Below are 57,671 nucleotides of genomic sequence, written 5' to 3' on the forward strand. Positions count from 1 at the left end.
GCAGCTTAGGGACTATTTTACTGGCCGGTAAATGCCCATATTCGGCTGAATTAACCGTATTAATAATGCGCTGCCGCTCTAACTCTGTGAGACGGTTTGGCGGCTGTTTTTTCGTACTCGTCCGTTTGTCAGTCATATCGTCTGCTTCAATCCATCGCTGAACGGTTCTTAGTGTCAGTCCAAGTAACTCACATGCCTTTTCTTTCCTTGCCCCTGAAGCCTGTGCGTTTGTGATAAGCGTTATTAATTCATGTCGCTCAGTCGCTGTTGTTAATCGTCCTCGTTGAAACCCCAAAGTGCATCCGCTTTTTTTTTGAGCACAAGCAGAGCGGCAGTTTCAGCTAAGGCCTTATCTTTGCGATTCAGTTCTTTTTGCAGTTGCTTTATTTCTTGCTTAAGCTGTTTACTGTCTGACTTTACTGTTTTATTTGAAGGTGGTGTTACTAAGTCTTTCTTCCATTGCTGAATATGATGCGGATAAAGCCCTATATTACGGCAGTATTCATTTATGGCGGCTTCATCTAAACTTCCACACTCAATGACCGCGTTGAGCCTTTCTTCTAAACTCCAGTCTTGTGGTCGTTTTTCTGCTGTCATTTGGCTACCCGTCTGGTGTATTTCAAGTTGATGCTTTTTTGCCAGTGCTATCCAACGTTGTAACGTTGAATAACCGACACCTAAATCATCTGCAATATCTTCTAAGCGAACATCATCACATTGAGATAATGCTTTTTCAACAGCTTGAACTTTAAATTCTTGTGTAAATTGACGTCTCATTTTATTTGCCTCTGCTAAATGTTAGAGGCGACAACTATCCTGACACAGGGGGTCAGGGAAGGTGATGAAGTTATTGTTACTCGCCTCGACCGTTTGGGACGGTCGTTAAAATCTATTCTTGAGGCAATTGAAAGCATCCATAAGAAAGGTGCTTGTTTGAATATTATCGACGGCTCTCTCAATACCAAAAATGATAATCCGTTTGCCACTGCCATGATCAACCTATGTGGAGTATTTGTGACTGTGCATAATGATTGAGATTGATCTCATTTTAGACTGAAAGGTTTTAAAGGGATGCCGCCAATCTCTCTTTTTATGAAAGTATGATTTTTTAATCATAATATCTGAGACTCAATCAGTTATATTACGATAATTTGATGCTATTTGCTAACGGCAGCTCCTCCGACATTGCGGACATTAGCATCAATGAATACCTTATGACTTCACTTAGCCAAAAGCGGAAGTTAGCTTTTGAGTTATTAACGAAAATTCAGAGTGTAAAGCAGACGTTGAAGAGTCAATAATAAACTTCAATTTAAACACTCTAGTGCATTAACGGCTGCAACTAATTTTGTCGTTCTAGAATTGGCGGAATTTTGCTGTTCCATATGAGAAGTAAACACACCAGTCACCATTCAATAGTTTGGCAAAACCTTGTGTGACTCATACTTGTGATACCGCTGACATGAATTTGTCAGCATTTCTTCCGTTTTTATCTGTCCACATTTAGGACATGCAATAGTCGATTAATGTTCTATATTCTGCCCGTATGCCTCTAACAGAGTTAACTATCTAGTGACTTAATGATCCCGCATGCTTCAATAGTATTGTTCGAACCACAAGCACTAGCCATCTGTTGTAATTCAGCTTTAAGCGCCCTTAATTCTTTCATGCGTTTATTCACTAGTGCAAGTTGCTGATCAATTAATGCATTAACGCTAGAGCAGCTTTCTTCTGGCTTATTTTTTAATTCGATAAGACGTTTAATATCATTGAGTGATATATCTAGGCTGCGACAATGTTTTACGAACTCCAATTGTTTAAGTGCTTTACTATCATACAGCCTGAAATTACCTTCTGAACGGTTTGGATTTAACAGTAATCCTTCTCTTTCATAATATCTAATTGTTTGTATAGAACAGCCCGATTTTTTAGACAATTCGCCTATTTTCATCAATTTCCCCCAGACATTTGATTCTATAGTTACTATAGAGTCTGTAGTATAAGTATGCAACGAAAAGGATATATAAAAAATGACCGAGAAATATTTAAACAATACGAATATCGTTAATTTTGAACACAAAGATATCCAATCCCTGATCGATCAGCGAGGATGGCAAAGCTTAGACGATTTCAACAAAATTGGAGCAGCATACCAATTTGTGAAAGATGAAATAATGTTTGGCTATAACAAGAGTGATGATATAGCAGCAAGCGATGTACTAGCAGATGGTTATGGGCAATGTAATACTAAGGGTAATCTGTTAATGGCGCTATTGCGTGGACTAGGTATCCAGTGTCGTTTCCATGGTTTTACCATTGATCAGCAATTACAAAAAGGGGCTATACCTAGCTATGTATTTTGGTTAGCACCTAAATACATCATTCATAGTTGGGTAGAAGTTTATTTCGATGGACGCTGGATAAACTTAGAGGGCTTTATATTGGATGAGCAATACTTAAGCTCACTACAGCAGAAATTTAGCCAAGCAAAAGATGACTTTTGTGTCTATGGTGTTGCAACAAAGTGTTTCTCTTCACCAAACACAAATTGGTGCGGCCAAGATACCTATATTCAAAAAGAAGGTATTCATGACGACTTTGGGCTTTATGATTCCCCTGATGAGTTTTATCTTGAAAAGGGTACTAATTTGTCGGGAGTAAAACGTTGGATGTATCAAGGTGTGATTCGCCATTTGATTAATATGAATGTATCAAAAATTAGAAATACAAAAGCACTGGAGGTACAAAATGCACAACCATAGTCACAGTCATCAGCATTCTAAAGATGATCGTATTGGTTGGGCATTTTTTCTGAATGTGACATTTACTATTATCGAATTTATAGGTGGTTGGCTCACTAACAGTACGGCGATAATGGCAGATGCAGTTCATGATTTGGGTGATAGCCTGTCTATAGGGTTTGCTTGGTTATTGAGTCGTTTTTCAAATAAAGAAGCATCAGATAGGTTTAGTTATGGTTATCGTAGACTTACTCTCTTTGGCGCATTGATAAACAGTATTGTTTTAATCATTGGCTCAATTTGGATTTTATTTGAAGCAATTCCAAGGCTGTCCAATCCTGAAATGCCTGTAGTCGAGGGGATGTTAGGGCTAGCGATACTCGGCGTTGCCGTTAACGGATATGCTGTATTAAAATTAAAAGCGGGTGAAACATTAAATGAGAAAGTGCTGACATGGCACCTTCTTGAAGATGTACTTGGATGGGTTGCCGTTCTTATAGTCTCTATCGTACTGTTGTTCGCTGAACTGCCGATATTAGATCCCCTTTTATCAATAGGGTTCACGCTGTTCATCTTGTTTAATGTTTTCAAAAACCTGAAATCAACACTCGTTTTATTTCTTCAAGCTGCACCCGATAAAGAGACTCAAAAGCGTATTAAACTATCACTAATGGAATTTCCTGAAGTTAATGGTATCCACCACATGCACTTTTGGTCACTAGATGGTGAAAGTCACGTTTTAACAGCGCACCTTGAGCTGAGTGACAACTTTGACGTTAAAGAATTAATTAGGCTTAAACAAGAAGTTGCAGCTAAATTATCTTCCTATCATTTATCGCATACAACGATAGAGTTTGAGTTTTTAAATGAAAATTGTCGGGATGAAGCGCAGTAAGCTTTATCAATAAAATGTTGGGCATACAATATAAAAAGCAGCTTAATTAGGCATAACCTATTAATTAAGCTGCTTTTTGGGCTTTAAATTTCGTCAGATTACTGTTTGTTACTCTCAGAGCCATGCGCCCATTGATATAAAACAGGTAATACAAACAAAGTTAAAATGGTAGAAGATACAATACCGCCGATAACGACTGTTGCTAGTGGTCGTTGTACTTCTGCACCAATTCCAGTGTTTAGCGCCATTGGAATAAAACCTAAACTAGCAACCAGTGCCGTCATTAAAATAGGTCTTAAACGAATGATGGCACCTTCAATGATCGCTACGTAAAGGTCGCCTTTTTCATGCCAAAGATCTCGAATAAAAGCCAACATAACCAAGCCATTTAATACGGCGACACCTGACAATGCTATGAAGCCGACACCTGCCGAAATTGATAAGGGCATGTCTCTTAAATAAAGTGAAAATACGCCCCCAGTTAATGCTAAAGGCACGCCACTGAAAATGATTAATGCATCTTTTAATGAACCAAATGCGATAACCAAAATACCTAAGATTACAACTAATGTGATCGGTACAACTAAGCTTAATCTTTTACTCGCTGACTCTAGTTGTTCAAACGTTCCACCATAATCAAGCCAGTATCCTGCTGGGATTTCTCCTTCCTGATTAATTTTAGCTTTCACTTCTTTTACAAAGCCGCCTAAATCTCTGCCACGAACATTGACGGTAACCACAACTCTTCTTTTTCCGTTCTCACGGCTAATTTGAGCAGGTAAAGACTCTGATTTAAGCTCTGCAACTTCTTCAAGTGGCACATAGTTACCACCCTCAAGTGGAAGCGGCAGGTGCTTCAAGCCATTGATATCTGTTCTTGTTTGCTCTGGTAGGCGAACAACTAACTCAAATCGTCTGTCACCTTCATAAATGATCCCCGCAGATTCTCCACCAATTGCAGTAGCAACCCAGTCTTGCAGTTCTGAAACGCTCAAACCGTATCGACCAAGCGCTTCTCGTTTAGGAATTACTGATAAAGATGGAACACCTGTGACCTGTTCCATTCGGGCATCAGCAGCACCGTCCACGGTTTTCACAATATTTAGAATATCTTTTGCGGTAAGTAATAATCGATCTAAGTCATCGCCAAATACTTTGATGCCCACATCAGCTCTAACGCCAGAAATCAATTCATTGAAACGCATTTGAATAGGCTGAGTGAATTCATAGTTGTTGCCCGGAATGTTTTTCAGTACTTCTTCCATTTCTTCAACTAATTCACTCTTTGGCTTTGAAGGTTCGGCCCATTCTTTACGTGGTTTTAAAATAACAAAGATATCAGCAATACTCGGTGGCATTGGATCAGTTGCTACTTCTGGTGTGCCGATGCGCGAGAATACTTTATCAACTTCAGGAAACGCTTTAATACGTTGCTCAAGTACTTCTTGCATTTCTACTGATTGCTCTAGGCCGGTAGAAGGTATTCTTAGCGCTTGGACTGTTATATCCCCTTCATTTAGCTGTGGAACAAATTCACTACCCAGCGTTGTTGCTAACCAAAGGCTATACCCCATTAAGAGCGTCGAAAATGAAACGATAACCCAACGAAATTTCAACGCCATTTTTAGCAATGGTTCATAAATAGACTTGGTTGAACGAATAACAACACTTTCTTTTTCGCTGATTTTACCTTTCATAAAAACAGCTACAGCAGCAGGAACCAGTGTAACTGAAAGGATCATTGCGGAAATTAACGCCATAACGACAGTTGCCGCCATAGGGTGGAACATTTTCCCTTCAACGCCAGTTAGCGTGAAAATGGGGATGTAAACAACAGTGATAATTGCCACACCAAACAAGCTTGGACGTATCACTTCTGAAGTGGCTTCAAAAACGGTATTTAGGCGTTCTCTTAAGTCTTGCCTATGACCGTTGTGTTGGGCCTGTGCTAACCTACGGACAGAGTTTTCAACGATGATGACAGCCCCGTCCACTATCAAGCCAAAGTCCAATGCGCCGAGACTCATTAAATTGGCAGATACTCCTGCTTGCACCATACCTGTGATTGTCATTAACATGGAAATAGGGATAACAGCAGCGGTAATGAGAGCTGCACGTAAATTTCCAAGTAGAATAAATAACACAACAATAACTAAAAGCGCACCTTCAACGAGGTTTTTGGTAACGGTTGCAATCGCTTTATCTACTAACGTTGTTCTGTCGTAAACAGGCTCTGCGGTAATGCCCTTTGGCAGAGATTTTTGTATTTCGCTGAGCTTATGTTCCACTTCTAAAGCAACGGTGCGAGAATTCTCACCAATCAGCATCATGGTTGTACCAAGCACTGTCTCAATGCCATTACGAGTAGCAGCCCCTGTTCTAAGTTCTTTGCCTATAGCAACATTGGCAACATCACTTATTTTTACAGGAATACCATCGTTCTTTTTGATGATGACATTGAGGATCTCATCTATTGTCGCTAGTTGCCCAATGGAGCGTACTAAAACTTGCTGTCCGTTTTGCTCGATATAACCCGCGCCACGGTTATCATTATTTTTACGTAATGCATCAGATATTTCTTCAAAGCTCACACGATAAAAAAGTAATTTTTCAGGTTTCGGTGTTATGTGATATTGCTTGTTGTAGCCGCCGATACTGTTGACCTCAATGACGCCTTTAACTTGAGCCAATTGCGGTTTAATGATCCAGTCTTGTATTTCTCTTAAGGCAATAGCGGTATAAGGCTCTCCATTAGGCATTTTAGCATCAGGAGAAGCTTGTACGGTATACATAAATATTTCGCCAAGCCCTGTCGAAATAGGACCCATTTCTGGCTCTAAGCCAGAGGGAATAACGCCTTTTATCGCAGCTAATCTTGCATTGATTAAGTTGCGAGCAAAATAAATATCGGTTCCCTCTTCAAAGATAACGGTTACTTGAGATAATCCATATCTTGACAGGGAGCGGGTGTGAGACAGCTTTGGCAATCCGGCTAAGGCTGTTTCTACAGGAAAGGTCACCCTTTGTTCCGCTTCCAAAGGTGAATAACCGGGGGCAGAAGTGTTTATTTGTACCTGCACGTTTGTTATATCTGGAACAGCATCAATGGGAAGTTTTTGATAACTCCACATACCAACGCCGATGATTACCATCAGCAAGCTTAATACTAAGTAGCGCCTATTTATTGCAAGACGCAAAATTGATTCAATCATATTGCGTCTCCTAATCGTCGTCTTCTACTTCAGATTTCAATATATCTGCTTTTATCAGATAACTGTTTTTGTTTACATATTCAGTGTCTTTACTGAGGCCACCAATAACCTCGATATAGTTCTTATCTGAACGTCCTAATACAAGCGGTGCAAATTCGTACTCTTCATCTTCTTTAACAAATACACCTAATTGTCCCCCCAGTTCTTGGATAGCAACTTTCTCAACGGCTAAATCCACCTTGAATTGATTTATTTTGACGTTGCCTTTTAATAATTGACCTGACGTTAGCTTTAACTCAGTGTTGTTTAAACGTACACGTGCTAAAACATAAGACTGATCTTTAGCTGGAATTATATTGGTGATGGTTGAGTTGAATGCCTGTTCACCATGCTCAATATCAACAGGTTGACCGACTTTAATTTGATTATATTGGCTGGTAAACACCTTAAATTCAGCCCACAAGGTGTCAAAATTGACGATTTCAAACAAGCTAGTGTTTTGCGTGATACCGCCAATATTTCCATTTCGCTGTAAAACAGTCCCAGAAACAGGCGATGTTATTTTATAAGTATTTAAGCTCTCATTAGATTCAATAACGGCTAATAGATCGCCTTTTTTTACCGTATCACCAACAGTGGAGTTTATTGTCTTTATAACGCCGTTATATCTAGCGCCAACTTGAAATAATTGTTCAGCGCCTATCGTCGTAGAGCCGTATACAGGGATAGTTTGGTTCAACGTTTTTGAAGCTAAATAGGCTGTTTCAACACCAACCTTTTTTGCCATGTTATTGTCGATTTTGCTTATGCCTTCTTCGCCTTCATGTTCATCTTCACTAGCGAAAACACTTTGAATGGGTGACAAATACCCAATAAAAATCAATAGTGCGAGTAAATAGTTTTTCATTTTTAATTCCTAAACGATTCAGTTAATAACTGAATCAATAAATTGTTATTAAGCTTAAAGTGATGCTTTTTTTAGAGTGACAGCGCTTCGTTTGTTAGTTTTTCTATCTCTGCGCCATAAATTAGGGCAGCAGATGCCGCATCAATGAGGGTTCGCCGAGCATTTAACAGCTCTTGTCTAGCCGATACATAATCAAGATATCCATATCGACCTTTTTGATAGGCGTCTTGAGTATCTTCCAGTGCATCTTCAAGCATTGGGATAACCGACTGCTTTAATGAATTAGCTGTTAATATGGCTTGTTTTCTATTGGAGTATGCTCGTAGTAAGTGATTTCTAAACCTCAACTTAGTCGCCTCTTTCTCTATGGCAACTTGGTCACGCTCTGCTAGCGCACTAGCGATTGCACCAGAATTTCGCTTTTCAGCAAACAAAGGTAAGCTAAAGCCAGCGACCAGTGCCGTATCATTGGCTTCTTGAGAGCGCCTAACACCAACAGACCATTTGATATTGGCCGTTGACTCTGTTTTAGCTAACTGTATTTCAGCCTCTTTTAGTCGCTGTTCACTTGCATAGATTTGAATAGCAGGGTTCTTCTCTAACTTCGCAAAAAGGCTGTTAAAGTCACTATCATTGCCAAACTGAAAAAGATCCCCTTGTACTTCAGAGAAGGTTACAGAGTTTTCCCCCCAGTAGGCTGCTAATGAGAGCTTCAAATATTCCAAGCGCTTTTGTTCAGATTGAAGGGTGAGGTTAGCCTGAGCAATAACTGCTTTTGAGCGTTTCACTTCAGCCTCAGGAGTAGCACCTGCGCGGTTACGCTGAGATACAATCTCTAACGTTTCTTGTGCTAAGCTCAAAGCATTTTCTGCCAATATAACTCTTTGTTGGGCTGCAAGTACTTCCACGTACTTCTCAGTGACTTGAGCCATTAAATTAAGCGCAGAGACTTCTTTCTCAGCATTGAGTAGTGCTCTTGATTTTGAAACAAGTCCAATCCGCGCTGAGCGTTTATCTCCCATTTCGATAACCGAAGATAGAGCGACTGTTAATTCAGCACTGTCGAATGCATTAAATTCACCTGAGCCTGCAAAGTTCTCAGCTTCAACTTCTAGTTCATAAGCAGGATTTAAACTTGCTGTTTGTTCTTGTCCTGTTAATGCGGTTTGTTTGAAATCAAATATTTTGAGTTCAGGATTTTGTTTAAGCGTCCACTGAATTGCCTCTTGAAGATTTAACTGCTTTTCAAAGGCATAAACATTAAATGTAAAAAGTGACAACGCGAGAAACGCGATATATTTAAGCCGAGGTGTTACACACCTCAAAATTGCTATCTTGCGATGCACACAGGTATTAAGTGCCATGTATACTTTCCTATAAATTTATATGTTTTTTTCGGTCATTAACATTTGACCTTTCATAATTTTCTATAAAATTTAGGCGTATTTAGGTGGGCGGAATGGCACCGAGATATAGCCTTTTAGCTCAGGAGAAACTAAGGCGTAGGTAAGGAAATATTCTATTGCTTGGAAAATGTTACAGGAAGAATCAGCATTTAAAAATAAGTGACAACAGCAACAAAAATTACAATTATCAATTGAAGAGTTGCTATTATTCACCTCAAGCATATTGGAGTCTTCTGGAGCTTTTAGCGGGGTAATAGACTTAGTTAGTGATGAACTAAAAGAACTTTCACTTAAGTTTATTTCAAGCTCTTCTAGCGAAAAAAACACAGACTGCACCGCGATTAAAATCATTATCACGTATGATATATTTGATTTGATATACGATGAGTGCATTATTTTCATTTCTCTGCTTAATACTTTAGCTGTAAGATGCGGCGAGCACCGTTTAAAACGACAAGAGCAATTATCAAACCAATCACTAAATCTGGATAACGACTGCTTGTTGCTGTAACTAATAAGCCAGCTAAAATTACACCAACGTTTGCGATAACGTCATTTGCGGAAAAAATCCAACTCGCTTTCATATGAGCGCCGTCTTCTTTGTTGCCAAATATCAAAAACAGACAAGCAACGTTAGCGATTAGTGCTATTCCACCAAATATCATCATTAAAGAAGAGATCGGTTCACTACCGTAAACAAAGCGTCTTACGACTTCGCTCAAAGCACCTAGCGCTAGAATAACTTGAAGCACACCAGATATATGTGCTGCTCTAAGTTTCATGCTAATACTTTTACCTACGGCATAAATAGCTAAACCATACACAGCAGCATCAGCAAACATATCTAATGAGTCTGCAATTAGGCCAGCAGACTGTGCAATAATCCCAGCAATTACTTCTATAAAAAACATGACTCCATTAATGGCTAACAACCATTTTAGGGTTGATGCTTCTTTCATCTCATTTTTTTGGGCTAAGTCTTTTGCTTTTGCAGCTTCTGTACTGCAACTTTGTTTAGTTGACTCTAACTCTGCACCGAGTTTAAGTTGTTGTAACTTTTTTGTTATCTCATCTAAATTTTCATCATGAAAAACTTTGACTAAGCGATTAGGAATATCAAACTGCAATCCAACTGAAGGCTGAATTGAGTCAAGAGCTAATCTGATCAATCTCTCTTCTGAAGGACAGTCCATTTGAGGCACTTTATATGTACTGACAAACGCGCCACTATAGTTATCTAATTGTGTATCAATTTTTACGTCTTCGTTGGTAGGAGATGATTGACACTGACCACTACATTTTTCTGACATATTTAACATTCCGAAACAATATTAAAATAAGTATAAAATCTATAGTGGCTATAGAGTCAAATAAAAAGTTATTTAATTTGAAAAGATTGGGAAGTAACTCAAATAGCTATTCCAAGAAAATAATTGTTGGGGGGTAGTGACAGCAAACACTGCTAACATTATTTGGACTGCCCGTTTTATACCGATGTTTATCAAAGATAAAAAATAGAAGAGCTATCTAGATAGAATAAATTAACCGATGATCCTAATTCCACATTAAAGTCGCGTTGGTGTGTTACTAATTGTACAGAGGATCTAAAACAAGATTTAAATTTAAAAGTAAGAGCAACGACTATATTGTTGGAACACTTGTCATGAGATACGCTAAGCCTAATGTCCGGTTTCGTATCAAAGTGAATTTTAGCTGAAGTAATTTTGTACCATCGTTTACGACTGCTTCAGGCTCAAATCTGACGAAGATTTCCTAGTACTCACCCAATCTGGCTTGATGAGAAATAATCTCAAACATTATGCGTAGCCACATATTCGCTCAACTTGAGCGGGATCTTATAAAAGCCAGAACCACAGAAGGTCGTGAAGAGGCTAAAGCTAAAGGCAAACACATGGGCAGATTGCCTGCTTTATCAGACAAACAAGCGAAAGAATTATATAAAGATAAATTAAATGGTGAATCGATCTCTGCATTAGCGAAGAAATATTCTGTTAGCCGCCCCACGGTTCACCGAATTATTGAAAGAATGGAACAAAAGAAATAATAAATAAAAGGAGACGTTATGTGGTCTGATAAAGAATCAAAAATTGATTTCTTAAATTTTAATGAAACGGCTGAGTCAATAAAAGATCTTATAACAGAAAAGGAGTTAATGCCTATTAGTATAGGCGTTTTTGGTGATTGGGGCGCTGGAAAATCGACGATTCTTGAACTTACTAAGGCTTCTCTGGAAAGTGATGAACAAGAATATATCCAAGTACATTTCGATGCATGGACTTTCCAAGGGTATGATGACGCTAAAGCGGCGTTACTAGAAACAATTGCATCTACTTTAGTTAAAAAAGCAGCAGACGATAAAAATCTCAGTGCAAAAGCAAAAGAGTTTGCTGGACGAATAGATAAGATCAGACTGATGGGATTGCTAATGGATGGTGGTGCAGCATTAGCTGGTATACCAACTATGGGTGGTATACAGAAGATCATGGGACTATTCAGTGGTGGTGACGATGGTGAACTGGATGTTGATGATGTAAAAGGTGCTGTCGATGGCGCTAAGGATGTCGCGAAGAAAAACAAAGGTTTGATCAAAGATAATAAATCATTTTCACCTCCTAAAGAAATTAAAGAATTCCGAAAAGCATATTCTGATCTGTTAAAGGAGTTTGATAAGCCACTTATTGTCTATGTCGATAATTTAGATCGCTGCTCTCCATTTAATGCTATTTCGACCCTTGAGGCGATCAGGTTATTTCTATTTTTACCCAATACTGCATTTGTTATTGCCGCCGATGAGGACATGATCCGCTTGGCAGTGCCTGAGTATCACAAAGGTGCATCTCAACGACATCAAACTGATTATTTAGACAAGCTTATTCAAATTCCTGTGCATGTACCAAGACCCGGCGTTCTGGAGATAAGGGCATATTTAATGATGCTTACTGCTCAAGATCACGGCGTTACCGATGCGCAATTAGAAACGATAAGATGTGCCCTTGAAGAGTCATTAAGGCTGTCGTGGAAACAACCACAAATTACCGTTGACGAGCTACTTCAAGATCACGAGATTGAAAAGCATTCCGAACTCAGAAGTAAATTTGTGGTTGCTGAACAGTTAGCTCCACTATTAGCTGAATCCACAAACATTAACGGCAACCCTCGCATAGTTAAGCGATTACTCAATCAGGTTAAGATGAGAAAGAAAACCGCTCATCGCAGAGGAATGCAGCTTGATGAAAAAACTATCACTAAGCTGGTAATTTTTGAGAGGTGCTTAGGCACTCAGGCTACCAACAAGCTTTATGAATTAATTGATAAGGAAAACGGATATCCAAAAGTATTAGCGGATCTTGAAAATTCAGAAGTCGAATTTGACGAAATTAATTTACCTGAAGAGTGGAAACTCGACCTAGCTTTTATTGATAAATGGTCGAAATTACCTCCCATGTTCACTGAAATGGATTTGACACCAGCGGCATATCTGAGCAGAGAAAGCATTCCAATGGGGGCTGTTAATTCGGTAATGTCTGGAGCCGCTCAAAAACTCGTAGAAGAATTAATGAAGCAAAAGGTAAGGGTCAGTGGCGTTAACTCTACTGCGATTACCACAACTCCGAAGGAAGAATACATGTCAGTCATGGATGGTTTGATTGAAAACTTTAAGTTGATTGGTGATTGGACCGAAAGACCAACAGGCATTTATGGGGCTGTGTTACTTGCCAAGCAGGATGATAAATGTAGCTTAAGTCTTCTTACATTTTTAAAAAGCTTGCCCCGCCAAAGATGGCTTAATCCAATTTTAAAAGAACTAGAGGGAACTAAGTAATATGGGTACGTCCGCATCGTCAACAGGACCAAATAATAAGAGTCCACTTATTCCATCTTGGGCAGAGCAAGGAGATCCTGTCACAATAGAACCTGCATCAGGTACTGATGGGGATGAGCAAGCTGGCTCTGATAATAATCAAGCTGATGATCAGAATGACAATAGCAATGATATTGACAATGACAAGGTTCAACAAGAAATCGGTGGTTCACCTACAGCAACACCGCCTCCAAATAGGTTTGCCAGTGCCAGAAGAGCATTTGGTAAATATGCGCAAACAGGTGGCTCAACCTCAGATCTAAGGCGTTCATTAAAAAGTTACTCTAGAAAAGGCTCTGGCGGAGGTAAAAGCACAAGCAGGAGACTATCAAGCGGCATAACTGCTGGTTCTGGATTGCTTGGTGTCATGCGTGGCGACACCGTAACGGTTAATAATCAAAGCTTATCATTAGGTGATCTAACTGGGCTATCGACTGATCAAGCAATCGACAAAATTGCTAGCCATTTAGCGCCTGATAATGCCGATTCGGATGCTGTAAGAGTTGCGTTGGATTACGCACTAGAAGAAGCACTCCCCGATACAGAAGAATTTGACCCAAACAGTTTTACTGACGAAGTTATCCAAGAAGCCATAGGCTGTTATTTAACAGACCTTATTTTTCAGGATGTGGTTGAAGGCATGGGCAGAGCTTGGTTTCATGTTGAGCCAGCAAGCAAGCATCATCAAATGGAAGTTGAATTAAGGGAACTAATAAAAGTGATTACACAAGAGCAGTTAGACAAAGTAACTAATGGCAACCCCAGTACTATTAGCAAAGAAAATATTACTAAAATTCAAGCCGATGCTATTGCTATGACGGTTGATGAATGGGAGAGCTTTAATGACTAATTTTTACTTTAACCATGACCCTGCTAACTTGCCTGACTTTTCTGATGATTGTCATCCTGTCCAAATGTTTCATACGCATCAAAATGACATCACTAAGCACAGCTTGGTGTCAAAACAACTACTACAAACAGTTCGTGATTTAGGATTGAATGTAGATGCTGATTCAATAGATCTGATAACAATTGCTACCGCCGTTACCGCTGCTGATACATTTGAATTAAGGGATAATGCAGAAAATGCATGGGCTAGAAAAATGCATTTGCATGTTCCTGTAACTGATGAGGATATGTGGAATTTTGTAGAACCTGAACTGAGTTCTTTGCTCAACTTTCTTACAGGCGATCAATGGCTGTTTACTTTTGAAAAAACAACTATGCCGATGCCGACTCCTAAAACAAGTGAGCAAGCGAAAGCAAAAGCAAAATCATTAATTGGACTCAACTCTGTTTGCCTTTTTTCTGGTGGTCTTGATAGCGCAGTTGGTGCAATTGATATTTTGAACGGAGAATCAGATTTAAAGCCTCTCTTGGTTAGTCACGCTTATCGTGGTGATGGCGCTAAGCAAGAAGACATTAAGCAATTATTATCCCCGCCATTCGGCGAATTGTCCTATTCAATGTCTCCCCATATTATTAAGCACTTAGAAGGTAAAACTGACATTAGTATGAGGGGAAGAAGCTTTAACTTCCTAGCTATGGCGGTACTTGGTATATCAGCCTTAAGAAATGCTAATTGCGATAGCAGTATTGAAACTATTGTCGTCCCAGAGAATGGCTATATTTCTATAAATCCGCCGCTTACCAGAAGACGGATTGGTAGCCATAGCACTAGAACTACTCATCCTAATTTTCTAAGCAGGCTTGAATCTTTGCTTAGAGACACTGGGTTTCATGTCAAATTTGTAAACCCCTATCAATTCAAAACTAAAGGTGAAATGTTAGCGGAATGTGTTGATCAAGACGCAATTAGAAAAGCAGTTCCCCTAAGTGTTTCATGCAGTCATTGGCACAGAGAACATAAACAGTGTGGGCATTGTGTACCTTGCCTTATTCGAAGAGCGTCAGTTTTTCATGCTGGTTTTACACAAGATGCGCCATACAAGACAAAGCGGTTGAGAGATCTTATCAAAGAAAAAGATACTCGCGATGATCTCCAAGCGGTTCAAACTGCCATTATTAGATTGAAACAATCCGATAACTATCGTTCTTGGCTTCGAAGTTCAGGGCCAATACCACAAGAAAAAGATATACGAGAAAAATTAGAATCAACTATTAAGCGAGGATTGGCAGAGGTTGAATTATTTCTCCAAGCGGATAAATCGTCATGATGGATCTTCATTGCCACGTTGATTTATATCCAGATCATCAAGAGGTATTGAACGACATAAAAAGCAGTAATTATTACGTGCTATCAGTAACTACGGTGCCTTCAGCTTTTGAAGGTACTGTCCAGTTAACAAGTGGCATAAAACACTGTAAGACGGCCTTGGGGCTTCACCCTCAACTTGCTCATCTAAGAAAAAATGAATTAGCACTATTCGATAAGCTAGTTGATAGAACTAGATATATTGGAGAAATTGGACTGGATGGCTCAAAAGGTTACGCTGATTACTTTGATGATCAATTAGAGGTTTTCACGCATATTCTAAAAAAATGTGAAGGCTTTGATGACAAAATACTAACTATCCATAGTCTTAACGCGACTGGTGAAGTTCTTGAACAACTTAAGTTACATCCCAATGCTGGTACTTCTATTCTTCATTGGTTTTTAGGTACTAAGAAGCAAGTTCTAGAAGCCGTCGAGCTAGGCTGTTTCTTCTCTATTGGGCCAGCCATGCTAACTTCAGCCAGAGCTAAAAAAGTAATATCGTGGATACCTCAAGATAGAGTTCTACTCGAAACTGATGGACCTTTCGCCAAAGTGGCGGGGAATATTCTGTTTCCTTCAAGTGTTGGCACTGTTACTGAATATCTGGCTGAAATTTGGTGTAAAAATAAGGCTTTGATAATAGAAAAATTGTCAGTAAATCTTAGGTGTTTAACATCAGTCAAGTAACTAATTATACGTCACGTAATCTTATAACAATTTTATTCAGGTTTAATCGGTTTGTTTGAAGTATTTGTATTAGCTATAGCACTCAGTATGGACGCGTTTGCAGTATCCATAGGCTTAGGTTCTAAAAAAGTAGTAAATGCTGAAAAGCTCTTTATTAAAGCCGCTGCTTATTTTGGTTTTTTCCAAGGCTTTATGCCTCTTTTAGGCTATTACAGCGGTAAAGGTTTATCATCTTGGATTGAAGATTATGCACCTTGGATAGCTTTTATTTTGCTAGTATTTATCGGTGGCAAAATGATTTATGAGTCCCAATCTGAAGGAATTGAAGAAGATATTGCTAATGTTACTCATCGTGTGCTATTTGTTCTTGCTATTGCCACCAGTATTGATGCAATGGCGGCAGGTTATGCAATCACATTGCTTGAGGTAGATATAGCCGTAGCTTGCTTGATAATAGGCGTCACGACGTTTGCCTTTAGCTGGATTGGTGTGAATATCGGCGAAAGAAGTGGCGTATGGCTGGAATCTAAAGCTGAACTATTTGGTGGTTTAGTGTTAATCGCAATCGCATTTAAGATATTACTTGGTTGACACAGAACCACCGAATACTAGGCTACTTACCTGAGCAACATGCATTGCCTTCTTGAATAGGAGGACACTTAACTGTTCCATAAGAGCAATAAACGCAACAATCACCTTTTAACGGTTTAAGTAGTGCTTTACAGCTTTCGCATTCGTAATACCATTGGCAAGCGTTTGTAGGCATGGTTTCAACTTTGCTAAATCCACATTCAGGGCAAGTGATTTTAGATTCTAGTTCTATACCTTGCATACTGGTTCCTTAATGGGCTTAACAATATCTAAAATAGACATTACGACCATCCAAATGATCCCAAAGTAAAATAAGTAAGTGCTCCAGTCGTATTGCCATAAAGGATAAAGGGTCAGCAATACTGCAATTGGGCCAATGACACTTAAAACGCCTCTCAATGAATCTCGATGTTGATACCAATTATAGAAATTAACTAACAACGCTAGTGAAGCAAATAATGGCAATAAGGTGTTCACCGCTATCCCTTCAAAATGTGAAAGAAAACCTAACCCAAGAGCAGATGCCAATGAGCCGAGTGCAGGAAAACATGCTGTGCAGCTAAGGGCGGCTAGCCAAACGCCACCAGAACCTACTTTATCTAGAATTTTATTGATCATAACTATCTACCTCAATTTTTAAGGTAGTATAAACTCCGTACATAAGTACGGGGTCAATAGCTATTTAAGTGAATTTATTACCGGGCAGGATTGAGGGTCTTGATTGGCCTTGCAAGAATCTGTCATATCTTGAATTACTTTCTCTAATCGCTGTAAATCAGCAATTTTATTACGAATGAGATTAAGTTTTTGCAACCCCATCGACTCAATATCAGCGCAACTGTCACTTAGTGACATAAGCGATTCAATTTCTTTCAGCGTAAACCCTAATGCTTTAGCTTTCAGAATAAATTTGAGTTGACTGGTAAGGGCATCGCCATACATTCTGTAACCAGACTCTGGTTTTAAAGGTTGCTCTATCAGACCTTGGCGCTCATAGAAACGGATTGTTTCAATGCTAATGTTAAGTTCTTTAGCAAGTTTACCTATGGTTTTCATTTACATACTCTTCAATCAACAAGTGCCATTATAGTAATATTCAAAATTGACCTTAAAGTAGAAGAAATAATTTTCTCAATTATTACGTTATCTATTGGATGTTATCGGTCACGGTTTTGTAATTGCTAACCGTGACGATTAATATTCAGTATACTAACGTACTTCATCAGTACGGTGCGCAGCACGTAATAGGCTTATTATGTCCTCTGTGTCAATGTTCTCATCCACTAATGCTTGTTGCAGAAGTACACTAACTTCAGGAGATGGAGACAAGTTTTCGAGCTTCATATTTGCTAAAGCTTGCTTGAGCGTGTGTGGATTTTTTATTTTCACTAATTATGGCCTTAAGCTTGCGTATTCAAAAAAACTCCAAAACTAGAATTGAAATCTACTATAGGTTTTGTTTGCCGCCAAATAATAACCTTTCAACGGTTACTATTTTGTACTCCTATCAAAAGTAACCTCTCATAGGTTACTTTTTCAAAAACTCAATCGTAATCACCACTTCTTAGCATTTGAACTGGAGAGTCTATGACCCTCACTCTATACTATAACTACTCAGGGCGAACTATAGAGGTTTACGATGAATAAGAATCTTGCATTCAAGTACCCAAAACTTAGTGACGTTCTCGACTCATTAGAATCCGATACTACAAGCTTTGACTATGCCGTTTCGGAAGGTAACGAGTCTGATGATGATGAAATTACATTTGAGACTCATCCCTTTTATTCGCAGGTTGGTGATCTAGGAGATCTTGAGATCCCCGATTCAGATATTTACTAATTAATATCGCCGTCTTTTAGTTGGCTTTGTAGCTTTTGAATTTCTAATAACAGTGCCTGATTCTCTGCATCTTTTTGCTCTGCGCTTTCTATCGCTTTTTGCCTTTCTAGCTCAAGGCGAGTTTTGTCTGATTCTAGTTCGTTAATCTTTAAAGACTTTTTAAATGAATCAGTTTGTTGCATAGTTCTTTTACGACTCGAAATATAGTCTTCTAGAGAGCCTGCGCTGCGGTGGGTCATTTCCCTTTCCATCTGAAGTGCAATTGCAGTTTCATTAGCACTAAAGCCTAACTCTAATGCAGCGTCCAAATGTTTATCAAGACTATCTCCGGAAAATTTATGGCGTAATGAATAAATCGATTTACCTTTAGGCCAGCCAAGTTCTGTGGTGATTTCACTGAAGATCTTGCTGATATTCTCAGCGGTTAATGGTTGAAAGCTGTTGGGGTCTAAGAATAAATGACCTTCATAGTTGCCAGTATCAATGTTGGTGAGAAACTCTTCCAAATCATTCTCAATGAAATTCCTGACAGCGAGCACTGTAGAGAACCTAAAGCTCACTGGCATAGTATTTCCTTGCTTAGCCAGCTTTGGAACAATTGATAAACTATCTTGCTTGTTGAGGAAGAACTCTCTTTCGATGATTTCTTTAGAAAATTGAAGCCTACGATAGCTACTAACAGAAATCGGGCGGCTACCCGTTTCATTCATGATCTGCGCAATTAGCAATAGTGACGCTCGCTCATAGCCCTCATATTCATTAATTATGTAATTGTTAAGTTCTTCTAGCTCATACTCACTTGCATCTTTTCTGTTTCGGCTTCTGGTATCACAATCTCTAAATAATTCTGGATATAGTGAATTATTGTTTGGCTTTTCATTTCTAGATACGGCGATTTCCTTCAAAAGTAATGATGATGTTATCTGATATGAAAACTTATTGGCCGGATCAAAACCAAGAATATTTGGGTGATATGTACCTTGCTTTTGTACCCAATGATAAAAGTTATAGATTGGCATCAAAAAGTCGCTATTGACCGTCTGTTTAGCAACGTTTTCATCACCTCGATATCGTGAATCTGTTGTCGTTTCTTTCAAGCAGAACGTCCTAAATTCCCTCATGCGAGAGTCATTCATTTCAAGCCAGCTTATTTTATGTTTACCAGAGTTCAAAAATTTAAATAATCGTCTGATAGCCTTTCGATAAGTGCGTATAGTTTTGGGGTTTCTATCCAGCTCAATGATAAAATCTGTAGGTGCCCAAAGAACCTCTCCGTTGATATCTTGGTAAACATAGTGGTCTTGACGATCATAGTGTACTTTTGTTTCAGTAATACCGTTACTCATCTGAAACCTCCAACTTTAGTGGAACACCATGATGCCTATTAGCGCTAAACTCTGCGGCATCAACCGTATTGACTAGTTGATTCCTATTACCGATAAATAACATCGACTCTCTAGATGCGTTTATACATGTGTAAAGCCATGATTTATCAATCAAATAGAAATTATCCAAAATAACTAAGGAATGAGTAAATTGATTCCCCTGAACTTTGTGCACCGTAATTGCATAACAAAGCGCAATACTTTCAATATCATCTAATGACAAATCAATACAATCACCACCAATGTCTATCTTCATCCAACACTCACGCCCATATGCAACGACAGGCTTTTCGTATACTTCTACTATGTTTGCTAACGTACCAACCGATACATCAATAAACTTATTAGATTTGGCAAAAATAATTGGCTCCCCCGCGTAGAAAACAGATTCACCAATTTCTAGCTTTGCTACTTTTTTCCGGTCAAAACGAATCCGCTGAACTTGAGAATTTATGTCATCGCATAACTGAGGATTCGAACAAATGATCTTAGGTACATCACTTAACATTGAAGTCAATTCGAACCAAATATTGATTGTAATGGTACTAAGCATCTCGTGAGATTTATCTTTAGTATGGTACATACTTAGGCTTTGTTCTTTTGACACGTCAAATGCGGTAATAGCATCGAATACTGATGATGCAGTATTATTAAATAAAGAGTTAGAGATCCGTTGGATATCTGAATTCGATGTCGAACCGTAGACTTCAAAAAGCCCTGTAATCGCATCATGTTTTAAGTCAGCAGCCTGTTTGAGAAAAGCTCCCGGACCAATTGGTGGCAATTTGTATTTATCGCCAATAAAACAAATGTGAGCATTAAGAGGAACAACCTTTAATAGTTTATATAACGTTAACATATCAACTGAATTTGAATTTTCTATCAGTATAAGTGCTCCTGACAATGCGCCTTTTAGGTTTCGCTTTTTTGCCTGTGAAATGAAGCGATTAATAGATTCTCCCTTTAAATTAGGCAGTATATTGTCTCCATTACAAACAACTGAATTAACTCTCCAAACGTTAATACCATTATTAAGGCATACATCAATGATGATCTGGGATAGCAAAGACTTTCCTGTACCAGCTTCTCCTACAATAAAAGAAACAGGTCGATTAAAGGCATTACCTAATGCCTGTAACTGAAGAGAATTTAGTTCAACACTGTGGTGATCTAATATTGATAACGTTTCGTCAAACGCCAACGAATTCGTATCAAATAGCTGCTTTATCTTAGATAAACGCCTGTGAAGTAATGCATTAATTGCCTTTTCAATCGCCTGATGACCTAAGATTTGTATAGTGTCATTTTGTTTGTTGAAACAAAGTGTCTGAAAAGCACAGTCTTCAATTTCATTAAGTTCAAGCCCAATGCCTGCTTCAATCAGTTCAGCTTTGACTTCATTAGCAGGTAACGCCATATCACCGTTATTGCTATGTGCTGAATAAAGTAGTGATTCAACAAATGAAATAGCTCTACGCTTATCGTTTAAATTGATATCAAAGTTAGCTCTTACTTTTTTGTCTAGTGACTTCCATGTCCGCTTTGCAGCATTTACAGATGTTATAGGATAGAGCAGATATGGATTCTTTTTTATCAAGCTAATTGCGTCACGGCCTAGTAGTTGACGAGTACTTTCAACATACTCAACTGGTAATTTGTGTCGTTCAAAAAATAGATTTAATTCACTTTCACCAACAGCCTTAGCCCAACCATCACAAAGATTTTGAGCCATAACTGGTGAGATTTTTAGCTTTTTACAGTTAGATAACTTTTTAGCTGAGTAACTTTGTAAAACTGCAAATAAATCTTCACCAAAAGCGAGATTAAGTTTCTTCGTCCAATAGCTATTTATACCGACAAAATGGGCGTTGTAGATAAGGAAATCACAAAGTACCTCAGTTGAAATTTCTGCGTTGGGGGGCAGCTTTAAAGCCTCATCTACAATGAACTGTGAGCCATATTCCTTATCAAAGGAATAATCACCAGTCGCTCTCCAGATTTCTCCTGTTTGCGGGATTGACGTAATCGCACCGAATTCAGCCTTAACGACTATTTTTTCACGTGCAACCTTTAATAAAAATATAGATGAGATACCACGTTTATCTTGTGTATAGTGCCGAACTAAAGTGACTACGCCTATTAATTGCTTAACTTCTTCGTTAAACGATATATTATTTATTTGCATCACACGTCACCAACATCCATGTATAGCTTTGGAATATACCGACCTGTTGCCAACAAAAACTGTTCCGAAGCAAGATCTAGTTGAATAGAGTTAAGCTGAGTCTCTAATGCCTTAACTTTCAATTCAAGCTCATTATTGGAAACCGTGTTTTCTAAATCTTCTTTTGCTGAATTTTCTTCTACCACATCATCAGGTTGCTCAATCTCCAGCCCTTTTTGTTCTTGTACTAGCTTTTCTATTGGACCATCAGGCGCAAATATCTTTTGTAGATCTTCATTTGTATCAAGTGTTGATTTAGGCACATTATGCATCTTGAAAATTTGAATCTTGTTAACCCGACCTTGATACAAAGGGATAACAGGCGAAGTATTTACCCAATCTGCTATCTTTTTAGCATTCTGTTTACCGATATCCTGAGAAGATTTTCTGCGCTTATTCACCATGATTTACTTCCCCGGAAAATCAATAATAGAGGTTCTTTCGTCAGCATTTTCGTAGTCGATACCATGTTCGTCTAAAAGCTTTTTCAGCTTTGTATTTTCGATGCTAAGCTGCTTGCTCTTTAGATCAGACTGCTTAAGTTGTTTTTTCTTCAGATCAAGCTGGGATTTTATAGACAAACGTACACTTTCAATCTGGTTCTCTAGCGTGCAGTTTTCTTCTTCCAAGTGTTTGTTAGTCACTCGAAGTTCAATTAACTCGTATGCCAGCCCTTGGTGATTAGCTTTAGATATTTTCAGCTCTTCCTCTAGCTCTTGTAGGGCGTTCTTTTCTTTAGTGTTGGCTTGCAGCTTGGCCTTAAACTTCAGCCTTTCCCAAAGGTTAAGTTTATTTTTATCGCCATAAATTTTTAATTTTAAGCTCGTGGGTATAGCATCTAAAGACTTTGCAGACGTTGTATATGGCGGAATATCATATTGCTTAACAACTTCCTTACTATTTTGTTTACCGTTCCAATTTCTAAGTCCTGTAGGGCTGGTAGGAAAGAATTCAAGGACATATTTTCCTTTGTCATCAACTTGTTTATTACCTTGAACCAATACAAAAGGGATGCCTTCGTTTGCCCACTTTTCAAGTATTTCTACTTTTCGTTCAATACGCTCAAAGGCTTCTTTTTGTTGAGGATCTTGGTTTTGATTTGTCTTAGCCATTAGGTTGCCCCCCTTTGAAAATACTCTTACTTCTTTCCATTGCGCGTTCATGGCTTTCTATCAAAATAGATAAGTTATCGCTTTGCTCCTTTGCTCGCATACGTTCAATAGGAAGCATTGAAAAATCAGTTAGGACAGCCTTTAGCGCAATTAAGTCTTCTTTCATTATGTTTAGTTGAGTTCGTTTTACTTCTTGGTATGCACAGCCCTTACAAACAGATGGCTCACAAGGAGACTTATGCTTTTTAGCTTCATTCTCTTTTTTATGGCAAGTTGCGTGTGGTTTAGGTTTGTGTTTGTGGCCTCTAGCATCAAGAACTTGAGCAATTTCATTACTTTTTTCTTCGTCAGGTAATTCGCTAAAGTCTTTCCCATATTTATCTTTTGTATAGTTATTGAACCTGACACTCTTTTGTAAAACCCGGTAAACCTTTTTCAAATAAGATGTATATTTGCCAGCCATCTCTTCGGTGCCCATGAGCAAAGTCAGAATGTCTTTTGCCGTTGTTTCAACGCCTACTTCAGCAATGATTTTATCTAGAGCGTTATTTTCTTCTTTTATCGCAATAGTAGATTCTGCTTTCTCATTTCGAGTCAGTTTAGTTTTATGATGAAGTTGCTCATGTGTTTCTCTTGCTGCTGGCTCTGTCACATACACCGTTGTTTGTTCGGGATCGATATGACCTAGTTGATGACACAAGGCCAGTAAGTCTGCATTTTTATATTGATAGTGATAAATTATTGCGTAGATGCGTCTGAAAGGGTGGGTATCAGAGTGTATTTCAGATTCACCCAAAGTCATTTTTAGGAATGCATTGCCAGTGACCTTTGAGTCTTTGCCCTTGTTAAAGTGATATTTATAGTGTTTGAAGTTTCCATGATCATCAATTCGAAAACTTGGTACATTAAACAAGCCGTCAACATCAACAGCTCCCCATGCTTGTTTCAGTTTAATTAAGCACTTGATTGCTTTAGTGCTGCCATTATTGGTTGTGTACCAGCGGCGTTCACCATTTTTCTCGTTATAAAAGCACGCTTGATACCAATTAAATTTTTTATCTTTGCAGCGGAAGAATTCTTCCGTAATACCAATCAGTGGGTGCTGGATTTCTGCTTGTCTTCTTGCGTTATAAGTTTGCAATATGACATAACAAGAGGTCATCAATAACGTTATTATCTCGGTTACAGAGGACGCATCAGAATCAGTGTCTGAAGTTGTTAAACTTGATTTGTGAATTTCTATGCCGATTAGTTTCTCTAGCTCCTTAACCTTACTAGAACTTGCTAAAAATTCAGGAAATCTACCCTCAGTGAGTGTTCTTGGGCGCACCCCTTCGTTAATACACTTATTTTTTAATTTAGTAATTTCACTTACCAATGAAATTATTTTAGATGAATATTCATATACCCACAGATGAGAGCCGCCCAATAAATTTATGACATGTTGCAGATCCAAGTTCCTTGTTCTACCCGCAACTTTACCAAGCATCTTAGAAAGCTGATTAGGGTTAGTAAAAGGAATAAATTGCAATCTATCCTCGTTGTCTAACTTTGCAAATCTGTTCCAAGTACCAAACCAATTATTTAATGATTTAACGGCTGGTTGCGAAGGGGCAGGAGTTCCTTTGGATGCTAAACGAATATCGAATTTAACACCCTTTGATTTTAGGTGTTCGGTTACTTTTTGGTAAACACTAGTTGGAACTTGATTTTCAAGACTGACTGCCCCGATACATTGGGCAATTTTAGGCACTCTTATACTCGTTACTTTAGAGTTTTCGGTATTACCGTCTTTGATTAAAAATGGCTCTAATTCGTCATTCTCGATTAACAAATCGACAAATGAGTTAACTCGTTCATGCAAGGCTAGTGTAGTTGGGATACCGCCTTCTTTGAGCGTTACCTTCATCTTATCAATTTGCTTTTGATTTACTCCATTTAAAACAAGATGACCATGTAAGCACATATATTCAATGAATTGCGCTGCAACGTTGAGTTGTGACATTACCCCTGTTTTTACAAATGTTGGTGTATGCTTGGCCCTGTTTGCATAAATATCGACGATTTCAATGAGCGCCTTGGCGTAGTCAGGATAAACCAATATAGGCACTGGGTGCTGCCATCCCGCAGCACCGGGAACCCATATATCTCGTAGATCTACAGATCCTTTTTGCAGCAGCGTTTCATTAGCTTTTGCTCCAGTGATCTTCGCATGATAATGTAAAACAGTACCGTCAATAGCGAGTTTTTCATCTGTAACTTGTAACAGTTTTGCATTTTCTAAAAGTAGATCATCATGCTCTTCCAGTATATCTTCTGGCTTTATATCTTTTAAGAATTGGTACTTAAGATTACTGTTCATTTTCTAATCTCCCTTTAGCATCTTTGAACATTAGAGGATTGGATAACTCTACATATTTCACTAATCCAAACGTAAATCGCATGTCCGGTGCAATATACTCCTCAAAATATTCTCTACCATGCTTTGCCAATAACACCTCTCCACGTGCAATGTAATAAGCTTGATGTCGCAGTGTTTGTACAAATTCATCAACACCCAGTTCAACGCGATTGAACTCACATCCTTCTCCTGTATGGCACTTTCGACCTTTACAGAGGCTATCTTGCTTAGACTTGTCAACAGAAGCAAAGATATCTGTACAAGATGAGCCGTCTGCTAAAACGAACCAATTTGGCAGATCCTCTTTATGCTTCGCTGGTGCTACGATTAAATCTTCGTCAATATTGCTGCGATCTAGGCCGTACTTCTCTATTGATGCTTCTTTGTGTCTAAACTGAACCGTTGTCTCAAATTTTCGCTGGAAGTCTGCATTATTGGCTTCATATTCAATCACTGCTATAGGGTGAGTTAGATAACCAGAAGTTACCTTACTGGTTGCATGATTCCGTTCTCGTTGTGAGTTAACTAAGCTACCGTCGATACCTTTCCGAAGATTTATCTGATGCTTAGCTAGCAACTCCATGCGAAAAAATGGAAGGGTGTAGTGTTCACGTAATCTGTCTAAAATATCTGCTGACAGGAAATTTAATTTTGTCGAACCCGGAGTATCCCAAATACTTTCTGGTTTAAAGCCCATTCGTACCATGTTGGCATGATGTTGAGTAAGAAAACTAACCACCTCACGAATTTCTTTTTCATGCGATTCAATCGTAACAGGCGAAGTCTCTTTACCTACTTTTCCTTTGAATCCTGCAAGAACAAAAGCACCTTCTGATAATTGCTCTGGAAAATTTGCACGAGTCAATGTTGCTATTACATCTTTATTCCAAGTTGTTCTGATCACTAATCTTATAAAGCACACAAGCAGAATATTTTTAGGCAAAAATAAACCTGACCAGAAAAATTCTTTCATACCAGTAGCAGTATTTCGAAACCAATGCTGCACATATGGTGGAATTAACTCTGACTTTTGTAGGCAGTAAGTGGTTTTCATTACCCCTATTGATAGTTGATGCCTTAGGTAGGCTCCCATTACCAATTCACTAGTAAATTCCTTTTTAATCGCGCTTACTCGTGATTTTAGGGCTTTCCTACCGTCTTCAATTTGGTTGTCTTTAACTAGCGTTGTAACTGTTTCTGGAATATCTTTGATATAGAAGCCGTTTACGTCTTTTTCCGTGTATTTGTCAAAAGTGGCTATAAGTTGCTTGTAGTATTCAACCTCTTTCTTACATGCATTCAGTATCTGGTTTATTGGCTTTTCAAAATGCTCCTGTACATTTTTACGAAGCTCAGATAGTGACTGATGCTGGTTAAGGATAGGGCTAGGTAAGACGTCTCCATTTTCATCGACAGGTTCTATTAATTTTTGCGAATCCAGCTCTTCCGATGCACTGAACCGAGATTTAAATCCACAGTTTTTTATTTCGATTAGATTGTTAATTTTTCCTGCATGTTTACTTAGGAATGTTCTTATAGCTTGGCTTTTAGCTGCCTTTAGTTTTATATCCTGTTTCTCAATGATATCTTCAAGCTGAGCAAAACCTAATCTGAAATCTCTTTGCTCTAATTCAGATATTGGGCTAGTAAGGATATGCCTTACTTGAGCCACCTCAAATGATGTATCAACGATATAGCCTAAAGTTCGCTCTATGTCAGATAAAGACGTGGAAGGCATCGGCGTGGTTGTTGTGTAAGTTTGTAGGTTGTTTAACGCCGTTACTAGCACGCTGTTCAGTTTTAATAAGGGCTTTAATTTAGTCAGGTTAAATTTAACGGTAACATTACTCTTTTTGCCGTTAGTTTTGGAATAACCTTGAAAAGCCATTGTTTTAATTTTTTCTCTTGGGTTAATAGTCGAATCAATCTCAAAATCTTTTAGTAACCTTCCATTTTGAGTAGGGGTTTCGCATAAGATCAGGAAATCGCGAATGAGTTTTAGTTTTTCGTGCTTTTCGTCAGGGAAGTGATTGGTGATCAATAACTCTAGCTCTATTAAACCCTTGGAAACATTATAAGTAATCAAGTCTTCGGGCTTTTTAGCAATAAGTAATCGAGCGTGATTATAGCCTTCTTTTTGAATCAGCATTAGGACTTCTACTAGCTCTTTTATCATATCGCTATCATTAGGGATAACAGTTGAGTCAGTCTCAAGCTTGTTTAGGCTGCATTCACCAACACTTCCAGATGGTAAAATAGATCCGAGTATGAAAGTGTCAATTCTGTGATCTACGCCCGAACAATTTACGGTATATTGTGGCTTAAATTTTAATTGGCCTGAGCTGTTGAAGTTGGTTTTGAAGAGGTCTTTTGCTTTTTTTAGCTCAGGAGCAGTTAGTCCATGATCAAATAGTTTCTGTCTAAATAGTGTACTTAGCTGATTCAACTTTCTGTTTGGCAATGCCTTATGTAAATTTTTCTCAAAATCGATTAGCGCTTCGTTAATGTTATCTGGCGTTAATTGGCTTAATGGAGAGTTAAGTAATGTTTTTATTTGAGAATTTTTAGGCCACTGGTCAATTTCACGTAACAATTTCTTAAAGCTAACAATTACAGAATACTCAAAAGGAGTTTCTTTTGAAGTGCTTTCTAAGTTGATTAAAAGATTGTGTAAAACCGAATCCATTACAAATAGATTTGGAAAGGTATCGGGATCAATAATGGTAAACTTGATTTTGTTTTTCAAACCAATGGTAAAAAGGTCAATGTTAGGGTTTTTCTTAAAGTCTACATTTGTTGATAATAGTGTTTGATAAGCCAATTCTGTCGCATTAAAACCATTTTCTATGGGGTCACTGAATGACTTAAAAAAACTTCTGACTAATGTGCTGTAGTTCTTGGCCCTGCTTAAAGGAAAGTGATTAATTATCACTAGCTCAATTGACTTGTAACCTTTGATTAGATCTTTGATGGTTATAGTCACTGGGTTACTTACTAATAAATGGACCAAGGCTTGATGTTCTGCTTCATTTTCATCTATCAGTTGTAGTAATTTTGATATCGCCAATCGTAAATTGTAATGTGCTAGAGATGATGTGTTTTCATTTTCATCATCCCATTTTGAGTTGATTAAACAATGTTGTAAAAAGCTGCCTTTTGGGGCTAAGCTTTCGAAAATTGGGTTGTCGATGTTAAGAATGCACTTATTTTTATAATTTTTCATGGTCTGACTTAAGTATACCTTTATTTTTCACATCGAGCTGGAAATATTGCTTGATAAATAATGTTATCACTCGGTCGGTCGGTGTGTCTATTTTAAGTATAGAATACCTCAAAACCTTACTCGCGCTTGCCAGCGCCCTTGAAATGATTATAGAAAAAGGCATTTACGATAAAGTTATTGTTACCCGTAATACTCCTGAAATTGCTGAATCAATCGGCTTTTTACCAGGCACGGAAGAAGAGAAAATGGCGCCTTGGTTGGCTGCGATCACCGATACCTTAGAGGTACTACATAAAGGCGATGAAAACCCAATTTCGAGTCGCAATTACATTATGGAAAAAGCCAACGTACAGTTTAAATCAGTAAACTTTATGCGTGGTCGCAGCATTCAAAATGCCGTTGTTATTTTGGATGAGAGTCAAAACTTAACTGCGTCGCAGTTGAAAACTATTATCACTCGCTGTGGCGAAGGCACTAAGCTAATTTGCTCAGGTAACCTTGCTCAAATCGATAGTAACTACTTGACCCCAGTGACCTCTGGCTTAACTTATATTGTTGAACGTTTTAAAGATTTTGAGGGCAGTGCTACTGTTAACTTAAATGGTGTAGTACGTAGCAGGTTAGCCAGCTTTGCTGAAGAAAATTTATAGCTTGCCAGTATACTTATGCCTCGTTAACCTAGCTGTAACGAGGTAAGGTACATATAAGCCAGTGAATTTTTTACCATTAAAGCATTATTATCGCTCTTTGGCAGTGGCACTTATTGTGCCGCTGCTGGTGGCGTTTTTTTTGTGTTTACACCTGTATAACTTAAAACTTGAGCGAGTGATAGAAAGCAGGCAAAACGGATTTAATAATATTACTGCTCAGCTTTCCCATGCGATGAATGCCGCGGATGGCCTCATAGACACCATGTTCAAGCTTTATGAACAGCCACTTTCTTATGATTTTGATCCTAGTTGGACACGTAATGTGAATCAATATGATCACTATTACTATCAAAGTGTGGGCGATGGAGTGGGGGGAGATAGTCGGGCAAGGAAAGTTTGCCTCAACGGCTTATGCAATTAATCAATGGCGACGAGTTATTGCCCTCGGCCCCTCGTTTAATACCACTCTGTCACTTATTCAATCTTTAGAAGCCGTGGCTTATGTTAATGAGCAAGGTTTTGTTTATATTAAGCGCCGTAGCATAACAAAAAGTGAATTTCTGACCAGTGTGTTAGATAATAAATTTCGACCTTTATTAATAAATAGCAACAATCTTGCCTCTAGCTCAGTGTTGACCATTAATGGTCATGCCTATTTTGCAATTGGCAAGCAAAGAGCTGCTAATAGTCGCGATTACATTGTGTTGATTTATGATCTTGAAGCAATTTCTAATTGGTTAAAAAAAATAGCGCCTAACTATGGTGAGTATATTTTTATCAATCAAGATAACCAAGTTATTGCCAGCTCAAAGGCAACGCTTAATACGACCATTAGTGCCAGCGAACATTGGCCGCATGTCGCGGTAGATATGCGCAAAAATAACGATAGTCATTTAGTACAAGAAGCTACCAACTTACCTATTTACACTCGTTTCTATGAATCACAGCAAGCTCTTAGTGAACCAGTTGGCTATGACATCTTTTTAGAGTTCGCATTTTTGAGTGTTTTTTTAGTGATGATGTTCAGCGCTGTTTTTTGGTTGAGTCAGCGCATTTTTGTAAAACCGATGACGCACTTAATGAATTACCTTGAGCAGCATGATGAAGGCAAACAAGCGTTAGTTCATTATCGGATTCCTGTTGATTGGCAGCCTTGGTTCAGCCGTGTGAAAAAGGTGTTTAGTCGTAATGAGGAGCTCGTTCAATCCTTACAAGAGGCAAATAAAGCGCTTGATTCCCAAGTACAGGTAAAGTCAAAACAATTGCGCCGTAGTATTGATGCGAAAGAGCGTCACTTAGCGTTATTAAATACTATGCTAAATAACGTGCCGGATCTTATTTACTTTAAGAATATCGATGGCTCGTTTTTAGGCTGTAATAAGGCGTATGAGCGTTATATTGGCTTGCCACAAGAGAAGTTAGTGGGCCAGCAATTATGTGATATTAGTGATGATAACGGCGAATTAAACGAGCTTGAAAAGCAAGTGCTTAAAGACCGCCAAGCTTATCAAAAAAGATTGACCACAGAAGATAGTAGTTATCTGTTTAGCATTGTGCCATTTTACAACGAGCATCAGCAATTTCTTGGCACTATGGCGATTGGTCGTGATATTACCGAGCAGCATAATGCGCTTAATGCATTACAAAGCTCTGAAGCTAAATTACGCAGTGCTATGGAATATGCTGCTAATGGAGTGCTGTTGGTTTCGCTTGAAGATCAGGTGCTGCAAGCAAATAAAGCAGCACGTAGAATCTTTGCAATTGAAAACGCCAATGACCTCAAATTAATAGACTTATTTGCAGAGCCATCTTATCAGACGCTAAAGGATACCTTGACAGAGTTACTGCATGAGAAGAAAAAAGTTTATCACTTTAGTCTTGAGCAGCAAGAGCAACAGCGGTGGTTACAAATTAGCGTGTCATTAGTTTGGAATGCTGAGCAAACACCCGATTACTATGTTGTTCATGTACAGGATGTGACGGATTTAGTGCAAGCAAAAGATGATGCAGAGCGAGCAACATTAGCTAAAAGCCGTTTTATAGCTAACCTAAGTCATGAAATACGCACACCACTTAATGCTGTACTAGGCTTAATTGATGTGATTGCACTGCAAGGGTTAACACAGCCGCAGCGTAACCATGCCGAGCAAGCAAAATCTGCAGCCAATAGCTTGCTTACCTTATTAAATCGTATGCTAGATTTTGCCCGCGCTGAAAGCTCGCAAGTACAACTTAATAAAGCCCCTTTTAGTGTGCCTGATTTAATCGATTACTGTCAGGGGATCACAGCTCCCTTATGTGCGAATAAAAATATCGAGTTTAAAGTCAAATGTGACCAAAGTATTAGTGATAACTTGGTTGGTGATCAAATTTGCTTGCAGCAAGTATTAGCTAACCTACTCACTAACGCAGTAAAATTCACCGAGCAAGGTACAGTGACATTAAACTTAATGCTGGTGGAGGAATCTGCTGAGCAGCAACTTATTTGTTTTACAGTCAAAGACACCGGTATTGGTATTAGTAAGGCCGATCAAAGCCGCTTATTTGATGCATTTACCCAAGGCGATGAATCATTAACGCGCTCTCATCAGGGGGTTGGTTTAGGTTTAGCGATTGTTAAATACGAAGTTGCTTTGATGGGAGGCGAAATTAAGCTTGAAAGTGAAAAAGGCAAAGGCAGTGAATTTTGCTTTTGCTTGCAGCTCGATAAAGCCGTAGAGCCTGTGAAAAAAGAGCTGGTTTCATTGCCTTCTAGTACTGATCTATCTGGACTTTTAGTACTTGCTGTGGATGATAATCCACTAAATTTAAGCATTATTAAAAGCATTTTAGAGCAAATTGATGTCACTGTTGTGTGTGCACACAGTGGTGAAAAAGGCATTGAGCTGGCAAAAAGCCTCAGACCTGATCTCATTTTTATGGATATTCAGATGCCAGAAATGGATGGTTGTCAGGCAACGCGTATTATTCGTCAGTCTTTCACTAAAGAGCAAATGCCTATTTATGCACTCACTGCACACAGTGAAAGCGAAGATATTGAGCATTCTATTTCGGCCGGTATGAATAAGCATCTCACTAAACCTATTGTTGCCAGTAAATTATTTTTAGCAATGAGTGAGTTGGATAGGCCAAAAGAAGTCTTTTTTGATCAAGCTTTTATAATGTCTCAGTTTGCAAATAATACTAAGTTAGTATTAACTATGTTGTCGAAGTTTGCGACTATGGCAGCTGAGCAGCTATTACAAATCTCTACATTAAAAACTACCAATGAGTTGGTTCGTGTAGTTCATAATGTTAAAGGATCAGCTGGCAATCTTGGTTTTAAGCGATTGTCAGCGTGCGCACAACAATGTGAAGCTAGGCTTAAAGCAGATGGCGAATTGCCCGAGCAATTAAATGATGAATTGCAATGGCAAATAAAACAGGTCATTGCATTTATCATTGAACAAGGATCTACTGATGTTGAAAAGAGCCAAGGTACTGATTGTTGATGACGATCCGTTAAATCGCTTGGTATTAGAGAAAACATTACAGCAAGACTATGATGTTTTTTGTGTAGAGAGTGGCGAAAAAGCACTGACGTTTTTAAAAACGGAGACTGTTGATTTATTGATCTTGGATATTGTGATGCCAGGCATTGACGGTTATGAAGTGCTAACTAAGTTAAAAGAAAACGCTGCCACCAGTATGTTGCCTGTTATATTCATTTCTGCAAATACCAGCCATGATGACGAAGCTAAGGGCCTTGAATTAGGCGCGATGGATTACATCACGAAACCATTTAGTGCTGCTATCGTTCGTGCCCGTGTACGCAATCAGCTGCTGATCAAACAAAAAAATGACTTACTCGAAATGCTCGCCTCAATTGATGGCTTAACTGAGATCCCAAATAGACGTTATTTGGATGAAAACTTAGCGCGAGAGTGGCGCCGGTGTCGTCGAGATCAAACTCCGTTATCAGTGTTATTAATGGATGTCGATCATTTTAAACGTTACAACGATTGCTATGGCCATCGTGCAGGTGATGACTGCTTAAAAAAAATTGCTCATGCCTTAGTTGGGGCGTGTGAGCGAGGCAGTGACTTTGTTGCTCGTTATGGTGGTGAAGAGTTTGCTGCGGTACTTCCAAATACCTTTGCCAATGAGGCTATCTCGTTTGCAAATAAACTACGAAATGCAGTGAATGAGTTAAACATTCTACACAAAGCGTCGCTAAATGCCGACCATGTCACAATTAGTATTGGTATTGCGACCACAGAAAATGGTCAGGTTTATGCAGAACAAACCTTGCTAGAAGAGGCTGATTTAGGTCTTTATCAGGCTAAAGATGCCGGGCGAGATCAAATTGTATCGAGAATGATCGCTGTAAATGAATCAGAGTAGGCAAAGCCTACTCTTAACTTTAGCTTGCTAATTAGCCGTTACTTAGCGATTTATAAATTGTATCACCCACACCAATTAACTTATCATTTTTAAATACGAGTGGCGTACACTCGTCTTTAGTCATCTTGCCATCAGAATGAATGCTATGTGTTACATAGAATAATACCTGATAAACATCATCACCTTGCTTTAACAACTCGGTAAAGTTAGGTGTATTCAGTTTGTTTAATACGGTTTGGTAGCTTGTATCTAATGCGAGATTAGAAATCACTTCACGGTTACTTTTATGCTGTTTTTCCCAGCTAGAAGAACTACCAGCCCAATGAGTGTCGGCTTCACCGTCAGAAACAGCGATGACACAGCCAGTTAAAAATGGTGCAGTTAGAGCGGCAATTAGAAGTGCTTTTTTCATGTTTTTTATCCCTAAGAAATTGTTTTATAGTTAAACCTTGATAGCAAACTGCTTGCCAAAAATTTTATTTCTAATAAAATCATTGGGTTAATGTTATTTTGCGCAATGGGGCTAAGTAAAAAGTCACTAACTACTTAGCTCTATTGACTAATATATTGCCTTTTAGACCAACCTGTTACGCATCTCGCCCTGATTAAATGCCTGAATATTTAAAGCTATTTCGTTAACTAAGCGAACAATAGACTCTTGGCTTGCCCATGCGATGTGAGGCGTGAGCAATAGGTTTGACCCTTTGTAGAGTGCTAGCGGGTTTGATTGCTCTGCGGGTTCTTTGCTGAGTACATCAACACCAGCTCCAGCAATGATATTATTAGCCAATGCATCTGCTAAATCAGCTTCATTGATGATACCACCACGGGCGGTATTAATAATGATGGCTGACGGTTTCATCATTCTTAACTCTTCCGCGGCTATTTGGTTGCGAGTTTCATCAGTTAGCGGGCAGTGAACACTAATAATATCCGCTGTTTTTAGGGCGTCATTAAAACTGACGCGACCTTCACGAGGTGCTTGGCCTTTACGCTCACTGATGATGACTTTGGCACCAAAGACTCGTGCTACGTCGGCAACGGCTTTACCCAGTGACCCATAACCAACAATTGCCAATGTTTTGCTGGCAATTTCATTAAAGCTGTAATCTAGGCGACAAAACATCGGGCTTTTTTGCCATAAGCCTTGCTGACAATCATTAATGTATCTGTGAGTATTACCCAATAAATTAGTGATTAGAGTAAAGGTATGTTGCACCACACTTGGTGTTGAATAGCCCGCTACATTTGTCACTGCAATGTTATGCTTCTTAGCCGCCTCTAAGTCAATGTTGTTAGTACCTGTGGCTGCAACGCAAATGAGTTTTAATTTAGTCAGCTTAGCCATGGCGTGCTGATCAATCACCACTTTATTACTGATAACTACATCTGCATCTTGGCTGCGCTCAACAACTTGTTCTTGGCTGGTTAAGTCATAACAGGTTAATTTACCTAATTGCGCTAAGGCATCTAACGAAGTGTTGGCTAATGTCGCTGCATCAAGGACAGTAATATTCATGTGCTTTCCTTTTTTAATTTATTGCTTGACCTTGGGGTGTACTCCAAGGTTTATAGTGAGCATAATAAATAAACGCTTCACAATGGAGACGGTGATGAAAATAGGTGAGTTTGCCCGTCAGTTGGGTGTCTCAACAGATACGCTAAGGTACTACGAAAAGCATGGTTTGTTAACGCCAAGTTCGCGTTCAGACGTAGGATATCGTTTTTACTCTGAGGATGATTATAAGCAAATGGCTTTTATTCTCAGAGCAAAGAATGTTGGCTTTAGTTTGGCTGAGATTAAAGAGCTACTTCAGATTAAATTTCATAAAGATCAGCACTCTTGCCATGAAGTTAAAGAGATGACGTTACAAAAACGTGATCTCGTTGCACAAAGAATTGCAGAGCTTACTCGCTTTTATGACTCACTTTCATTATTGGCAGATAAATGTTGTGGCGGTGAAGAACCTGCTGAAAACTGTTCGATACTAACGACGCTGGAGGATATCGATGGACTTACTCATTAATTTTTGGCACCTGTTTTTACTCTCAGCACCTTGGTTAATGCTAGGCTTATTCATCGCAGGTCTTTTAAATGTGTATTTGCCTGCCAACTTTCTTAATCGCCATTTAGGCAAAGAAGGCTTATGGACCACAGTGAAAGCGGCCTTTATTGGTGCCCCAATGCCACTGTGTTCATGTGGCGTAATCCCTGCGGCAATTGGTTTAAGAAGAGCGGGGGCGTCAAAAAGTGCCACCACAGCATTTTTGGTATCAACTCCTGAAACTGGGGTCGATTCGGTCTCCGTATCTTATGTGTTATTAGGTCCATTTATGGCGGTGATTCGCCCTATTGCAGCCGTATGCAGTGCGATTGTGGCAGGTGTTTTAGTAGGTAAAGACAGTGAACTTCATCAACAGCAAAGCACAATACCAAATAAAGAAAGCACTAAAACAGACTCTTGTTGTAGCAGTAAACAACCAGAGCCTATGACCGCATCAAGCTGTTGCAGCAAAGAGGCACCTGTTAAGCCCGCGCAAAGTTGTTGTAATAAGCAAACGCTTAAAGAACCTGAGCCTGTTAAAAAAACAAGCTGTTGTAGTAGCAAGGAACTGCAACCAACACAGGGTCAGCAACACAGTTGCTCAACAGAAAAAGAAGCACCTTCGCAGAAAAGCTGTTGTAGCAGTGAGCACTCAACTAAAACCGTTGAAAGTCGTTTTAGCAAACTGAAACGCGCGGTGAGTTTTAGTTGTAACAAGCTGCTTGAAGACACCATGATCTGGTTAATGATCGGTTTATTCTTTGCTGCTCTAGTACAAACTTATGTACCAGAATCTTATTTAAGCCAGTGGGGTAATGGCATCCTTGCGATGCTGGTGGTCATTTTAATCAGTATTCCTATGTACATCTGTGCGACTGCATCGACACCTATTGCGGCAGGCTTATTATTCAGTGGTGTGTCCCCCGGTGCGGTGCTCGTGTTTATGTTAGCTGGGCCAGCAACTAATATTGCAACGCTTGGTGTGGTTGGAAAAGAGCTTGGCAAGCGAGCAGTATTTGCCTACCTATTAGGGGTAATTGGAACGGCGCTAGCATTTGGCTTTTTAACCGATTATTTAGTGGCGCAGTATGGTTTTGTGGTTGCGCCTATGATGGGCGAAGAGCATGAAGTTTTACCTCATTGGTTAAGTCTTGCAGCGGGTATTGTATTGGCGATTTTAATGCTTAGATTGGTCCTCAAAATGGTATTAAAAAAGTCGTCTCAAACTGGTAAGAGCATTACTTAATTATTTGTTATAAAAATATTTTTTTACATTGATTGGGATTTAAGTTGGTTAACTATCGCGTCTCGGTTCGCATTTAAAATTGTCTGAGTTATAATCCGCCAATTATTTTTAACGGCACGCATCGCGTGCCGTTTTTTAACTTAAGTAGTTTTTAATGAGTGAAAGTGTGGATAAATACGCCGACATAAGACCTTACAATGATGATGAAGTAGCTGATTCAGTAGCGCGTTTGATTGCTGATAATGCCTTTGTAGATGTAATCGCTAAGTATAACCTACCGCGCTTTTTATCGAACTTCCCATTTCTTACTCGTCCATTGGTACGCAGCCAACTGCGTAAAAAATGGGGTAACACCTCATCGGTTGAGCAAGTTCAGCATGAAGTGGCTGATTATTTAAATAAATTAATTACCCGTACGACTTCAGAAGTGACGTTTTCTGGCATAGATAAACTAGATCCAAAACAAGCCTACTTATTTATCTCGAATCATCGCGATATCGTGCTTGATCCTGCATTAGTGAATTGGGGCTTGTTTAAGCACAATATGCCGACAGTGCGCATCGCAATTGGTGATAATTTACTGCAAATCCCTTATATCACTGAGTTAATGCGTTTAAATAAGAGCTTTATTGTGAAGCGTTCAGCGAAAGCACCCAAAGAGATGCTAAAAGCGCTGTCGCAGCTGTCTGCTTATATCTATGACTCACTCGCTGAAGGCCACTCAATTTGGATAGCGCAAAAAGAAGGCCGAGCAAAAGACGGTTTTGATCAAACAGATCCAGCCCTTCTTAAAATGTTGCAGTTACAAGGTCGCAAGCAGAAAAAAGAATTTGCTGAATATGTGCGTGAATTAAAAATAGTGCCAGTGTCTATCTCTTATCAATACGAGCCGTGTGCGATTGCTAAAGCGAAAGAGCTTTATCATAAACAGCAACATGGTCAGTATATTAAACAACAAGGTGAAGACATAGCAAGCATTGTTGAAGGCTTTAGTACAGCCAAAGGTCATGTGCATTTAGCTTTTGGTGAGCCAGTTGAATCAGGCTGTGAATCGCCTGAGGAGCTTGCAAAAACGATTGATCAGCAAATAGTTGATTCGTTTTTCTTACACCCAGGTAACTATATAGCGGGTGGTTGCACGCAAGCTATAATTGATGAAGAAGATGCCGCTGCCTTTAATGAGCGCATGGCGAAAGTGCCAGAAGAGTTAAAACCTCTTGTATTAGCGATGTATGCAAAACCATTTCATCGTAAAGCAGAACTTGCTACAAGCGAGTCTGAGTAAGCGATACAGTTAGTTTAAGAGGCCACTTTTTAAAGTGGCTTTTTTTATGGTTAATTTTCAGGCTATACTTTTAATATTCTTTATTAACCGGCATTTGTGATGCAACAAATTGAAATATTTGAAATTCCAAGCCCTTGCAAAGGGATATGCCAAGTTAATAACCGAGGCTATTGTAAAGGCTGCTATCGCAGTCGGGATGAGCGTTTTTATTGGAATAAGTTTACTAACGCGGAAAAGCGTAAAGTGATTAGCTTATGCCAACAGCGTTACAAACGTTACCTTCAGAAAAAACAGCAAGCACAACAGCAGCAAACAAACCCTGAGCAAGGTGGTTTTGATTTTTAAAATTCAGTGAGGTGGTATTTTGATTTTAGAAAGTGCACCGTACCGTTTTCATCAAGCTTCTTGAGTACCATAGTCAGTTGTGGAATTATTGCTTTATGGCGTTTGTGAACAAAGTGATAGCTCTGCATTGGCATTAACACTTGTTTATGAAAGGCTGTTTGATTAAAGTTTGGGTGCTTAGTTGACAGTAAAAAGTCTAGCAATATTGTCCCTTCAACACGTTTTTGTGTTAGTAAATTAAGCTGAGCAGTGACATTTCTGACTTTGATAACATCACCATTAAATGGGTGACGTTCGATATAACTCTGTGCAGCTGGGTAGCTTGATTGAATTGCTAAAGACTTGAGCTCTTCGTATTGACATTGCTGGCAATTTTTCAGCAGAACTAAATTAAAATCAAAAAGCGGATAATCGACTTTCAATAAATTAGGATAATTATCCTTAACATCAGCAATGCGACCTAACTGTCCATCGAGCACACCTTGGTTAGCGGCCACTAAAGCATTTTGATGATTGAAATCGATAATATGGACCTCATAACCTATTTCCTTATAAGCCATTTTCATTAAATCAATAACATAGCGAGCTTGTGGTGTATCGGCAGGACGATTAAAAATCAGTAAGTTTGTGCTGGCGTTACTTAAGAAGCAAAAAAGCAGCAAAAATAAGGCAATTCCGTAATTAAGATACTTCGACAACGTGCATTCCTTGCGTACATAAATTGCTCGTTAATCTACTTATATGTGCCTCCAAAATCAAGTTTGTCGTGGTCTTTTTAGCCTAATAAAAGCGATTAAAGCGGTCTAATTTTGTTATACTTGATAAATCAAAAAATTTATTGCTGAGAAAGTATGAGTTTCAATTTATGTAAATTGCCGCGAGAGCAAAAATATCAAATTCAATTGGATTACGAAGCGTCTTTTTGGGCCTATCAAATAAAGCGCGGAAAAAACACGCGTGAGGGCGTCTATACTGCAATAAACAATCGCCCTATCTCTGAGCAAGCTTTTCTTAAGCAGCAATTTGAGCATTACCTTTCGCTAATGAGCTAACATGGCAGACTTCAGATTTTGTTTACTTGAGCCGATTAAAACGCCCTTAGTAAATAAATTTTATGACAAAAACAATGCCCGTGGTCGAGCGACCAAAGCGGATCAGGTGTGGGTTGTTTACAAAGAGTTAGAAATAATTGCTGCCTGCCGGGTTCAAGACCAATCAGGACAATTGTTTTTGTCTACTCTTTATGTTGATGAAATGTGGCGGGGTCAAAAGATAGCCTCACAATTGCTTACTACTGTAACTGATGCACAAAAAGGAACCGTTTTTACCTTCGTGTACCAAAATCTGATTGATCTTTATCTACAAAATGGGTTTAACTATGCATTAACATTACCCAATTCTTTGCAATCGTTGTTTGAGGTATATGCGCATCGAAAAGTAGTTGCGATGCACTTTACGCGTGACACAGTGCCAAGTTAGCAATTTGGAACGTCAATGACTAAGTTCTTCTCCAGTATAGCGTTATTTTTTATTTTGACTTGTGGCTTGTTTAGCCATTCAGCCTTTTCCCAGGTAAAACGTTTATCAACAAGTGAAGGCTTATCACAAAGTTATGTTAACACCATGCTCATCGATAATAGTGGATACTTATGGTTATCGACTGAAGGGGGCCTCAATCGTTACGATGGTTATCAGGTTGTGCATATCAAAGGCCCTAATGGTGAACTTGAAGACTCAATCATTGACCGTATTTACCAAGACCCGCAAGGTTATATCTGGATAGCTTCCCTGCAAGCGGGTTTATTCCGTTATGATCCCACCTCCGACACTTATCAGCAGTTTATTGCTAAACCGACCACTGAAGAGCAAATTTTTATTGAGTCAGTGTTTAGCATGGTGGCTGTTGATGACAAAACACTATGGCTAGGGCGTGGTTGGGATTTTGCCAAGCTAGACTTAGAAACGAAAAAAATCACCTCTATTTTTGAAATTCCTGAGCGGGTAAAAAGCAGTGTTATACGTGAACTTTACGCGTATCAAGGTTTTATCTTTATGGGCACTAGCAATGGCGCTTATGTTTATGAACTTGCATCTGGCAAGGTCCGTAAGTTAGAACATTTGCAAAATGAGCCAAGCCACATCTACCAAAACTATGTGAAGTCATTCTCGGTGATAAACAACAATACTTTGTTAGTTGGGGCTGTGAGAGGACTATATCAGGTAGATATTAGTAATTTGCAAGCCATGTTTGATACTCCTGACATCGCCTTTAAAAATAAATCACTGATCAGTGATTTGAATATTTGGAAGATTATTCCAGAGGCTAACTCAGTTACCTTAGGCACTGATAAGGGCTTATTTGAATATAACCTAGAAACTGGCGAGTTAGTTAAGAATATGCGCTTAAAAGAAAGTGGCTATACTCTAGCTGATACCAGCATTATTGATATAGTGAAAGACCGTTCTGGTGGGATGTGGCTAGCAACCAAAAATGACGGTGCCTTTTACCAATCTTATGATAACTACAACTTTATCAATGTTACAGCCAATACATTAAAGGGTGATGGATTATCTCATCATTCAATTTGGAGTATTACAGAGTTTCAAAATCGCCTTTGGCTTGCTACGCATAATGGTTTAACAGCGGTTGATTTAGAAACTTACGAAAGCGAGGTTTTCTTAAAGGATTATCAAGTCGATCTTATTACAACTGAGTTTAGTATCTACCAAGTAATGCCCTATAAAGATAAGCTATGGTTACATACCAATCGAGGCGTTTTAAGTTTTGATCCGAAAACAGGGCAGGCAACACCAGTAAAAGCGGCAGATCCAGAGAAACAGGTTTTAATTAATGATTGGGTTCATGGCATATTGTTGATGCCATCGGGTGACCTTTACTATGTTCATCCTGATTACGGCATGTTTGTTTATAATATTGATAGCCAAAAAGTCACCCGGTTAGGCGGTAAATTTGATGAGTTTGAGCCGTTCTTAGCTTACGGTTTTTTGCCTGCATTATCATCAAACCCAGAGGCACCTCTATTTTATAATGCAGGTATTCTCTATCAAGTAGATCCTAACACATACGAACTAACCACGATTTATACAGTCCCAGAGCAACACGAAAATGTGGCTGTGAATGTGATGTCATACATCATAGATAACAACAATGTACTGTGGTTATCATTATCGAATTTTGGTTTGATTGGTTTAGATGCCGATACTTATGAACATATTTACACAATTGATTTAGAAAAGAATAAGTTAGGTACATTGCTTTACGATATGGTACTTGATGAAGCGGGCATGATATGGATGAGTAGCCACAAAGGATTATGGCGACTAAATCCAAATAATCTGCACTTTCAACAGTTTACTGGCTCAGAGGGGTTATTCTCAACCGAGTTTAATAGTGGTGCATTTACTAAGCTTGAATCAGGGCAAATTGTCTATGGTACGTTAAAAGGATTTACTTACTTTTATCCAATGGATAACCACTATCAGCAAGCTTTAATTGATCACGTTAATATCACTAATCTTGATTTGATGTCTCGTGATTTACCCGCTGAGTTAAAACAGCCAATCGACAGTGTTGTCCTTGAGCATGATGATATAGGATTAGAAGTTGCGTTTTCGGCAATGGCATTCAATTATCAAGAGCGTATTATTTATGAATATCAGCTTGGGGATGGCCAAAAAACGTACACACGAAATAACAACCGTGTGTTATTCCCTAAACTCAGCGCAGGAAAATACCATCTTAAAGTTTGGGCTAAAGATCCATTAACGGGAGATTTAACGCCGCCCGCTATTTTGAATATCGAAGTAAAATACCCACTTTGGCGCGCACCACACTTCATTATTTTATATGTGATTCTGGTTGCACTATTTGTAGCTGCTTGGATATTTAGACGTAATCGAATGCAACAAATATTGCTAGCAGCTCATAAAGAAAGTAAAGAGAGTGAAGCGCGATTAAAGCTCGCTCTTGAAGGTAGTCATTCAGGTGTATGGGATTGGTCATCGCAAAGCCCAATTATTTATCAACCACGTCTTAAAAATGAGCTCGGCTATGAGACCGATAGCGTAAACTTAGATGATTATTTAGCAAAGATTCACCCACATGATAAACAAACCTTCCGTTTAGAGTGGTTAGAGTTTTTATCGACTCAAAAAGGTTATTTCAATTGTACTTACAGGCTGCGTCATGCCGATGGTAATTGGCGTTGGTATAAAGACTTTGGCAAAGTGGTTGAATGGCAAGGCAATGCTCCTGAAAAAGTAGCTGGCACTTATACGAATATGACTCGTGAGTTAGTATTTGAGGAAAATGCTCGCTTGTTTGGTGCGGCATTCGAACAAACACGAGACTGGGTATTTATCTTAGATAAAAACTTACGTATTCGAGCTACCAATAAATCCTTTCAAGATGCATTTGGTTTTCCGGCTGAGCCGCGTTCTAGTCGCTCGTTAACCTTAGGGATGCCAATTCCTACACGAATTCATTACTTGCGCATTATGCAAAAGCTTAAATCTGGTGAGCACTTCTCTGCAGAAGATGTAGTTTCAGTTGCGAGCGGTGAAAAGCGCCAAGTATTGATAAAAATAAGTGCAGTAGCAGGTAATAACCGCCAACTTGATAGCTATGTGATTATTGTTACTGATATTAGCGCGCAAAAGCTGGCTGAAAGTGAGCTACATTTACTCGCTAATTATGATGCTTTAACCGGCCTACCTAATAAAACCTTGTTTAATGATCGGGTGGTCCACGCTATTGAACAGGCTGATTATCATCAAACAAAAGTGGCGTTATTAAACGTTAATATTAAGCGCTTTAAGCATTTTAATGATTCACTTGGGCGCGAAGAATCAGATGAACTAATCAAGCGAGTTGCTAAGCGCTTAAAGCATGTACTTCGCCCGCAAGATAGTGTGGCACGTTTCGATGGTGATGAGTTTGTGATCCTTGCTGAAGATTTTAAACAGCTGGATGAATTACTATTACTATGCGCTAAAGTAATGGATTGTGTTGATACACATATTGAACTGAGCCAACAAGCGGTAAAAGTAAACCTTAGCGTCGGTGTTGCTGTTTACCCAGATGATGCAAAAGACACAAAAGCGTTATTAAAAGCAGCTAATGTGGCACTTTATCACGCGAAAAGTCATGTTGAAGGGTGTTATCAGTTCTATAAGCAAGAAATGAATTTACAAGTGCAGCGCACTTTGCATTTAGAATCTCAGTTAAGTAAAGCTTACCAAGAGCACGAGTTTTGTAATTTTTATCAGCCAATAGTAAGCGCAGAAACTTGCCAAGTTGCAGGGCTTGAAGTGCTTCTACGTTGGCCGAGTAATGATGAATATAAACCTGAAGACTTCGCTAATGCCGCAGAAAGTTCAGGGCTTATTACCAAAATTATGTTGCAAACTCTATCGAGAGCATTGATTGAATTGCGCCAGTGGCGTACTACGCATCCTGATTTATATATTTCAATTAATCTCTCCGCCCTTGATTTTGAAAGCGAAAATCTGGTTGAAAAAATACATCAATCAATAAGCGCAATTAATGTACCTGCGAGTGCATTAGTTTTTGAAATCACCGAATCAGTTATGATGCATGATTCGGATAAAGCGCAGCAAAGTATGGAAAAGCTCAAAGCGCTAGGTTGTCGTATTTATATGGATGACTTTGGTACGGGCTATGCTTCACTGACCTATTTAAAACGTTTCCCGGTCGATGTACTGAAAATAGACAAGAGCTTTGTTAATGACATCGGAGTCGATAAAGGCGATGAGGCTATCATTAACTCAACACTTACCCTTGCAAAAAGTTTAGGTAAAGAGTGTGTAGCTGAAGGAGTTGAAAATCGCACCCAGTTACAATTCTTACGTTCTTTAGGGTGTGAGTATTTCCAAGGTTATTTGTTCAGCAAACCTGTGGCGGGAGACGAAGTGAAAGCGCTTTTAGATACACAGTGGAGCGATGAGTTTTTAGGGTAAAGCTAAACGCTTTACCCTTTTAGTTAATCTTGGCGCTTTCCGCAATGGCGGCAATAAAGGCTACGATTACGGTTTTTCAGTTCGTTATGAATCGCTTTGTTCGCCTCTTGCTGACTTAACCCTAGTTTATAACGCAAGTTTTCTAAGTGTTCCTCTTCAACGGGTGAAAGATGGCCATCTTCAATAGCTTCGTGTACCGCATCGGTAAAAACTTGTCTACGTTTTCGTAGCTGCTCAGAAAAACTCGAAGCTAACAAACCAGTTGGAATTGCCACCATGCCCATACTAACGAGTGTAATAGCGCCACCAAATAAGCGACCAAGGGGGGTCACAGGCACGACATCGCCATAACCAACGGTTGTTAGTGTGACCATTGCCCACCACATTGCTGCAGGGATAGAGCCAAATTTATCGGGCTGAACATCATGTTCAATTAAATAAATACCACATGAAGCGATGATCAGCACCACAGCCATTATAAAAAATGCCGCAAGCAAGGAACTGCTTTCTTCTTTAAATGAGTTTAAAAGTAGTTGCATGGCGCGTGAATAACGAGTGAGCTTAAAGATCCGCATCAACCTAAGTACTCGTAAGAAACGTAAATCAACACTCACAAACACCATTAAAATGGTGGGTAAAATGGCAATGAGATCAATCAGCGCCATAGGCGAAAAGAAATACTTAATACGAATTTTTGAGTTTGTTAACGGGCTTTCTTTATGTGCGCTTTTATCTACACAACACCAAAGTCTAAGTACATACTCTAAGGTGAAAATACCGACAGAAATCAGCTCAATCATTAAAAATTCGTGATGATATTGTTTTGCTAAAGGGCCGACCGACTCTAAAACAATCGCCACTACATTGATCATGATCAGTGACATTAAGAACACGTCAAGTGTACGACCAATACGCCGATACTTGCCGTTGCCTTCAAAAACGCGCGCTGTGTAATTTCTTAACCGCTGCAAAATAATGATCCATTTATTAGTTTAGTTTTAGCACCATATTAATGCTGCCTTCTTCAAAATCGCGGGTGATCTTAAACCCTAGTTTTCGTGCCAGCTCAATCATGCCAGTGTTTTCCGGCAGGGTGATCCCGGCAATTTGTTTAACGCCTTGGTTTTTACAATGCTCAATCGCGGCATTCATTAGTATTGTACCGAGCCCTAAACCTTGGCAGTCAGAGCGCACCACAATTGCAAACTCTGCATCTAGCTTGTCAGGATCCATCAACACCCGAGAAACTCCTAGTGTGCAGGCTGAGCCGTTTTGCTCTTGGCTGACAATAAATGCCATTTCTCGGTCATAATCAATTTGCGTCATTTTTGCCAGCTGATCATGATTAAATTGCGGTAACTCACCAAAAAAGCGCTTATATCTGTCTTCTTTACTCAGTGACTGATCAAACTCTAAATGTGCTTGTTCATCTTCAGGTTTTATAGGTCTTAATTGTGCTTGAGTGTTATTTTTAAGAGTAACTTCTTTAACCAGTTCAATAGGGTAGGGGCGAATACACAAACGTTTACGATTTGCTTTTGCTTTATAACGGCTCAGGCCAATTGTCGCATCAAGTACTAAAAATTGTCCATTGCTGGCTAAAATAGGATTTAGTTCGACACTGGTGATATCAGGTTGATCGATTACAAGCTGCGAGATACGTGTTAGCAAGGCGCATAAGCGATACTTATCGACTTTTTCTGGTAGTACGCGATCTTTAAGTACGCCTTTATCGTGCGCTGCAGCAATCAGGTATTTTGCCAAGTTCATATTCAGTGGTGGTAGTGCCACTGCAGCTTGAGCGAATTCAAGTCCGGTGCCTGCTTCACCAAGTAAGATCACTGGGCCAAAGTTAGGCTCTGTTTTAATAGCTATACGCAGCTCATTAGCACCTGCTCGTGGCGCCATCTTTTGCAATGAAAAGCCTTCAATATGGGCATCAGGGTAGGTGTTTTTGATTCGTAGCAGCATGGCAAAAGCTGTTTGCTCAACTTCTTGCGCATCATTTAAGTTAAGGACAACACCACCGACTTCTGATTTAGAGGGAATACTTGGGCTAATTAGTTTTAACGCTACCGGAAAGCCCAGCTCTATGGCTTGTTCTTTGGCTTCGGTTGGTGTGTAAGCAACTTCAGTTTGAATACAATCAATACCATAATGAGTGAGTATTTGGCTTGCTTCATGGGTTGATAAATAGCTTTGCTCTTCGGCTAAAAACTCATTTACGACTGTGCGTGCTGCGTCTTTATTTATTTTTGCATCATCGGTGTTTGATTCTGGCGTTTGCGTTAAATGCTTTTGGTTACGGCGATAACTTACCAAGTGCATAAACGCACCAACCGCACCTTCAGGTGTACGGTAAGTTGGAATGGCATTATTAGCGCAGACTTTACGTGCGGCATACGCAGCATCTTCACCCATAAAGTTTGTCATAACATAAGGGCGAGCCATCTTCGGGATTTTTTCTAAGGTTTCGACAATAATCTCAGCATAGTCTTCACTCGGTGCAAGCGCAGAAGGGGTATGAATGATCAGCAGGTTTTTGACTTCTTTGGCTTGCAGCAAAATTTCTAAGGCTTGTTGATAGCGCCTTGGTGCTGAGTCACCAAAAATATCCACCGGATTCGAGGTCATCTCTGATTGCGGGATCACTTTATTAAGCGCCGCTCTGGTCTCGTCGCTAAGCTCAGCTAGTTTTCCTGAGCTCTGTAATAGCGTATCCACTGCCATGACACCTGGGCCGCCACCATTTGTTAAGATAGTCAGTTGTTCGACTTTTAGTAATTTTGGGTGCATTGCCAGTGTTTGTGTAGCAGCAAAAAGCTCACGTAAGTCGTTTACCCTTAGCATACCTGCTCGCTGGAATAGCGCATCATAGACTGCATCTGAGCTTTGCTTGCCACCAGTATGGATCTCTGCAGCAAGAGCGCCCGCACTGGTTTTACCGGTTTTAATGGCAATGACGGGTTTACTAAACGCAGCGGCTCTAGCTGCGGAAATAAAGCTACGAATATCTTCAATATTATCGATATACAACAAGATAGCTTTGGTTTTTGCATCTCGGCCTAAAAAGTCGAGTAACTCATCAAAGTCGATATCAAGGCAGTCACCGACAGACACAAAATATGAAAAGCCAATCTCTTTATTTTTGGCCCAATCAAGGATTGTTGAACAAACGGCCGCTGATTGGGATACAAAGGCGAGTTTTCCTGGACTGGCAATCGTATGTGAAAAACTGGCATTTAAGCCGATATGAGGAATGAGTAAGCCTAAGCAGTTAGGTCCTAGTAAAGACACATTTGCTTGAGTTGCAGCCTCTTTTAATGCTTGTTTTTGTTCTACATTTAAACCCGCAGCAATCACCACCGCATGTTTACAGCCAAGCTCACCAAGTTCATTAATGATGTTGATTAAGGTATTTTTGTTAGTACAAATAACGGCAAGGTCGGGTACTTTTGGCAGTGCAGCAATGCTTGGATAGGCTAATACCCCGTGTACAGCGCTGTGATTTAAACTAACCGGCATGATCGGGCCTTTAAAGCCCCCTTGTAGCAAATTGCGCATCACCACAAAACCCGCTCGATTAGGGGAATTTGAAGCGCCAATGACCGCGACCGATTTAGGATTAAAAAAATGGCTAATACGTTTAACGCTCATGCTGTTTCCTTCGCTTGCGCTGTTTGTTAAAACTTCAGGGTCTGTTAAGTTTAATACACCCAAACTAGAACCGACACGCTTCTAAAGTATTAAAAGTGATACTCATAAGATAACCTGTTTATAACTACTTTTCGAGTCAAAAACAGTGACCTACATCAAGGAGAAAAGCATGAATAAAGCGCAACCATTTAATATCGTTATTGCAGCGTGTGCATTAGCGGTTGGTTTACTTGGATTAGGTTTTATTTTGAAAAGTGCGGCCCTTGATGTAAAGGGTATGGAGCGCACTGTTCACGTTAAAGGTTTAGCTGAAATGGAAGTGCCAGCTGACACCGTTATTTGGCCATTACAGTTTTCAGATGCCGACAATAATCTTGAAAAATTAGTTGGTCGAGTTGAAGAGAAAAGCGATGCGGTTGTGGCTTTTTTAAAGTTACATGGTTTTAGTGATGAAGAAATAAGTCTTGGTAGTCAATCCATTATTGATAAGCAAGCCCGTGAATATGGCGGCGAGAATCAGCAGTTTCGTTATATTGCCCGTAATAATGTCATTGTTTATTCAAATGACATCGAAAAAGTGCAACATGCATTAGGTGCAGTAAGCCAATTAGCGAAGCAAGGCATCGCGATAGTACAAGACAATTACGAAACGCGTATTCAATATTTATTTAATGGCTTAAATGAAATTAAGCCAAATATGATTCAAGAAGCAACCGAAAAAGCCCGCGAAGTGGCAATGAAATTTGCCAAAGATTCACAGTCTAAATTAGGTAAAATTAAAACAGCGCGTCAGGGGCAGTTTTCAATAACAGATAGAGATTCAAACACACCTCAGCTGAAAAAAGTGCGTGTTGTTACCAGTGTTGAATATTATCTATCTGACTAAACCCAATACCACAGATAAAGGCAGCCGCATGCGTGTGCATACAATAACCATGCGGCAAAGCGCACCTAGCATAAAGCCACCACTAAATGCCACAGCCACCCCCAATAAGCCAAACTGATCTTTTAACAGTACTGCCATTAAAACCGTGACACTGGTTGCGCCAAGTAATACGTACAAGTTGATAAGCGGGTTCCCTTTTAACTTGATCATGCTACTGGCTAAAATTCTTGCTGGTAATAACAGCTGCCCGAGTAACAGCAGCATTAAAATCCAAAACCCTTCTTGCAATTGGCTTTCGCCATAGAGAGTGAGTAGTGGCTTTGCGAGCAGGGCGAGTAGAAAAATAGCGGCAAAGTTAAAACGCCATACTACTTTCATTAACTCGCTAAGTTGCTGCTCGGTCGTCTCATCAGCCATTAAAATGGGTTTTAAATATTGGTTGGCAGCATTGCCTAAAATAGTCAGTAAGCCAGCAATCACTACCGCAGGAAAGAAGATACTCACGCCTTGTGCACCAAACCAGTGATGCACCAGTAAGACATCGAGTTTTGCTACCAACACGGTTCCTGCGCCACTGGCGAGCATGATCAATGAGTCTTTACACCATTGCTTGGTTTGGTAGCGGGCAGTGCTTGCGACGATCATTTTTTTGATTAACCAATATTGATAAATGACTACACATAAGATGCTACAAAACAATAGGATACAAATCTCGACTAAGGATAAGTCACCACGTATTAGATAGACTAAAAAGCAAAACCCAGCCGTTAACAATTCAAAAATACACTGCTGCGTTATCAGGCCAATTTGGGGTTTGTTTAAAGCCACTAAAAAAGCAGATTGGCTTTGCATAATGGCGCCAATTGGCACCAGTAATAGTAAATAAACCACATGCTCTTGGGCGCTTTGGTGCGGTGAAATAGCCTGAAAGCTAATCACCACAGCAGCGACAAAAATCACCCCGAATAAACAAGATGCAGCTAAATAAACATGTTTTAAGCCGCGTAATAACTCATGTTGCTGGGCTTTGTAGAGCGGATAGCTAATACGCATTAAAGACGATGCAAAACCCATGCTCGCGGGTAATAGAAGAATTTCACAAAGTGCGAGTAATGCCGCGAACGTGCCAAACTCATCAGTACTTAATAACCTTGCAAGGCACAAGGTAAGTACAATACGGCTACCGTGGTTAAGGGCTGTAAAGCTGCTGAGCGATAAAAACGCTTTAACAACATCCTTATTCATGGAGTTATTGATTGAGCGCGTTTAATAACTGCGCCGTTGGTACCTGCAAATAGGCCGCACACAGTAGAACTTTGCTATCACTACTCGTTGGTTTATTGGCACTGTAAAAATGCTTGAGAGTATTTATCAAGGCACTGACAGCAGTTGGGCTATGGCTTTGGTCTACTTCCATCATGGCTAATAATGCTGAAAACTCATGTTTTGCTAGCATTTGGGTTGTCGTGTTTTGCGCTATAAAGCAACCAATAGGGGTGAGCTGCTGCTTATTTAATGTTTTTAACGCACTTCCTAGGCTCTCGTTGCTTTCAAATAACATTAACGAGCGCAAATAATTAAAGGGCAGTTTATCGGGCTGACACTGAGTAAATAAATGATGTAGTAGGGTATTCCCTTGGTTGTCTGTTACGCAAAAGGCATTTTGAAACTTAAGGCCTGGAGTGAAAAAACTCAATTTATCGATATCATCAATCAAGCCCACGGCTTCACTTGGTAGCGGGCTTGCTTCGAGTAAATGCGCTGCAACATTTTGTAAAAACAAATATTTAACTTCACTACTGCAAGCTAATTGATAGATATGTTGTAATTGTGCCGCTTGCAAAACCCCCGATAAACTTTGGTAATCGGCAATGAGTTCTTTTAACTGATGATGTTGTAGTCGGCTGTTCAATTGCTCAATCGCGCTTTGCATGGAAATACTCGCTTTTTATTATTTATACATTTATAGCTCAACTACTTGTTTAAATAAATAAAAAAGGCCGCTGAGCGGCCTTTTTCAAGTCTTTATTGTTTAAGCTGCCTGTTTCTTAGCAACCCATTGGTCAACAAACTTCTCAAGTACGTTTAATGGTACTGCACCATTTTTAAGTACTACGTCGTGGAATTCACGAATATCGAATTTATCGCCTAGTTTTTCTTTAGCCGCTTCACGAAGCTCTAAAATTTTCAGCATGCCCACTTTGTATGCCGTTGCTTGTGAAGGCATTACAATGTGACGCTCAACCATTTTAACGCCATCAGACGTCGCATTTGGTGTGTTATTTACGTAGTAGTCGATACCTTCTTGACGAGTCCACTTCATAGCATGGATACCTGTATCTACTACTAGGCGACATGCACGCCATAATTCCATCGCAAGACGACCAAAATCTGAATATGGGTCTTCGTATAAGCCCATTTCTTTTGGTACTAGCTCAGAGTATAAACCCCAACCTTCAACATAGGCTGTGTAGCCGCCAAACTTACGGAACTTAGGCACACCTTCAAGCTCTTGCGCGATAGCAATTTGCATGTGGTGACCTGGAATACCTTCGTGGTATGCAAGTGCTTCCATTTGGTATGTTGGCATTGCTTCCATATCGTAAAGGTTTGCGTAATAAATACCTGGGCGTGAACCATCTGGTGCAGGTTGTTGGTAGAACGCTTTACCTGCTGCTTTTTCGCGGAATGCTTCAACAGCTTTAACCTTAAGGTCTGCTTTTGGCTTAACAATGAATAGCTCGTCTAGACGAGACTTCATGTTATCGATAAGCGCTGTTGCCTCATCAAGGTAACGTTGTTTACCTTCAGCGGTATTCGGGTAGTAGAACTGCTTATCAGTTTTCATGAATTGCATGAATGCTTTAAGGTCACCTTTAAAGCCTACTTTGTCCTTAATCTCACGCATTTCGTCGTGAATACGCGCGACTTCAGCTAAACCGATTGTGTGAATTTCTTTCGCTGTTAAATCAGTTGTTGTGGTACGTGCTAGCGCATTGTTGTAGAACGCTTCGCCGTCAGGGAATTTCCAAGCACCATCGCGGTCATCAGCGCGTTTTTCTAACTGAGCTAAGAAGTTAATTAGCTTAGTGTAAGAAGGTTTTACTGCTGCTTTTAGGGCTTTTTCAGCATCGCTGATAAGTGCAGATTTTTCGCTATCGGCAATCTCTAATGCATTAACTTTACGTTTAAAGTCAGCTAGTAACGTTGAGTCTTCACCGTCATGGAATGGGGCGCCGCGTAAGATATTATTGCTTGAATCAATCACGTGTGGGAAAACAAACTTAGGCGCGATAATGCCTTTATCTGCACGTACTTCAAGATCTTTGATTAGTTGATCAATAACCGTTGTAACACCATTTAAACGTGAGATATACGCTTTAGCATCAGATACATCGGCAATTTGATGTTGGTTGATTAAAAACGCAGGGATCATCGAGTGAACACCAAACATTTGGTTCACAGGGTAGTTGTAATGACGCCATTTGAAATCAGCAATTTCGTTTTCTAAATCTTGCTTTTTAAGGTCGTAGCTTACTTTTGTTGCGTCATCTAATAGGTCGCGGTTAATTGCGTTAAGTGCAACTAGGTCAGCTTTAGTTTGTTCAAAGTCTTCTAAAACGCGCTCTTCGCTGCCATCATCCCATTTGTCGTAATCTTTTTTAATGCCCATGTATGTTTGATAAATAGGGCTTTTCATTACATCACGGTTAAAAGTATCTTCGAAGAAGGCATTGGCTTTATCGATTTCACTTTGTACAGGTTGGCTCTGTACACTTGGTGCAGGCTTCGGTTGCTCTTGCATTTGTTGGCAGCCGCCAAGTAATGCAACACTTACCGCCGCAGCGATGAAGGTCAGTTTACGCATTATCGTTCCTTTGTAGTTGTTAGAAATTTAATTATAATTCTTAAACGAATAATTCTAGCAGGTCATTTAAAAAGCGGTGGCCTTTTTGGCTTACCTGCCAGTTATCTTTATCATCAATTAGTAAGCCTTTTGCAATTGCATCAGTCAAGGCTTGTTCCTGACTTGGCAGTGACAAACTTGTAAGCAAAGGTAAATCAGCTTTGGGGCAGGGTTCGACTAAACGAAAACGATTCATAAAGAATTCAAAAGCTAAGTCGTCTTCTGCTACTTGCCATTGTTCGTATAAATACGGTTTGGCAAGATCCATATAACCTCGTGGGTGTTTTACTTTCACCGTACGGGTGATGACTTTATTTTCATCGGTAATTTTACCATGTGCACCGCAGCCGATACCGAGATAATCGCCAAATCGCCAATAATTCAAGTTATGACGGCATTGGTAGCCGGGCTTCGCGTAGCCAGAGATCTCGTATTGCTCATAACCTGCAGCTGCCAGCAATGCTTGACCTTGTTCTTGAATATCCCACAGAGTGTCGTCATGCGGTAAGGTCGGTGGCTTAGAAGCAAATTGAGTATTCGGCTCAATCGTTAGTTGATACCAAGATATGTGTGGAGGATTAAGCGCGATGATTTTTTCAAGGTCGCTTAAGGCATCTTCAAGAGATTGTCCGGGTAAGCCATGCATTAAATCAAGGTTAAAGCTATTTAACCCCGCTTGGTGTGCCTGTTTAGCTGCATAGCTTGCTTCGTCAGCACCATGAATACGGCCAAGGGCTTTTAGCTTGTCATTTTGCATGCTTTGTACGCCAATCGAAATACGATTGATGCCAGCGGCAACATACTCTTTAAAGCGACCTGTTTCGACGGTACCGGGATTAGCCTCTAGGGTAACTTCACAGTCATCACTTAGGCCAATTAATCTGTCGACTTCACCTAGTAAGCGGGTATAAGCGTCACCCGTTAATAAGCTTGGGGTACCGCCACCAATAAATATGCTGTGGATTTTACGCCCTTGCACCAAGTGCAAGTCGGCCTTGAGATCATCAATTAGATGCTGAACATATTCTTTTTCGGGGATTGTGCCTTTTTGGCCATGGCTATTAAAGTCACAGTATGGGCACTTTTGCACGCACCAAGGCACGTGCACATATAAACTTAAAGGCGGTAAACTCACAGGCCGCCTTTTTGCTGCAATTGCGCAAGTAGTTGTTTTAAAGCTTGGCCGCGATGGCTAAGGGCATTTTTTTGCTCCTTAGTTAACTGAGCGCTAGTGCATTGCTCAGACGGTACGTAAAAAACAGGATCATAACCAAAACCACCCTGACCATCTTGGCTATGGGTGATTTCGCCTTCCCAACTGGCACTACAAATAAGTGGTGTAGGGTCGTCGGCGTGGCGCATTAATACCAAAACACACCAAAAACGCGCACTGCGAATTGGGTTATCAGCAAGCTCTTTTAATAGCTTGTCGATATTATCTTGATCGCTTGCACCCGCTCCGGCAAAGCGTGCAGAGTATACACCCGGTGCACCATTTAGGCCGTCAACTTCAAGACCTGAGTCATCAGCAATAGCGGGCATGCCAGTGATCTTTGCAGCATGGCGCGCTTTAATAATGGCGTTTTCAACAAATGTGGTGCCTGTTTCAGGCACGTCTGGTACTTGAAAATCGCTTTGTGGAACCACGTTAATATTAAGAGGGCTGAGCATACTTGCCAACTCTTTTACTTTGCCAGGGTTACCCGTGGCTAAAACCAAGGTGTTATTCATAGGTCTATTAATCTACGTAAAATTTTTGCTGAAACTTCAGCGTTTGTACTTTGCCATTTTGATTTATTTCGATATCAAAACGGTAGATTTCTTCGTTGCTATAATCGATTTGAGCTAGGTAATAAATTGCATCGCCTTCAACAACTTCTTTAAACTTAAGCTGCTTTTTATTGCCAAGCAAATTACGTGCTGTGCCTGTTAAAGTTGCAGTCTGTGCTGTTTTATCGCTGTTTTTTAATACCGAAATATTAATAATCCCTTTGCTAGGGCTACGCTCTAAATCGTAGTTTTTGGCGATATTAGGCTGGATAAAGGTCGATGGAAATGCAATGTAGTGAACTTCCCAAGGGCCAAGTACCTTGTACTGAGCGCCTGCCTGTTCATCCGCTTTGGCATAGCTTGTAAATAAACTTAATACAATTAAAGAAAAATAAATAAATTGCTTCATGGTATATCTCACTTAACAAAAGAGGCCTTTCGGCCCCTTACTGCGTCACGTTAAACGTTTAGCCAATTAAATCCAACAATAGAAACTGTAAAAACTGTAGACCAATAATCAACACTAAGATTGATAAGTCTAAACCACCTAGTGGTGGAATAACCTTACGAATAGGGCGTAACATAGGTTCAGTTAGCTGGTGGAATACAGCTTCAATTGGGTTGTAACCCTGGCTTACCCAGCTTAGTAAAGCACGAATAATTAAAACCCAAAATAGTAAGTTTAACCCTTCTTTAACGACAGTTATTAAAGCCTGAATAAATACCGGACCTGGCGCCCAAGCATTATAAAACATCAGAAAAATAACACTGAGTTTCGCTACTGCAACTAAATAAGCAAGCACTAACGAAGCAATATCAAAGCCACCCACTCCTGGAATAATTTTACGAAGCGGGTTTACTGCGAACGAAGTGGCTTTCACCACAAACTGGCTCATAGGATTGTAAAAGTCAGCTTTTGCCGCTTGTAACCAAAAGCGTAAAAGGACCACCATTAAAAAGAGATCAAAAATAATCCCAACTAAAAAGTGCATGGCTTGCATAATTTTACCTTAAAAGTAAGCTTAAAGTTCTTTTTCCATCGCTTCAGCGCGGGCTATACAGGCATCCATTGCATCTGCAACAGTACCTACTAAACCTTGTGATTTTAAATGCTCAACCGCTTCGTGAGTGGTACCACCTTTAGAGGTTACATTTGCACGTAGCTGAGCAATACTGATGTCTGGTTGCGAAAGTGCCATTTCGGCTGCGCCTAGTGCAGTTTGTTGTACTAAACGGCGCGCATCTTCATCACTAAAGCCAAGTGCTTTAGCTTTTTCTTCGATAGCTTCCATAAATAAGAAGAAGTAAGCAGGTGATGAACCTGTAACAGCGATGATGTCGTTGATTTGTGACTCTTGCTCAACCCAAACAACAATGCCTGTACACTCAAAAACTTGTTGTACAAACTTGTGCTCTTCAGCGGTTTCGCCTGCGCCATATAGACCTGAAACACCACGACCGAGTAATGATGGTGTATTAGGCATACAACGCACCATTTTCACGTCTTGACCTAGCATTTCACGTAAACGGTTTACGCTAAGGCCCGCTGCCACTGAAATAAATAGCTTGTCGCTAAAATCAACGCCAGAGTCTTGGAATGATTGGCAAAGATCGCCCATCATTTGTGGTTTAACAGATAAGACAATTACATCAGCATCGCGAAGTGCCGCGTTGTTATCCGCGGTAGTTTGCACCCCGAAATCAGCAGCAACCTTAGCTAATTTTTCTTGGTTGCGATTGGTTGCAATGATGTTTTTAGCTGCAAAACCGTTCTTTACCATGCCGCCAATGATGGCGTAGCTCATGTTACCCGTGCCTATAAATGCGATTTTTTTGTCTGACATATGTCTGTTATCACCTTTTAATTTCGTTGGCCAAATATATCCGTGCCAATGCGTACCATGGTTGAACCCGCAGCAATCGCCGCTTCAACATCGTTACTCATACCCATCGACAAGGTGTCTACTTGGGGATATTGGGCCTTTAGTTTATCAAAGCAAGCGCTTAATTGCTCAAAATATTGTAATTGTAGCTGGGCATCGTCGGTTTTGGCAGGAATTGCCATCACACCGCGCAAGCACAAATTAGGGCATTGACTGATAAATTCGGCCAGTGCCATTAGCTCGTCTGGGTGGCAGCCTGACTTAGCCTCTTCTAAACTAATATTAACTTGAATTAATACATTGAGCGGGGCTTTGTCGGCTGGCCGTTGCTCATTAAGACGTTTTGCAATTTTTGTGCGGTCAACACTTTGCACCCAATCAAAATGAGAGGCTACTTGAGCACTTTTATTTGATTGAATAGGGCCAATAAAGTGCCAAATAATGTCTTTATAATCAGCCAATGCTGTTACTTTTGTTACCGCTTCTTGGACATAAGATTCGCCGAACTGGCGTTGGCCATGCTCATAGGCAGCAATAATATCGTCGGCAGGTTTTGTTTTTGAAACAGCCAATAGGTTGATTGATTGCTCATCGCGGCGATTATTTTTTGCAGCTTGAGCAATTCTTGCGTAGGCGGATGTAAGTCGTTCTGCTATTGTAACCATATAATTATCAGTTGGTTGTGGAGTCATAAATGGATATTACCGAATTATTGGCCTTTAGTGTGCAACACAAAGCCTCGGATTTACACTTGTCATCAGGCGTATCACCTATGATACGTGTTGATGGTGATGTGCGCCGTATTAATATTCCAGCATTAGAACAAAAAGATGTAAATAGTCTGGTATACGATATTATGAACGATAATCAGCGTAAGGACTACGAACAA

52 protein-coding genes and 1 pseudogene (2 of these 53 only partly in view) are annotated in these 57,671 nt (G+C 39.7%); 23 read left to right on the forward strand and 30 right to left on the reverse strand.

What is annotated here, in order from left to right; genetic code table 11:
- A protein-coding gene (locus J8Z25_RS03425; protein ID WP_250661090.1) for an IS3 family transposase occupies positions 1 to 777 on the reverse strand; the annotation gives its coding sequence in 2 pieces (ribosomal slippage) (positions 1 to 297 and positions 297 to 777; 1,548 coding nt in all) (it extends 770 nt beyond the left edge of the window).
- An 18-nt stretch (positions 778 to 795) separates the two neighbouring features.
- Here J8Z25_RS03425 and J8Z25_RS03430 point away from each other — a divergent pair.
- The gene (locus tag J8Z25_RS03430; protein WP_250661679.1) at positions 796 to 1,035 is read left to right on the forward strand and encodes a recombinase family protein; all 240 of its coding nucleotides are present in this window, start codon (positions 796 to 798) and stop codon (positions 1,033 to 1,035) included.
- A 526-nt stretch (positions 1,036 to 1,561) separates the two neighbouring features.
- Here J8Z25_RS03430 and cadR read toward each other — a convergent pair.
- Positions 1,562 to 1,951 (reverse strand): Cd(II)/Pb(II)-responsive transcriptional regulator, encoded by a 390-nt coding sequence (gene cadR / locus J8Z25_RS03435; RefSeq protein WP_008109677.1) that lies wholly within the window; start codon positions 1,949 to 1,951, stop codon positions 1,562 to 1,564.
- 79 nt (positions 1,952 to 2,030) lie between these two features.
- Between cadR and J8Z25_RS03440 the strand changes: the two genes are divergently transcribed.
- Positions 2,031 to 2,762, forward strand: coding sequence for a transglutaminase-like domain-containing protein (locus tag J8Z25_RS03440; RefSeq protein WP_008464145.1), 732 nt, complete (start codon positions 2,031 to 2,033; stop codon positions 2,760 to 2,762).
- Positions 2,749 to 3,636 carry a cation diffusion facilitator family transporter gene (locus J8Z25_RS03445; protein WP_250661680.1) on the forward strand — a complete coding sequence of 296 codons (888 nt, stop codon included), beginning with the start codon at positions 2,749 to 2,751 and terminating at the stop codon, positions 3,634 to 3,636. Before J8Z25_RS03440 ends, J8Z25_RS03445 begins: the two co-directional genes overlap by 14 nt.
- Before the next feature lie 98 nt (positions 3,637 to 3,734).
- On the opposite strand, the gene J8Z25_RS03450 is transcribed toward J8Z25_RS03445, so the two are convergent.
- The 4 genes from J8Z25_RS03450 to J8Z25_RS03465 all read right to left on the reverse strand — a co-directional run bounded on the left by J8Z25_RS03450 (position 3,735) and on the right by J8Z25_RS03465 (position 10,471).
- Positions 3,735 to 6,848 (reverse strand): efflux RND transporter permease subunit, encoded by a 3,114-nt coding sequence (locus tag J8Z25_RS03450; RefSeq protein ID WP_058155247.1) that lies wholly within the window; start codon positions 6,846 to 6,848, stop codon positions 3,735 to 3,737.
- Positions 6,849 to 6,858: 10 nt separating this feature from the next.
- A complete protein-coding gene (locus J8Z25_RS03455) occupies positions 6,859 to 7,755 on the reverse strand; it encodes an efflux RND transporter periplasmic adaptor subunit (RefSeq protein WP_058155246.1) in 897 nt (298 codons plus the stop codon).
- Positions 7,756 to 7,826: 71 nt separating this feature from the next.
- A complete protein-coding gene (locus J8Z25_RS03460; RefSeq protein WP_013465882.1) occupies positions 7,827 to 9,119 on the reverse strand; it encodes a TolC family protein in 1,293 nt (430 codons plus the stop codon).
- Between the two features lie 452 nt (positions 9,120 to 9,571).
- Positions 9,572 to 10,471, reverse strand: coding sequence for a cation efflux transmembrane domain-containing protein (locus J8Z25_RS03465; RefSeq protein ID WP_013465880.1), 900 nt, complete (start codon positions 10,469 to 10,471; stop codon positions 9,572 to 9,574).
- 509 nt (positions 10,472 to 10,980) lie between these two features.
- Here J8Z25_RS03465 and J8Z25_RS03470 point away from each other — a divergent pair.
- From J8Z25_RS03470 to J8Z25_RS03495, 6 genes are read left to right on the forward strand one after another with little or no spacing between them, the layout of a single operon-like run.
- Positions 10,981 to 11,226, forward strand: coding sequence for a helix-turn-helix domain-containing protein (locus tag J8Z25_RS03470; RefSeq protein WP_016899212.1), 246 nt, complete (start codon positions 10,981 to 10,983; stop codon positions 11,224 to 11,226).
- Between the two features lie 18 nt (positions 11,227 to 11,244).
- Entirely contained in the window at positions 11,245 to 13,005 is a 1,761-nt protein-coding gene (locus tag J8Z25_RS03475) for a KAP family P-loop NTPase fold protein (protein WP_024596196.1), read from the forward strand.
- A 1-nt stretch (position 13,006) separates the two neighbouring features.
- A complete protein-coding gene (locus tag J8Z25_RS03480) occupies positions 13,007 to 13,894 on the forward strand; it encodes a Qat anti-phage system associated protein QatB (protein ID WP_008109702.1) in 888 nt (295 codons plus the stop codon).
- Complete coding sequence (gene qatC, locus J8Z25_RS03485; RefSeq protein WP_008109704.1) at positions 13,887 to 15,221, forward strand: Qat anti-phage system QueC-like protein QatC; 1,335 nt, start codon at positions 13,887 to 13,889, stop codon at positions 15,219 to 15,221. Before J8Z25_RS03480 ends, qatC begins: the two co-directional genes overlap by 8 nt.
- Positions 15,218 to 15,949: a Qat anti-phage system TatD family nuclease QatD gene (gene qatD, locus J8Z25_RS03490; protein ID WP_008109706.1), complete on the forward strand. Its 732-nt coding sequence runs from the start codon at positions 15,218 to 15,220 to the stop codon at positions 15,947 to 15,949. Before qatC ends, qatD begins: the two co-directional genes overlap by 4 nt.
- 51 nt (positions 15,950 to 16,000) lie before the next feature.
- On the forward strand, positions 16,001 to 16,540 hold the full coding sequence (locus tag J8Z25_RS03495) for a manganese efflux pump MntP (RefSeq protein WP_008109708.1): 540 nt from the start codon (positions 16,001 to 16,003) through the stop codon (positions 16,538 to 16,540).
- Positions 16,541 to 16,562: 22 nt separating this feature from the next.
- Here the strand turns inward: J8Z25_RS03495 and J8Z25_RS03500 are convergent, their stop codons facing one another.
- The 4 genes from J8Z25_RS03500 to J8Z25_RS03515 all read right to left on the reverse strand — a co-directional run bounded on the left by J8Z25_RS03500 (position 16,563) and on the right by J8Z25_RS03515 (position 17,929).
- Positions 16,563 to 16,781 carry a GDCCVxC domain-containing (seleno)protein gene (locus J8Z25_RS03500; RefSeq protein WP_008109710.1) on the reverse strand — a complete coding sequence of 73 codons (219 nt, stop codon included), beginning with the start codon at positions 16,779 to 16,781 and terminating at the stop codon, positions 16,563 to 16,565.
- Positions 16,769 to 17,158, reverse strand: a complete 390-nt coding sequence (gene merC / locus J8Z25_RS03505) for an organomercurial transporter MerC (RefSeq protein ID WP_008109712.1) — start codon at positions 17,156 to 17,158, stop codon at positions 16,769 to 16,771. The genes J8Z25_RS03500 and merC overlap by 13 nt, the downstream gene beginning before the upstream one ends.
- Positions 17,159 to 17,218: 60 nt before the next feature.
- The gene (locus J8Z25_RS03510; protein WP_182761200.1) at positions 17,219 to 17,596 is read right to left on the reverse strand and encodes a MerR family transcriptional regulator; all 378 of its coding nucleotides are present in this window, start codon (positions 17,594 to 17,596) and stop codon (positions 17,219 to 17,221) included.
- 153 nt (positions 17,597 to 17,749) lie between these two features.
- Positions 17,750 to 17,929, reverse strand: a complete 180-nt coding sequence (locus J8Z25_RS03515) for a hypothetical protein (protein ID WP_182761199.1) — start codon at positions 17,927 to 17,929, stop codon at positions 17,750 to 17,752.
- A gap of 250 nt (positions 17,930 to 18,179) precedes the next feature.
- On the opposite strand from J8Z25_RS03515, the gene J8Z25_RS03520 reads away from it, so the two are divergent.
- Complete coding sequence (locus J8Z25_RS03520) at positions 18,180 to 18,380, forward strand: hypothetical protein (RefSeq protein ID WP_182761198.1); 201 nt, start codon at positions 18,180 to 18,182, stop codon at positions 18,378 to 18,380.
- On the opposite strand, the gene J8Z25_RS03525 is transcribed toward J8Z25_RS03520, so the two are convergent.
- The 6 genes from J8Z25_RS03525 to J8Z25_RS03550 are packed head-to-tail and all read right to left on the reverse strand — an operon-like array spanning position 18,377 to position 28,725.
- Positions 18,377 to 19,726: a site-specific integrase gene (locus tag J8Z25_RS03525; RefSeq protein ID WP_250661681.1), complete on the reverse strand. Its 1,350-nt coding sequence runs from the start codon at positions 19,724 to 19,726 to the stop codon at positions 18,377 to 18,379. The two genes, J8Z25_RS03520 and J8Z25_RS03525, sit on opposite strands and share 4 nt — an antisense overlap.
- Positions 19,719 to 21,950: an AAA family ATPase gene (locus J8Z25_RS03530; protein ID WP_250662010.1), complete on the reverse strand. Its 2,232-nt coding sequence runs from the start codon at positions 21,948 to 21,950 to the stop codon at positions 19,719 to 19,721. The genes J8Z25_RS03525 and J8Z25_RS03530 overlap by 8 nt, the downstream gene beginning before the upstream one ends.
- Positions 21,950 to 22,393: a hypothetical protein gene (locus J8Z25_RS03535; protein WP_220497001.1), complete on the reverse strand. Its 444-nt coding sequence runs from the start codon at positions 22,391 to 22,393 to the stop codon at positions 21,950 to 21,952. Before J8Z25_RS03535 ends, J8Z25_RS03530 begins: the two co-directional genes overlap by 1 nt.
- A gap of 3 nt (positions 22,394 to 22,396) precedes the next feature.
- Positions 22,397 to 23,101: a hypothetical protein gene (locus J8Z25_RS03540; RefSeq protein ID WP_182761195.1), complete on the reverse strand. Its 705-nt coding sequence runs from the start codon at positions 23,099 to 23,101 to the stop codon at positions 22,397 to 22,399.
- Positions 23,094 to 25,463, reverse strand: coding sequence for a hypothetical protein (locus tag J8Z25_RS03545; RefSeq protein WP_182761194.1), 2,370 nt, complete (start codon positions 25,461 to 25,463; stop codon positions 23,094 to 23,096). Before J8Z25_RS03545 ends, J8Z25_RS03540 begins: the two co-directional genes overlap by 8 nt.
- A complete protein-coding gene (locus tag J8Z25_RS03550; RefSeq protein ID WP_182761193.1) occupies positions 25,453 to 28,725 on the reverse strand; it encodes a hypothetical protein in 3,273 nt (1,090 codons plus the stop codon). Before J8Z25_RS03550 ends, J8Z25_RS03545 begins: the two co-directional genes overlap by 11 nt.
- Positions 28,726 to 28,835: 110 nt before the next feature.
- Between J8Z25_RS03550 and J8Z25_RS03555 the strand changes: the two are divergent.
- From J8Z25_RS03555 to J8Z25_RS03565, 4 genes and pseudogenes are all read left to right on the forward strand, one after another.
- Positions 28,836 to 29,375 (forward strand): annotated as a pseudogene (locus J8Z25_RS03555) (PhoH family protein); the annotation flags it as partial.
- 61 nt (positions 29,376 to 29,436) lie between these two features.
- Positions 29,437 to 29,796: a hypothetical protein gene (locus J8Z25_RS20830; RefSeq protein WP_350338351.1), complete on the forward strand. Its 360-nt coding sequence runs from the start codon at positions 29,437 to 29,439 to the stop codon at positions 29,794 to 29,796.
- On the forward strand, positions 29,708 to 32,866 hold the full coding sequence (locus tag J8Z25_RS03560; protein WP_350338352.1) for a response regulator: 3,159 nt from the start codon (positions 29,708 to 29,710) through the stop codon (positions 32,864 to 32,866). The genes J8Z25_RS20830 and J8Z25_RS03560 overlap by 89 nt, the downstream gene beginning before the upstream one ends.
- On the forward strand, positions 32,835 to 33,758 hold the full coding sequence (locus J8Z25_RS03565; RefSeq protein ID WP_130049662.1) for a GGDEF domain-containing response regulator: 924 nt from the start codon (positions 32,835 to 32,837) through the stop codon (positions 33,756 to 33,758). The genes J8Z25_RS03560 and J8Z25_RS03565 overlap by 32 nt, the downstream gene beginning before the upstream one ends.
- A 31-nt stretch (positions 33,759 to 33,789) precedes the next feature.
- On the opposite strand, the gene J8Z25_RS03570 is transcribed toward J8Z25_RS03565, so the two are convergent.
- Positions 33,790 to 34,170 (reverse strand): DUF3192 domain-containing protein, encoded by a 381-nt coding sequence (locus J8Z25_RS03570; RefSeq protein WP_130049661.1) that lies wholly within the window; start codon positions 34,168 to 34,170, stop codon positions 33,790 to 33,792.
- Between the two features lie 162 nt (positions 34,171 to 34,332).
- Positions 34,333 to 35,277: a D-2-hydroxyacid dehydrogenase gene (locus J8Z25_RS03575; RefSeq protein WP_178926607.1), complete on the reverse strand. Its 945-nt coding sequence runs from the start codon at positions 35,275 to 35,277 to the stop codon at positions 34,333 to 34,335.
- Positions 35,278 to 35,371: 94 nt separating this feature from the next.
- Here J8Z25_RS03575 and zntR point away from each other — a divergent pair, with 94 nt between their 5' ends.
- The 4 genes from zntR (at position 35,372) to J8Z25_RS03595 (ending at position 38,679) form a co-directional block, all read left to right on the forward strand.
- Positions 35,372 to 35,785 carry a Zn(2+)-responsive transcriptional regulator gene (zntR, locus tag J8Z25_RS03580; protein WP_130052199.1) on the forward strand — a complete coding sequence of 138 codons (414 nt, stop codon included), beginning with the start codon at positions 35,372 to 35,374 and terminating at the stop codon, positions 35,783 to 35,785.
- Positions 35,769 to 37,049 carry an SO_0444 family Cu/Zn efflux transporter gene (locus J8Z25_RS03585; protein ID WP_250661682.1) on the forward strand — a complete coding sequence of 427 codons (1,281 nt, stop codon included), beginning with the start codon at positions 35,769 to 35,771 and terminating at the stop codon, positions 37,047 to 37,049. The genes zntR and J8Z25_RS03585 overlap by 17 nt, the downstream gene beginning before the upstream one ends.
- Before the next feature lie 154 nt (positions 37,050 to 37,203).
- Positions 37,204 to 38,334: a 1-acyl-sn-glycerol-3-phosphate acyltransferase gene (locus tag J8Z25_RS03590; protein WP_250661683.1), complete on the forward strand. Its 1,131-nt coding sequence runs from the start codon at positions 37,204 to 37,206 to the stop codon at positions 38,332 to 38,334.
- Between the two features lie 99 nt (positions 38,335 to 38,433).
- Positions 38,434 to 38,679: a DUF1289 domain-containing protein gene (locus tag J8Z25_RS03595; protein ID WP_178926609.1), complete on the forward strand. Its 246-nt coding sequence runs from the start codon at positions 38,434 to 38,436 to the stop codon at positions 38,677 to 38,679.
- Here J8Z25_RS03595 and J8Z25_RS03600 read toward each other — a convergent pair.
- Complete coding sequence (locus J8Z25_RS03600) at positions 38,676 to 39,377, reverse strand: transporter substrate-binding domain-containing protein (protein ID WP_250661684.1); 702 nt, start codon at positions 39,375 to 39,377, stop codon at positions 38,676 to 38,678. The genes J8Z25_RS03595 and J8Z25_RS03600 overlap by 4 nt on opposite strands.
- Before the next feature lie 153 nt (positions 39,378 to 39,530).
- Between J8Z25_RS03600 and J8Z25_RS03605 the strand changes: the two genes are divergently transcribed.
- Genes J8Z25_RS03605 through J8Z25_RS03615 form a run of 3 tightly spaced genes read left to right on the forward strand, consistent with a single transcriptional unit; the run spans position 39,531 to position 44,679 of the window.
- Positions 39,531 to 39,731 (forward strand): DUF3283 family protein, encoded by a 201-nt coding sequence (locus J8Z25_RS03605; RefSeq protein ID WP_130049656.1) that lies wholly within the window; start codon positions 39,531 to 39,533, stop codon positions 39,729 to 39,731.
- A 1-nt stretch (position 39,732) separates the two neighbouring features.
- Complete coding sequence (locus J8Z25_RS03610; RefSeq protein WP_250661685.1) at positions 39,733 to 40,158, forward strand: GNAT family N-acetyltransferase; 426 nt, start codon at positions 39,733 to 39,735, stop codon at positions 40,156 to 40,158.
- Positions 40,159 to 40,173: 15 nt separating this feature from the next.
- Complete coding sequence (locus J8Z25_RS03615; protein ID WP_250661686.1) at positions 40,174 to 44,679, forward strand: EAL domain-containing protein; 4,506 nt, start codon at positions 40,174 to 40,176, stop codon at positions 44,677 to 44,679.
- Positions 44,680 to 44,702: 23 nt separating this feature from the next.
- Here the strand turns inward: J8Z25_RS03615 and J8Z25_RS03620 are convergent, their stop codons facing one another.
- Entirely contained in the window at positions 44,703 to 45,650 is a 948-nt protein-coding gene (locus J8Z25_RS03620; protein WP_306173845.1) for an ion transporter, read from the reverse strand.
- A gap of 16 nt (positions 45,651 to 45,666) precedes the next feature.
- Complete coding sequence (locus J8Z25_RS03625; protein WP_250661687.1) at positions 45,667 to 48,336, reverse strand: bifunctional acetate--CoA ligase family protein/GNAT family N-acetyltransferase; 2,670 nt, start codon at positions 48,334 to 48,336, stop codon at positions 45,667 to 45,669.
- A gap of 169 nt (positions 48,337 to 48,505) precedes the next feature.
- Here J8Z25_RS03625 and J8Z25_RS03630 point away from each other — a divergent pair, with 169 nt between their 5' ends.
- A complete protein-coding gene (locus tag J8Z25_RS03630) occupies positions 48,506 to 49,222 on the forward strand; it encodes an SIMPL domain-containing protein (protein ID WP_130049651.1) in 717 nt (238 codons plus the stop codon).
- Here J8Z25_RS03630 and J8Z25_RS03635 read toward each other — a convergent pair.
- The 9 genes from J8Z25_RS03635 to J8Z25_RS03675 form a co-directional block, all read right to left on the reverse strand.
- On the reverse strand, positions 49,211 to 50,467 hold the full coding sequence (locus tag J8Z25_RS03635) for a lipopolysaccharide biosynthesis protein (RefSeq protein WP_250661688.1): 1,257 nt from the start codon (positions 50,465 to 50,467) through the stop codon (positions 49,211 to 49,213). The two genes, J8Z25_RS03630 and J8Z25_RS03635, sit on opposite strands and share 12 nt — an antisense overlap.
- A gap of 4 nt (positions 50,468 to 50,471) precedes the next feature.
- The gene (locus tag J8Z25_RS03640) at positions 50,472 to 51,155 is read right to left on the reverse strand and encodes a hypothetical protein (RefSeq protein ID WP_250661689.1); all 684 of its coding nucleotides are present in this window, start codon (positions 51,153 to 51,155) and stop codon (positions 50,472 to 50,474) included.
- Positions 51,156 to 51,254: 99 nt separating this feature from the next.
- Positions 51,255 to 53,090, reverse strand: coding sequence for a DUF885 domain-containing protein (locus J8Z25_RS03645; protein WP_062566135.1), 1,836 nt, complete (start codon positions 53,088 to 53,090; stop codon positions 51,255 to 51,257).
- A 40-nt stretch (positions 53,091 to 53,130) separates the two neighbouring features.
- Complete coding sequence (hemW, locus tag J8Z25_RS03650) at positions 53,131 to 54,264, reverse strand: radical SAM family heme chaperone HemW (RefSeq protein WP_130049647.1); 1,134 nt, start codon at positions 54,262 to 54,264, stop codon at positions 53,131 to 53,133.
- A complete protein-coding gene (locus J8Z25_RS03655; RefSeq protein ID WP_250661690.1) occupies positions 54,261 to 54,860 on the reverse strand; it encodes an XTP/dITP diphosphatase in 600 nt (199 codons plus the stop codon). Before J8Z25_RS03655 ends, hemW begins: the two co-directional genes overlap by 4 nt.
- A 7-nt stretch (positions 54,861 to 54,867) precedes the next feature.
- The gene (locus J8Z25_RS03660) at positions 54,868 to 55,308 is read right to left on the reverse strand and encodes a DUF4426 domain-containing protein (protein ID WP_178926612.1); all 441 of its coding nucleotides are present in this window, start codon (positions 55,306 to 55,308) and stop codon (positions 54,868 to 54,870) included.
- 58 nt (positions 55,309 to 55,366) lie between these two features.
- On the reverse strand, positions 55,367 to 55,900 hold the full coding sequence (locus tag J8Z25_RS03665; RefSeq protein ID WP_130049645.1) for a YggT family protein: 534 nt from the start codon (positions 55,898 to 55,900) through the stop codon (positions 55,367 to 55,369).
- Positions 55,901 to 55,921: 21 nt separating this feature from the next.
- Positions 55,922 to 56,743 (reverse strand): pyrroline-5-carboxylate reductase, encoded by an 822-nt coding sequence (gene proC, locus J8Z25_RS03670; protein ID WP_130049644.1) that lies wholly within the window; start codon positions 56,741 to 56,743, stop codon positions 55,922 to 55,924.
- Positions 56,744 to 56,760: 17 nt separating this feature from the next.
- Entirely contained in the window at positions 56,761 to 57,474 is a 714-nt protein-coding gene (locus tag J8Z25_RS03675) for a YggS family pyridoxal phosphate-dependent enzyme (RefSeq protein ID WP_167658191.1), read from the reverse strand.
- Between the two features lie 2 nt (positions 57,475 to 57,476).
- Here J8Z25_RS03675 and J8Z25_RS03680 point away from each other — a divergent pair, with 2 nt between their 5' ends.
- Positions 57,477 to 57,671: the start of a type IV pilus twitching motility protein PilT gene (locus J8Z25_RS03680; RefSeq protein WP_130049642.1), read on the forward strand. It continues 846 nt past the right edge of the window; 195 of the gene's 1,041 nt are visible here — the first part of the coding sequence; its start codon is at positions 57,477 to 57,479; its stop codon lies beyond the right edge, outside the window.

This window comes from Pseudoalteromonas sp. SCSIO 43101 (assembly GCF_023650775.1).
GTDB lineage: Bacteria > Pseudomonadota > Gammaproteobacteria > Enterobacterales > Alteromonadaceae > Pseudoalteromonas > Pseudoalteromonas apostichopi.

What these genes read in the sequence shown, in the direction of transcription:
- J8Z25_RS03550 (WP_182761193.1), bottom strand. Translation starts at nt 28,725, where the DNA reads ATGAAAAATTATAAAAATAAGTGCATTCTTAACATCGACAACCCAATT.
- J8Z25_RS03455 (WP_058155246.1), bottom strand. Translation starts at nt 7,755, where the DNA reads ATGAAAAACTATTTACTCGCACTATTGATTTTTATTGGGTATTTGTCA.
- J8Z25_RS03665 (WP_130049645.1), bottom strand. Translation starts at nt 55,900, where the DNA reads ATGCAAGCCATGCACTTTTTAGTTGGGATTATTTTTGATCTCTTTTTA.
- J8Z25_RS03605 (WP_130049656.1), top strand. Translation starts at nt 39,531, where the DNA reads ATGAGTTTCAATTTATGTAAATTGCCGCGAGAGCAAAAATATCAAATT.
- J8Z25_RS03585 (WP_250661682.1), top strand. Translation starts at nt 35,769, where the DNA reads ATGGACTTACTCATTAATTTTTGGCACCTGTTTTTACTCTCAGCACCT.
- J8Z25_RS03440 (WP_008464145.1), top strand. Translation starts at nt 2,031, where the DNA reads ATGACCGAGAAATATTTAAACAATACGAATATCGTTAATTTTGAACAC.
- qatD (WP_008109706.1), top strand. Translation starts at nt 15,218, where the DNA reads ATGATGGATCTTCATTGCCACGTTGATTTATATCCAGATCATCAAGAG.
- J8Z25_RS03675 (WP_167658191.1), bottom strand. Translation starts at nt 57,474, where the DNA reads ATGACTCCACAACCAACTGATAATTATATGGTTACAATAGCAGAACGA.
- J8Z25_RS03635 (WP_250661688.1), bottom strand. Translation starts at nt 50,467, where the DNA reads ATGAATAAGGATGTTGTTAAAGCGTTTTTATCGCTCAGCAGCTTTACA.
- J8Z25_RS03660 (WP_178926612.1), bottom strand. Translation starts at nt 55,308, where the DNA reads ATGAAGCAATTTATTTATTTTTCTTTAATTGTATTAAGTTTATTTACA.
- J8Z25_RS03565 (WP_130049662.1), top strand. Translation starts at nt 32,835, where the DNA reads ATGTTGAAAAGAGCCAAGGTACTGATTGTTGATGACGATCCGTTAAAT.
- proC (WP_130049644.1), bottom strand. Translation starts at nt 56,743, where the DNA reads ATGTCAGACAAAAAAATCGCATTTATAGGCACGGGTAACATGAGCTAC.
- cadR (WP_008109677.1), bottom strand. Translation starts at nt 1,951, where the DNA reads ATGAAAATAGGCGAATTGTCTAAAAAATCGGGCTGTTCTATACAAACA.
- J8Z25_RS03480 (WP_008109702.1), top strand. Translation starts at nt 13,007, where the DNA reads ATGGGTACGTCCGCATCGTCAACAGGACCAAATAATAAGAGTCCACTT.
- J8Z25_RS03540 (WP_182761195.1), bottom strand. Translation starts at nt 23,101, where the DNA reads ATGGCTAAGACAAATCAAAACCAAGATCCTCAACAAAAAGAAGCCTTT.
- J8Z25_RS03590 (WP_250661683.1), top strand. Translation starts at nt 37,204, where the DNA reads ATGAGTGAAAGTGTGGATAAATACGCCGACATAAGACCTTACAATGAT.
- J8Z25_RS03510 (WP_182761200.1), bottom strand. Translation starts at nt 17,596, where the DNA reads ATGAAAACCATAGGTAAACTTGCTAAAGAACTTAACATTAGCATTGAA.
- J8Z25_RS03530 (WP_250662010.1), bottom strand. Translation starts at nt 21,950, where the DNA reads ATGCAAATAAATAATATATCGTTTAACGAAGAAGTTAAGCAATTAATA.
- J8Z25_RS03475 (WP_024596196.1), top strand. Translation starts at nt 11,245, where the DNA reads ATGTGGTCTGATAAAGAATCAAAAATTGATTTCTTAAATTTTAATGAA.
- J8Z25_RS03595 (WP_178926609.1), top strand. Translation starts at nt 38,434, where the DNA reads ATGCAACAAATTGAAATATTTGAAATTCCAAGCCCTTGCAAAGGGATA.
- qatC (WP_008109704.1), top strand. Translation starts at nt 13,887, where the DNA reads ATGACTAATTTTTACTTTAACCATGACCCTGCTAACTTGCCTGACTTT.
- J8Z25_RS03500 (WP_008109710.1), bottom strand. Translation starts at nt 16,781, where the DNA reads ATGCAAGGTATAGAACTAGAATCTAAAATCACTTGCCCTGAATGTGGA.
- J8Z25_RS03570 (WP_130049661.1), bottom strand. Translation starts at nt 34,170, where the DNA reads ATGAAAAAAGCACTTCTAATTGCCGCTCTAACTGCACCATTTTTAACT.
- J8Z25_RS03460 (WP_013465882.1), bottom strand. Translation starts at nt 9,119, where the DNA reads ATGGCACTTAATACCTGTGTGCATCGCAAGATAGCAATTTTGAGGTGT.
- J8Z25_RS03610 (WP_250661685.1), top strand. Translation starts at nt 39,733, where the DNA reads ATGGCAGACTTCAGATTTTGTTTACTTGAGCCGATTAAAACGCCCTTA.
- J8Z25_RS03575 (WP_178926607.1), bottom strand. Translation starts at nt 35,277, where the DNA reads ATGAATATTACTGTCCTTGATGCAGCGACATTAGCCAACACTTCGTTA.
- J8Z25_RS03625 (WP_250661687.1), bottom strand. Translation starts at nt 48,336, where the DNA reads ATGAGCGTTAAACGTATTAGCCATTTTTTTAATCCTAAATCGGTCGCG.
- J8Z25_RS03615 (WP_250661686.1), top strand. Translation starts at nt 40,174, where the DNA reads ATGACTAAGTTCTTCTCCAGTATAGCGTTATTTTTTATTTTGACTTGT.
- J8Z25_RS03470 (WP_016899212.1), top strand. Translation starts at nt 10,981, where the DNA reads ATGCGTAGCCACATATTCGCTCAACTTGAGCGGGATCTTATAAAAGCC.
- J8Z25_RS03465 (WP_013465880.1), bottom strand. Translation starts at nt 10,471, where the DNA reads ATGTCAGAAAAATGTAGTGGTCAGTGTCAATCATCTCCTACCAACGAA.
- J8Z25_RS03445 (WP_250661680.1), top strand. Translation starts at nt 2,749, where the DNA reads ATGCACAACCATAGTCACAGTCATCAGCATTCTAAAGATGATCGTATT.
- J8Z25_RS03535 (WP_220497001.1), bottom strand. Translation starts at nt 22,393, where the DNA reads ATGGTGAATAAGCGCAGAAAATCTTCTCAGGATATCGGTAAACAGAAT.
- J8Z25_RS03655 (WP_250661690.1), bottom strand. Translation starts at nt 54,860, where the DNA reads ATGAATAACACCTTGGTTTTAGCCACGGGTAACCCTGGCAAAGTAAAA.
- J8Z25_RS03525 (WP_250661681.1), bottom strand. Translation starts at nt 19,726, where the DNA reads ATGAGTAACGGTATTACTGAAACAAAAGTACACTATGATCGTCAAGAC.
- J8Z25_RS03545 (WP_182761194.1), bottom strand. Translation starts at nt 25,463, where the DNA reads ATGAACAGTAATCTTAAGTACCAATTCTTAAAAGATATAAAGCCAGAA.
- J8Z25_RS03520 (WP_182761198.1), top strand. Translation starts at nt 18,180, where the DNA reads ATGAATAAGAATCTTGCATTCAAGTACCCAAAACTTAGTGACGTTCTC.
- J8Z25_RS03640 (WP_250661689.1), bottom strand. Translation starts at nt 51,155, where the DNA reads ATGCAAAGCGCGATTGAGCAATTGAACAGCCGACTACAACATCATCAG.
- J8Z25_RS03560 (WP_350338352.1), top strand. Translation starts at nt 29,708, where the DNA reads ATGATCACTATTACTATCAAAGTGTGGGCGATGGAGTGGGGGGAGATA.
- J8Z25_RS03430 (WP_250661679.1), top strand. Translation starts at nt 796, where the DNA reads ATGTTAGAGGCGACAACTATCCTGACACAGGGGGTCAGGGAAGGTGAT.
- J8Z25_RS03450 (WP_058155247.1), bottom strand. Translation starts at nt 6,848, where the DNA reads ATGATTGAATCAATTTTGCGTCTTGCAATAAATAGGCGCTACTTAGTA.
- J8Z25_RS03645 (WP_062566135.1), bottom strand. Translation starts at nt 53,090, where the DNA reads ATGCGTAAACTGACCTTCATCGCTGCGGCGGTAAGTGTTGCATTACTT.
- J8Z25_RS03630 (WP_130049651.1), top strand. Translation starts at nt 48,506, where the DNA reads ATGAATAAAGCGCAACCATTTAATATCGTTATTGCAGCGTGTGCATTA.
- zntR (WP_130052199.1), top strand. Translation starts at nt 35,372, where the DNA reads ATGAAAATAGGTGAGTTTGCCCGTCAGTTGGGTGTCTCAACAGATACG.
- merC (WP_008109712.1), bottom strand. Translation starts at nt 17,158, where the DNA reads ATGATCAATAAAATTCTAGATAAAGTAGGTTCTGGTGGCGTTTGGCTA.